This window comes from Rouxiella sp. Mn2063 (genome assembly GCF_049319665.1).
In the GTDB taxonomy this organism is placed as follows: Bacteria; Pseudomonadota; Gammaproteobacteria; order Enterobacterales; family Enterobacteriaceae; genus JBMOUD01.
In genome coordinates, this window is the sequence record NZ_JBMOUD010000012.1 from 1 (window position 1) to 57,017 (window position 57,017).

Sequence of the window (57,017 nt, forward strand, 5' to 3'; positions counted from 1 at the left end):
CCTGAGTAAAACGGTGGATCAATATTGAACCGTTGGTGATGATGAAAAGTGGATCACTTTTAACCCGTTGTTGACAGGGGAACCTGGGATTATCGATTCCTGCCTACACCAACCTAGTTACTGCTCTGCGTTAAGCGATACTGCCGCTTGGCTTCAGATTGCATATATACAAGGGGGAATCGATTGAACTGAGCAGCACAGTAGAGCTATTCATTTTTTTCAAACTCAACAATAGGGCATCATGGTTATCAGACATTTCATGGATAAAGTAATCAAAAATAATGTCAGGTGATTGATCTGTTGATGACTTATTAGCCACCCAGTGATTAATTTTGTAATCGCGTTTATCAGCAGATATCTGTGTACTGGTATAGCTGAATGTAACATTGCGCTGTAAGTTCAGCTCCCCAGAGGATGAGTCGGTACGTCCTTCGATAACAATTATGCCTGCTCCCTTACCGTCAAAATTAAAATAAATATCTGCATTTACTGATTCTTTTTGTGACTTTTGAAAATGCATAATGGCTTTAGTCGAGCAATTAAAGGTATCACCGTACCAAAGAGCATGATTACTCGTGGAGCCAGTAATGGATATGAGTAACGGTAATGCTGAAATGATAAACCATCGTTTTTTTTTATTTTTACCCTGCATGTTTTATCTCCATCGATAATAAAAAGAGCTATCTCAATAGCTAAGTTTTTTCTTGTGCATTCAATAATGAGCTATAAAAGATCCTGCTAGGCTTTTTCCTGTGATTGGCCAAACAAAATGCAGTAAGGGGAAGGCGCTGACTGTTGGCATACGGCCACTATCGTTTAGCAGCAAAACGAAATGTTGAAGGTGGGTCTTGAGACACGTTTTATCGACTAAAAAAGGTTCTATCTCATGAGCTTGAAATATGAAATTTAAAAGGGAGTCATAGAGTAAATGCCCCCAATTAGTACAAAACAACACTAGGCGTTAGTCCAAAAAATGAAACTCTTCATCTGTGTATTCCCCGGACAGTTATTATGGTTCGAAATGATGAGGGTAAATATAATGACAATTTTATAATTATTATCTTGTGGGATATTAACTGTTATTCCTTCTTGTTTAAGTTGATCAAAGTCAACTGAAACTATTACATGTACAACTAATTTTTATTTATGTACGTGTCGCTCACATTTGTTTTAAAACTAGATTGCACTGGATTTTTCATAATTAGTGGTGGCTTATTATTAGTGGTTTAGACTGCGATGTTACATTCCAGATAAAATAGTGAAAAAAACGTAATTAAACGCGAACATTATTTATTATGAATGCGCCTGTATTGCGGTTTTACATGATAATAATTAACACTAGCTATGTGTTTTTACATTGTCACTAGCAAGATCACCATCATGAAAGGCTTTGGCATAGGTTGTGTGTATCGGTACTGCTGTGCGTTTGCGTCTTCTCCTCTAAGTCATTGCCTATCTTAAGTATTTAAGTTAAATTTTAGTATGCTAAACAATTTTTCATTTTTATGTAAAAAAAACGCGACTTTACGTGTTTTGCAGAGTATTTTGTTTTTTATCAAAAACACTGATTGCTATTGGTAAAGAGGCGATAGCCTTGAAAAAGCCAATTTATCCTGTTTCCTGTGGGATCTGCTTTACTGAGTATGGGAGATAAGCAAAAGAGCATACCAATTCAAGCGGTGAGCTTTGTACATAGCTTAGGTCGCTTGTGTAAGGGTATGTAGGTTGACCGAGTAGGGTAGACATAAACCCTGCAATAAACATCTTTATGGGGACGTTAAGCTATGGATTTTTTTAGTACCAGCAATATTTTGGTTCATATCCCAATAGGTAAAGGCGGGTATGACTTATCGTGGATAGAAGCAATTGGTACGCTATTTGGCCTGCTATGCATTTGGTACGCGAGTAAAGAAAAACTTATCACTTACCCTTTTGGGATAATCAACGTCACCTTATTCGCGATCATTTTCTTCCAGATTCAGTTGTATGCCAGCTTATTACTGCAAATCTTCTTCTTTGCCGCCAACATCTACGGCTGGTATGCCTGGAGTCGGACGACAGTTGATAATCAAGCGGAATTAAAAATCCGCTGGCTACCTCGTCGTAAAGCGCTGATATGGGCGCTCATCAGCGTCGCCGGCATTCTATTGATGACGTTCAATATCGACCGGGTATTTGCGGTATTGACCGGGCTGGCAGTGAGCTTGATGCAAAGTGCGGGCTTTAATGTACAGATGCCTACACTACAACCCGACGCCTTCCCGTTCTGGGATTCAACAATGATGGTGCTATCGATTGTTGCCATGCTGCTAATGACCCGCAAATATGTTGAGAACTGGTTATTGTGGTTGGTGATTGACGTGATTAGCGTAGCGATTTTTGCTTATCAGGGGGTTTATGCGATGGCGTTAGAATATGTCTTACTGACCTTGATAGCGCTGAATGGTTCCTGGCTGTGGATCAAAAGCGCATCGGCGAGTGGCTCTTTGCCTTTGAGCCGCCGCTAGCGATTGCAAAGAGCGCGCTTAACGACAACGCCTCCCTATTTGTGGAGGCGTTGTGCTTTTATACCCTCGACAGCCTTATATCTTCAACAACGTTTAGTGACTATGTCCGTGATGATGTTCGTGCCCATGATGATGTCTGTGACCACCGGTGGTTGGAACCGTGCTGATCAGACAATCAGGTGTGTCACAGTGACCATATTCCATTTGGATGGTGGCATGGCCAATCTGATATTTTTCTAATAAATAATGCTGAATTTTATCAAGTAACGCATCGTTATCCCGAGGGGGAATGACCTGAGCATGCAGCGTCATCAAGCGTTGCTCGCCAATTTGCCACACATGAACATGATGCACGTTGCGTACTTCTGGGATCGCCATTGATAAGTCTTTGCCAAGCTTATCAATATCAATTTCTTGTGGCGTTCCTTCGATCAATTCATGGAAGCTCTCTTTCATTAAACGCCAGGCACTACGTAATACCAGACAAGAAACCAGCACAGATAAAATCGGATCGATTGGCGTCCAGCCGGTCTTCATAATGATTAAAGCTGCTGCAACAGCACCAACGGACCCGAGTAAATCTCCCATAACATGCAGGGCAGCGGCTCGGACGTTGATATTGCCTTTCTCTTCTCCCCGGTGCAGTAGCCAGAAAGCAAAAAGATTAGCGAACAGTCCGGCAATAGCGATTGCCAGCATCGTGCCACCTAATACCGGTTCTGGAGTCAGCAAGCGCTTAGCGGCTTCCCAGACGATCAACACGACAATAACTAATAGTGCAGCAGCATTGACGAAGGCCGCCATTGTCGTGAGGCGCAAATAGCCAAAAGTATGGCGTGCGTTCGGTTTACGTTTAGCAAAGCGTATTGCCATTAATGCGACGAGCAACGCTGCCGCATCGGTAAGCATATGACCGGCGTCTGCTAATAGCGCTAACGAACCAGAAATTATCCCGCCTATTACCTCGGCTATCATAAACACCAGAGTTACGATAAAAGCGAGAAACAGTCGACGACTATTGGGATCGCTGGGCAATAAAGATCTAACCGACATGAATTTTCCTTGGTGGTATTTTATTATCCGCTGTATGTAGCGACTTCAATGCTTAGTCTAACCAAATTATCGCGAGGGAACATTTGCTCCCTCTATAAGTTAACTGAGGCAGAATATTAGCTGCCCGTTGCTTTAGACTCTTTCGTTCCAGGCACTTGATCCGGACAACGGCCATCTTTACACATAGCCTTTTTGTGATCTTTTACTTTGCTGTTTTGGTGTGTCTCATGGGCTTTCTTCTGATGGTGCACTTCATTTTCTGGCTTGCTGGTATTGTTGATCTTACTGTTATCAACATTGTTTGGCGCGATTTTCTCAACAGAACCTGGCGCATTGCTGGCATTGGCACTGCCATTATTTGAACCAGCATCGCTGCCTTCAGCAAACGCCGCACTGGTTGCCAGCGCCATACCTGCCGTCAGCAGTAAAATTGCGAGTTTTTTCATAACATTCTCTCCATTTATCTGATGATGTGTTCAGAGACTTACGCTGCAAACCTAAAACTAAGAAATGTTTGCATAATAAATAGCCTAGCGTATGACAGCCTCTTGGCAATCGGATAAAGCGAGGTTTGTAGCAGAAAGTCGATTTACACGCTTACGCATTGCCGTTAGATTGTATGCGTTCAGCGTTAAGCTCCGCCTATATGAAATACCCAATGGAATAGTTATGAATTATCAAAACGACGATTTACGTATCAAAGACATCAAGGAACTTTTGCCTCCGGTTGCTCTGCTTGAGAAGTTTCCAGCAACCGATAAAGCGGCTAAAACCGTTTACCAAGCACGCAATGCTATCCACAAAATCCTGAAAGGAAGCGACGATCGTCTTTTGGTGATCATAGGTCCATGTTCTATTCACGACCCGAAAGCCGCTAAAGAATATGCAGCGCGTTTACTAAAAATGCGTGAAGAGTTGCACGGCGAGTTAGAAATCGTGATGCGCGTTTATTTTGAAAAACCACGCACTACTGTTGGCTGGAAAGGGCTCATTAATGACCCACAAATGAACAACAGTTTCCAGATCAATGATGGTTTGAGAATTGCCCGCAAACTGTTGTTGGATATCAACGACACCGGTTTACCGGCGGCGGGTGAGTTCCTGGATATGATCACGCCACAATATCTGGCCGACTTGATGAGCTGGGGCGCTATTGGTGCGCGTACCACGGAATCTCAAGTTCACCGTGAGCTGGCTTCCGGCCTGTCTTGTCCGGTAGGTTTTAAAAATGGTACCGATGGCACCATTAAAGTGGCGATTGATGCGATTAACGCTGCAGGTGCGCCGCACAGCTTCCTGTCTGTGACCAAATGGGGCCATTCTGCCATTGTTAGCACCAGCGGTAACGGCGACTGCCACATCATCTTGCGTGGTGGCAAAGAGCCAAACTACAGCGCCAAAGATGTGCAAGAAGTGAAAGACGGTCTGAAAAAAGGCGGCCTGCCGGCGCAAGTGATGATCGACTTTAGCCATGCTAACAGTAGCAAACAATTTAAAAAGCAGATGGAAGTCTGTGAAGATGTTTGCGGCCAATTGAGCCAAGGCGAAAAAGCGATTATCGGCGTGATGGTAGAAAGCCATCTGGTCGAAGGTAATCAGAGTCTTGAAAGCGGCGAGCCACTGGTTTACGGCAAGAGTGTCACCGACGGTTGTATCGGCTGGGAAGACACTGAAACGTTGCTGCGCAACCTGGCGACAGCGGTAAAAGCCCGCCGTGCGTAAGCACTAACTATCAGGTTGTAGTCTGATAGCGATGAACCGTCATTTATGGACGGGCATCAATGAAAAGAGCCGATTCTTGAATCGGCTCTTTTGCTATCAGGGTAATACAATGTATTGGCTACATTTCATAAAACGAATCTGTATTAAGCGGAGACTAACTTCTTCCGCCAATCAATTTCCCCAATAAGAAACCGACGCCCGCAGCAATCAGCAGCGCCGGAACGGGATTATCAGCAGTCTGACGTTTAACCGTATCCACCGCATCATTAACCGCATAAGAAGCTTGTGATAAATTTTTGCGAATCACACCTTCTGCTTGCAGGCCAGGATCGCGCGTTGCACGTCCCAACTCTTCCTGACCTTTACCTACGACTTCTTCCGCTTTGTCTTTGATTTTATCAAACATGAAAATCTCCTTGATGGGGTAAATACTCGATGACGAATAGATGACATGACACCCTTTCAAGCGTAGACCAAAAAAAAGGTGAGGCTGGTGGAATCGTGGGATTCGGATTTTTTGACTGATTTTAAATCGCCTGATTTATCACAACCACGACCACATCATGATAAATGCCAAAAGTGAGCAACCGGTTATTTCAGGCAATAAAAAGGCCAGTCATATAGACTGGCCCGGAGATTAAGTCATACCTGGTGAGGTAATTACTTTGCTTTACCTTGGTTAGCGACGGCAGCTGCTTTTGCAGCGATTTCGTCAGCGTTACCCAGGTAGTAGTGTTTGATAGGTTTGAACTGCTCGTCAAACTCATACACCAATGGAACACCTGTTGGGATGTTCAGCTCAAGGATCTCGTCTTCGCTCAGGTTATCCAGGTATTTAACCAGTGCGCGCAGAGAGTTACCGTGCGCAGCAACGATAACGCGCTCGCCGCTTTCGATGCGTGGTTTGATAACGTCAGTCCAGTAAGGGATCACGCGATCGATAGTCAACGCCAGGCTCTCGGTGCAAGGCAGCTCTGCTGGAGACAGTTTTGCATAACGCGGGTCATGGCCTGGGAAACGCTCGTCATCTTTGCTCAACTCTGGTGGAGTTACAGCGAAGCCACGACGCCATTGCTTAACTTGCTCATCACCGTATTTCTGTGCAGTTTCTGCTTTATCCAGACCTTGCAACGCACCGTAATGACGCTCGTTCAATTTCCAAGACTTCTCAACTGGCAACCAAGGTTGGTCCAGCTCGTCCAATACATTCCACAGAGTGTGGATCGCACGCTTCAGCACAGAGGTGTAAGCGAAATCGAACTGGAAGCCTTCTTCTTTCAGCAGTTGACCTGCTTGTTTTGCTTCTACTTTGCCTTTTTCAGAAAGCTCAACGTCTTTCCAGCCAGTAAAGCGGTTTTCTTTGTTCCACTCGCTTTCGCCGTGTCGTACCAGAACCAGTTTGGTTACTGCCATAGCTAAATTCCTCAATTTACTGAAATTCCAATGATAACTGTTATCATTATATTGCCTGGACCCCGCTGGCAGCAATCGGATTCGGTTTGCCAGCGCGCAGGAAATCTGTTGCTTAATATTAACTGGCAACACCATAGCGAATTTCAGCGCGCAAATAAACGAAACGCGCAGTTTGATTGATCTCACTGCGCGTTTTATTCCCTTTATCCTTCAAGTGGCAGAGTGGCTGGCTTTGAAGTTTTTTGGGTATGTTATTGCTTGAAGATTACGCCGCTTTTTTCAGGCACTGGCTCATAAAGGTTTTACGTTCATCGCCTTTCAAGGATTTCTTGGCAGCATCGGCATTACAGCTTTTCATTTTCTGCTGCTGTGGTGTGACCTTGCTGTCCGATTTAGTTTCTGCTTTCAGGCAGTGGCTCATAAACGTCTTGCGTTCGTCGCCCTTCAGAGATTGCGTGGTAGCTTGTTGATTACAATCGGTCATTTTTTGACGTTGAGCAGCCTGCGCGGGGGAAGGGGTCTTGGTCGTTTCAGCAGCCAAGGCATTTCCACCGATACACAATGTGGCTAATAGAGATAACACAACAGGTAAACGCATAACTGACTCCTTTGTGAAGTCCTGTTCATCAGGACATTCAGTAAGCGTAGATGGGCTTACTGGTTTTGTAAGGGAAAGGGAATATCATGATGTGATGCACTTCACATTTTTCGCCGAGCTTACGCGAAAATTGCGCAATGCAAACCCGGAAAAATTATAACAAACAAAGAGAAATGCGTCGGAAGATTACCAGACAGTCTGTTACTAAATATTACTGTGCTTACAGCGAGAAAAATTGATACGCCGTTGATGAATGGTAAATTTGGCCTGGTTTTATCCAGCAGCTCCGCTGTGGCCAGTTAGCGTGATTAGGGCTATCAGGCAGAAACTGGCTCTCAAGTGCTATCCCACTGTAATTCGGGTACTGACCGCCAGCGCGGTTAATCGCACCGCTGAGAAAATTACCGCTATACAATTGTAAGGCCGGGGCCGAGGTAAAGACGCTCATTTTCACCCTTCCATCGGCTGACCACAAATGTGCCGCCGGGTTTGCTGCATGGTGGCAACTGTGCCGTAACAAATAAGCGTGATCGTAACCTTTTACACGCTGTTGATAGCTGTCTTGTAGAAAATCTTTCGCCACGGTTTTAGCAATGCGGAAATCCATCCCGCTATTCGCGACGTCAACTAACCGATCTTGTGGAATACCATCGCTATCTACCGGTAAGAATTGATCGGCAAATAGCTGTAAAGTCTGTTGCCGAGCATCGGTACCTTCACCATCAAGATTAAAATAAGCATGGTTACTGAGATTTACCGGGCACAGCTTATCAACGCTCGCCTGATAGCGAATCTCCAGCCGATTATCCTCGGTCAAAGCGTAGTCAACTTGCGCGGTTAACTCGCCGGGAAAGCCTTGATCGCCATCAGCAGATACCAGCTGAAAACTAACCTGTTGTGCACTGTGGCTAAGTATTTGCCAGCGACGTTTATCAAATCCTTCCGGCCCACCATGCAATTGATTACCGCGCTGGTTTGCCGTCAGAAGATGGGGTTTACCATCAATCTCAATCGTCGCATTGGCAATACGATTAGCATAACGACCTAAAGTGGCACCGAGATAGGCACGCTGAATCAGGTAGTCAGCCGGATGCTGACAACCTAGTAATAACTCTCGTGGTTTTGCGTCCTGCAACGGCAGTTGCAGCGACAGCCATGTTGCCCCCCAATCCATTAACGTCGCCGTGGTACCTGAGATATTTTTCAGGGTGACAATATTAAAGGGGCGTCCATCGGGAGCGAGCTGTGGATTTAACATACGCTGGTACCCAGCGATGCCTGGCAAACGTAAAAGGTCTCTTTCAGCCCGGTTTGTGCCGAGTATTCGCTCTCGACGGCATGGCGGACGTAGTCGACAAGCTTTTCTGGAATCAGCGCCACAATACAGCCACCAAAGCCGCCGCCGGTCATGCGCACACCGCCTTGTTCTCCAATGACTGATTTGACGATGTCGACCAAGGTATCGACCGCAGGGACGGTAATATCGAAATCATCACGCATCGAAGCGTGAGAGTCGGCCATCAGTACGCCCATGGTTTTAAGGTCTCCTGCGGCCAGCGCTTTTGCCGCTGCGGTTGTGCGATCGTTCTCGCTAATAATATGGCGAGCACGCCGAGCGACAACCGCATCTAAGCCAGGTTGACGAGCGTTAAACGTTTCGATACTGACATCGCGCAGTGCTTTTACGCCAAAGAAGCGAGCAGCCTCCTCACATTGCTGACGGCGGGTATTATATTCACTATCAACCAATCCGCGTTTAACGTTGGAATTGATAATCACCACTGCGGCGTTTTTCGGCATCGAGACCGCTTTCGTTTCCAGCGATCGACAATCGATCAATAGCGCGTGATCTTGTTTACCCAGCGCCGAAATCAACTGATCCATAATCCCGCAGTTACACCCGACAAATTGGTTCTCGGCTTCCTGACCGTTGAGTGCCAATTGCTCACCGCTTAGCGGCAGGTCATAGAGCGCCGTTAAGGCTTTGCCAACCGCGATTTCGAGCGATGCTGAAGAGCTTAAACCCGCGCCTTGTGGCACGTTTCCGCTAATCACTAAATCTGCACCCGAAAAATCACTATTGCGCAGCAGTAAATGTTTCACTACACCGCGCACATAATTCGCCCAAGGCTTCGTCGGATCACTGACAATCACATTATCAAGGGAGAAAATATCTTGCTGATTATCATAATCGGCGGCGATAACCCGGATACTGCGATCGTTACGCTGAGCGCAGGCGATTACCGTTTCGTAATCAATGGCGCATGGCAGGACAAAGCCATCGTTATAGTCAGTATGCTCGCCAATGAGATTGACGCGTCCCGGGGCTCTGACGGCGATGGTTGCGGGATAACCGAAGCTCTGTTCAAAAATTTCCAGGGCGTTATCTTTTATTGTCATTATTTCACTCCGGCTTCAAGGTAATGAACATCACTTAACGCACGTAAACGTTCGGCTGCTTGTTCTGCGGTTAAATCGCGTTGCGTCTCGGCCAGCATTTCATAGCCAACCATAAATTTACGCACCGTTGCTGAGCGTAGCAGCGGCGGATAGAAATGAGCATGTAGCTGCCAGTGGCGTTGGTCGCCCTCAACAAAAGGCGCGCCGTGCCAGCCCATAGAGTAGGGGAAGGAACACTGGAACAGGTTGTCATAGCGGCTGGTCAGTTTTTTCAGCGCTATGGCTAAATCACTGCGCTGCGCAGTTGACAGCTCGGTGATGCGTTGTACTTGTGCTTTAGGCAGTAGCAACGTTTCAAACGGCCAAGCCGCCCAGTAAGGTACCACTGCCAGCCAATGCTCGGTTTCGACCACTGTGCGGCTGCCGTCGGCTAATTCTCGCTGCACATAATCAACTAGCATCGGACTACCGTACTTTTCGAGGTAATGACGTTGCAGACGGTCTTCGCGTTCGGCTTCATTCGGCAAAAAGCTGTTGGCCCAGATTTGACCGTGCGGATGCGGGTTAGAGCAGCCCATTGCCGCGCCTTTATTCTCGAATATCTGCACCCAAGGATACGTCGCGCCCAGCTCCGTACTTTGCTGTTGCCAGGTGACAACGATTTGCTCAAGCGCAGCAAGTGAAAGTTGCGGCAGCGTTTTGCTGTGATCGGGAGAAAAACAGATCACCCGGCTGGTGCCACGCGCGCTTTGGCAACGCATCAGTGGATCGTCGCTTTCAGGGGCAAAAGGAGTATCGGGCATCAGCGCGGCAAAATCATTGGTGAACACGAATGTTCCCTGATAATCAGGATTCACATCACCGGTTACCCGCTTATTGCCGGGGCACAAAAAGCAATCAGGAGAGTGCTGAGGCAAGGATTCTTGTGAGGGTGTTTCTTGTTGCCCTTGCCACGGGCGTTTGGCCCGGTGCGGACTAACCATAACCCACTGGTCGGTTAAAGGATTATAGCGGCGATGAGGGTGATCAATCGGGTTAAACTCAGACATACGATTTCCTTACTACGACAGGCTAGGCTGTTTGCCATTTTGAATCAGGGATGCGTTCAGGTTGTTGCGCGCATCCCATGTCCAAATTGACGGCACTAATACATGCCTTTTGGTGCAGTTTTTAGTCTGGATATCCTTGCGGATTCTTCGACTGCCACAACCAAGTATCTTTGGTGATATCTTCGAGCGAACGACTCACGCGCCAATTGAGTTCATTAGCGGCTTTAGTCGGTTCGGCCCAGTAAGCGGGTAAATCCCCTTCGCGGCGTGGGGCAAAATGGTAGTTAACGGATTTTCCGCAGGCTTCGCTGAAGGCATTAACGACTTGCAGCACGCTTTTACCCACGCCCGCGCCTAAATTATAAATATGCACGCCTGGCTTGTTGTGTAACGTTTTCATTGCCGCCAAGTGGCCATCTGCCAGATCGACCACATGAATATAGTCGCGAATGGCAGTACCATCTTCGGTAGGGTAGTCATTACCAAATATAGACAGCGACTCGCGGCGGCCAACGGCAACCTGTGCGATAAACGGCATCAGATTATTAGGAATGCCTTGCGGGTCTTCGCCCATTAAGCCGGAAGGATGCGCCCCGACCGGGTTGAAATAGCGCAGCAATGATATGCACCAATCTGGCTCGGCGCGGTGTAAATCTTGCAGGATTTGTTCAACCATCAGCTTACTGCGGCCATAAGGGCTGGACGGTGTTCCGGTTGGGAAACTTTCGACATAAGGGACTTTCGGCTGGTCGCCATAGACTGTAGCGGACGAGCTGAAAATGAGGTTCTTCACGCCAGCAGCGCGCATCGCTTCAACCAGCACTAACGAGCCGTAAACGTTATTATCATAATATTCCAACGGCTTATTCACTGATTCACCAACGGCTTTCAAGCCGGCGAAGTGAATCACAGAATGAATATCATACTGGCCGAAGATCTGATCCAACAGCGCGCGATCGCGAATATCACCTTTAAACAGCACTGGTGTTTTGCCCGTCAAAGTCTCAATACGCTCCAGCACGCTGGCTTTACTGTTGCACAGATTATCCAAAATAATCGGCGTAAAGCCGGCATGAATCAGCTGCACACAAGTATGGCTGCCAATATAACCGCTACCGCCTGTCACTAAGACGTACATATAAAATCCCTTCTCGCTATGATTTGATAAAAATAACACTCTCTTTGGATAAAAATAGTGATCTGATTAAAACATTATGAAATCGATTACATGATATTTTTTGTCCTTTAGTGCAGATTTCGCCTAGTTTTTCTGAGATGGGAATATGTTGAATAGGGCGATTAGAATATTATTATGTAATCGATTACACTTGGTTTGGCAATACTGCCATGGCACAGTTTTGTACGATCTGAAAAAGCGCTGTGGGCCTCTGAAACCTTGAATATTTTGCTATGCCCAATGCCGCTGATAATGTGACGGCGTTAGGTACACTGACCAAGCCAGATACGCAGCACTCTGGCTCAGCCACGCCGAGTGATTTCAGGGTGTCATCTTTGATATCCGACTCGCGCCGTTTTCGTGGCGTCGCAAATTTCATCTTGATTGAGTGACCATTTGCGGATACCAACCACCGAAAAAATATTTCCTGCGCCTTACTTTTTGATGCGTATTTGAGCAATTTTGACCATTTTAAAATGGCGGAAATGGTCAAATAACAAACAGTGACGGCATTTTTTTGAACATCAGAAAGCGCTTATGAATTTGCGAAAAACAGTTAGCGAACTCAGCTTTTGACCTTAAAAAAACCAGCAAGGCGCACTCAAAATAACGCTGAGCGAGAGGTGAGAAACGGCGACATCTTTACCGAGCCGGTCCGAATCCCGAGCGAAGGCAGGCCAAAGGCCCGTTATTTGCGCCTATCACCGCGCTACCTGAAACAAGCTGTCCGCAAAACGAGAAGTAAAAATGTGGAAAAGACGTGGGATTGCAAAGGGAGACGTCCTTCTCCCTTTGCTCGGTTTCGGCACAAATACCGCATTGAGCGCTACACCTAGAAAACCGAAATATTTGCCATTCAAACCTTTTAAAGGCTTTTTAAAGCCTTAAAATTTAATAAGCCATTCTGGCTAGAAGAAAACCCCAAGCTAGGTTCGTAGCACATCCTGCTGATATGAATAAATATCCCCATCAGCAATAAAGCTCAGCCTGTGGCTGATGCATTCCGGCGCATCTTCCGCGTGGTGCGACACAAACAGCAATTGCGTTTCGCCTTCACCAATCAACACATCGACAAAGCGCCGCACGAGCTGGCGGTTAAGCGGGTCTAAACCTTGCAAAGGTTCATCCAGAATCAACAGAGCAGGGTGTTTTACTAGTGCCCGGGCGATCAGCGCCAAACGCTGTTGCCCCCATGACAGGCTGTGGAACGGCGTATCCGCGGTGCTGCCGCCAAGACCAAGTAACTCTAGCCACTGTTGCGTAAGTTTTTGCTGACGGTCGGAGACCGCCTGATAGATACCAATCGAATCAAAAAAACCTGACAAAATAACGTTACGCACGCTAGAGCTGACGCGATAGTCCAAATGCAGGCTGCTGCTGACATAACCAATATGGCGCTTGATATCCCAAATAGTTTCACCGCTGCCGCGACGACGGCCAAATAGCGTTAAATCGTTACTGTAACCCTGAGCGTGATCGCCGGTAATCAAACTGAGTAAGGTTGATTTACCCGCACCATTAGGCCCAACAATTTGCCAGTGCTGGCCAGGATCAACCTGCCAGGTAAGGCCATGTAAGATAGGCTTATCATCGTATTGCACGACGCCATTACGCAAAATAATCAGCGGCTGATCGGCAGGAAGCGTAGCGCGTTGGCTAGGATCTTCCGGTTCAGGCAACGCCATGCCGCTGAGATTTTCGCTGTGGGCCAGTTGGGCAACCAGAGCGTCGGCTAAGACTTGCTTACGTGGACCAACGGATACTAATGAACAATCGGCCAGTACGCCAACGTGCTCGACAAATTCAGGAATATCATCAAAACGATTAAGTACCAGCACCAGCGTTTGCCCTTGCTGCGACAAGGTAGCCAGTAGTTCGGCCAACTGAGCGCGTGCGTTAACATCTAAACCGTCAAAAGGCTCGTCGAGGATTAACAAGTCAGGTTGTTGCATCAGCACCTGGCACAGCAGCGTCTTGCGTGTTTCGCCGGTCGACAGGTACTTAAAGCGGCGGCTTAGTAGTTTGCTGATGCCAAACTGCGCGGCTAATTGCTCACAACGCTGTGCGTCTTTCACCTGTTCCTGAATAATTTCCGCAGTGGTGCGGCCGGTATCATCTTCATCGGCGCTAAGCAAATCGGTGTTATTACGCTGCCATTCATCGGCAACTAATTTTTGTAGTTGCTCAAAGGAGAGGCGCACCACATGTTGAAAGCTGCACTCGCGTTGCCCGTTGAGCTCGACCAGCTCACCGGCCAAAGCTCTGGCGAGCGCCGATTTTCCGCTGCCGTTGGCACCGACAAAAGCCCAGGACGCAGATTGCTCAATCTTCAAATCCGCCAACGTGAGCGTTTTCGTATCGCTCAGACGGAAAATGCCTTGCGAGATTTGTAATGATGACATTGGGTTCCCTTAATAAGATGCTGCGACGCACAATGTATACCCATCATAATTGACGTTATTTCTGCGTTAACTTACCCGAGTAAGCTCATCGAAACGCGCTCGCTTGCCGGCTAGAGGCAACGCCAATTATTTTGGGTATAAGATATCTAATGATGAGTTTCTTAGGGGTAAGCCCAACCCCCCGTCATGTCAATTGACAAATCTGCAAACTATTAACGCTTAAAATGCAAGATATTGAATATAATTGATTTTTAGCATAGAGAGGCGATAATTACGCTATCGGCGGCAAAGCTGGCGTAAACCTTCTGTCCACTTGCCAACATATGCATCTCACCGTTGGCAACCGTTGCGCACAGTTGTTGCCCGTCTTGTAACGCGAGCATGACTTCACTGTTATCTTGCCCGCGCTCAATACTGATGATTTCACTTTCCAATACGTTGTCTTCCTGGCAAGGAGAAGTGTTAAGCGCTACCCACGGCGCTTTGATCAGCACCAATACTTCTTTGCCCGGAGATAGCTGCAAACGGTTGGCGCTTTGTTCTGTGATGGCAGCGCGTAGCCGCGTTTTACCATCGGCCAGTAAGACGTCAATATGCTGCTGAACGTGCTGATGATCGCGCTCGATGACCGTACCAAATAACTGATTACGCGCGCTGGTTTGCAGAGAAAACCGAGAAATCGCCGCCAGTAAACTGTCGAGCGGCAGATTATCGTCTTTAAGTACATCGAAAGCTTTCTGTTGAATCTGCTCCAGCAGGTCGTAGAGCTGTAGGAGGCGTTCGCCATAATGGGTAAGTAACGCGCCGCCACCGCCTTTCCCCCCGGTGTTACGTTCAACCAACAGGCTATCAGCTAACTGGTTCATCTCATTAATCGCATCCCAGGCGCTTTTATAGCTGATGCCAGCTAACTTCGCGCCCTGGCTGATAGAGCCTGTGATTTTAATCTGCTTGAGCAGTTCGATACGGCGAGGATCGGCAAACAGGCGTTGCTGAAGTTTGAGCGTTAACAGAATCTCAGCTTGCATAACGATAAATTCCTACAAGAATGTGGCGTTAGGTTGCTACAGCACTGCATCAACCTCCATCACTATATTGTCGCCGATCCCTGATGCTTCTCAAACCCGCTAACGGTTATTTATCTGTATCTAGCCGTGATACTCAGCATCGCTGGTCTATTAGCGGCTTTTAAAATTTATTGGTTATAATCCGTGGTTAAAAGCTAAAGTAATTCCGTTCCGACACTGCTAGTATTAGCAGCAGATTATCCATTTACGCTGCCACTATCGCGTTTTCCTACAGCAGAGAGGCTAACATGCTGGAAATATTAGAAAGTTTAATTTTCGCCGTTATCATGGTTCCTATTTTCATTGCCATAATGCTTGGGCTGATCTACGGTCTCGGAGGCTTGTTCAACGTGATCTCTCACATTGGCGGCTCTAAAAAGTCTCGCCAGCAACAAGCGCAGTCATAAATACGCCGTCGCAGCAATATTGTTGCTGAGCGTTAAATGCTGCTAAATGAATGCGAAAGAAAAGCCTGGCCAATGTGTCAGGCTTTTCTTTTTATGCGCTAACGCAAATACCATCAACTTCCCAGCCTGTTTGCCGATAAAGATAATGACATCGCCTTTTTACACGCTATATTTACGACTATATAACGCCATCATAAAAGGGAAAGTAATGAGAAATATTCGAGTGAAAAGCAAGCCGTTGGCAGGATATTTAACGGCGGTCGTTCTGGCGATTGGTATTAGCCAGCAGGCGCAGGCGGCGGAGCAGGTTACCGTATTTGCCGCCGCATCGCTGACTAATGCGATTAATGATATTGCCAAGCAATATCAGCAGGAGAAAGAGGTAAAAATCGTCTCATCCTTTGCCTCTTCATCAACACTGGCCCGCCAAATTGATCAAGGTGCACCGGCCGATCTCTTTATCTCTGCCGATCAACAGTGGATGGATTACACCGTTGGTAAGCAGCTAATGGTTGATAATACTCGCTACACGTTATTGGGTAATGAGTTGGTGCTGATTACCGAAGCCAACAGTAAGCAGGAAAAAATCAACATTACTGAGCAAACGCCGTGGGCGTCATTGTTGGCAAATGGCCGTTTAGCGGTTGGCGACCCCGATCATGTTCCTGCGGGGATTTATGCTAAAGAGGCGCTGCAAAAACTCGGTGCTTGGACAGTCGTTGAACCAAAACTGGCCCGTGCCAGTGACGTTCGTGCCGCAATGGCGCTGGTAGAACGTGACGAAGCGCCGCTGGGCATTGTTTACGGTTCTGATGCGATTGCCAGTAAAAAAGTGAAGGTTGTCGGCGTATTCCCAGAAACAAGTCATAAGCCTGTGGAATATCCAATAGCTATTGTTAAAGGACATGAAAATCCTGCGGTGAGCGCATTTTATGATTATCTAAAAGGCCCGAAAGCTGCAGAAATTTTTAAACATTATGGATTTACGCCACGCTGATGATGTTAAGTGACGTTGAATGGCAGGCTGTTCTTCTCAGCCTGCAAGTTTCTACCCTTGCTGTAATTTGTAGCCTGCCGTTCGGCATTGCTATGGCATGGATTTTGGCCCGCTGCCAATTCCCCGGAAAATCTCTGCTCGACAGCATTATTCATTTGCCACTGGTGTTGCCACCGGTGGTAATTGGTTATTTGTTGCTGGTGGTGATGGGGCGCAGGGGATTTATCGGTGAATGGCTCTATAACTGGTTTGGTTTCAGCTTTAGCTTTAGTTGGCGCGGTGCGGCACTTGCCTCGGCGGTGGTGGCATTCCCCTTAATGGTTCGCGCTATTCGCCTGTCATTAGAAGCCGTCGATAAACGCCTGGAACTGGCTGCGAAAACCTTGGGCGCTTCACCATGGCGAGTTTTTGCCACCATTACGCTGCCGCTTTCATTGCCGGGCGTTATTGTGGGTATTGTACTGGCCTTTGCCCGTTCACTGGGCGAGTTCGGTGCGACCATCACTTTTGTTTCTAATATTCCCGGTGAGACGCGGACCATCCCGCTGGCAATGTACACCTTGATTGAGACCCCCGGCGCAGAAGGGGCAGCGGCCCGGCTCTGCGTTTTGGCGATTATCCTGTCGCTGGCAGCACTATTGCTGTCTGACTGGTTGGCAAAACGCAGTCGTCAAAGGTTGGGGGGCTGATGTTAACGCTAGATTTTACTCAAAAACTCGGTGAGCTGGAGTTAGAAATAAACGCCTTGCTGCCCGAAAAAGGGATTACCGCCATTTTTGGTTTATCAGGTGCCGGTAAGACGTCATTGATTAATGCCATTGCCGGATTAACTCGACCAGACAGTGGCCGTATCGTCCTTAACGATCGTGTTTTATCAGATAGCGATCAACAGGTTTTTTTGCCGCCGGAAAAGCGGCGTATTGGCTATGTTTTCCAAGATGCCCGGCTGTTTCCGCACTATCGCGTGCAGGGTAATCTGCAATACGGCATGTCACCATCAATGCGACCACATTTTGATTCCATCGTGCAGTTGCTTGGTATTGACTCTTTGCTTAAGCGTTTTCCATTGACCTTATCGGGCGGTGAAAAACAGCGGGTGGCGATTGGTCGGGCGTTATTAAGCGGGCCAGAATTGCTACTGATGGACGAGCCTTTGGCGGCGCTCGATATCCCGCGTAAACGTGAACTGATGCCTTATCTCGAACGTTTGGCCAAACAAGTTAATATCCCGATTTTGTATGTTACGCACAGCCTTGATGAGATCCTCAACCTAGCAGAGCAGGTGATGGTTATCGATCAAGGTAAAGTGTTGGCATTAGGGCCGGTCGAAGAAGTGTGGGCCAGTAGCGTGATGCGTCCATGGTTGCCGCGCGATGAGCAAAGTAGCGTGTTAAACGTTAGCGTACTTGAGCACCATCCACGTTATCCGATGACGGCGCTGGCGCTAGGCGGCGAGCGCTTGTGGGTGAGCAAAGTTGAAGCCGCGCCGGGCAGTGCCATGCGCATCAGGGTCCAGTCCGCCGATGTATCTCTGGTCTTGCAACCAACCGTGAACAACAGCAGCATCCGTAACATATTGCATGCCAAAGTATTGGAAGTGATCGATGTTGGTACTCAAGTTGAAGTGAAGCTGGCAATGGCCGATCATATTATTTGGGCCAGGATCACGCCTTGGGCCAGAGACGAATTGCTGATCCGTCCTGGGCAGTGGCTCTATGCGCAGATCAAGAGTGTTTCTATCAGTAAGGGGTAGCCAGATCCGGCTTGATTGGATTTCAGTTTTCCGTAACTGAAAGAACGGAGTATTCAAGCCTGACCGGGCTTGAGACGCTCTAAATAGAGCGGCAAATATTTCGGTTTTTTAAATACGGTATTCAATGCTGCCCCGTAGCCTAAACCGAGCAAAGGAACGAAGGCGCGTTCCTTTGCAATCCTGCGCCTTTCGTCCCTTCAGCTCGGTATGCAGCGGAGGCTATGTTCCAGGGGCTTTCGTGATAGCGCAAATTTCATGGCTCCGCCATGCCTTCCTCGGGTTCGAGCTAACGGTAAAGACGTTATCTCTCCACCACTCGTCAGTGAAATTTTGAGTGCGCTTGGTGGCTTTTGAATTCAAAAGCAAGGCACTCGTTATTCAGGAATACTCACCACTCGCCAGTGAAATTTTGAGTGCGCTTGGCGGCTTTTGAATTCAAAAGCAAGGCACTCGTTATTCAGGAATACTCACCTCTCGTTAGTGAAGTTTTGAGTGCACTTGGCGGCTTTTGAATCTAGTTCAACAGCCAACAGCTGAATAAGGCTGTTTTGTTTTTTAGTTTTGGTGTGCAGTGATAGCTGCGATGACGCTATCGAGGGTGATTGTACCTTTACGGTGCTCGATATTTGGCGCGTTGACGAAAGCCAGATTGCCAGCGTTAAGCGCTTTTGTCATTTCGATAAAGCCAGTGATTGCTGTTTTTGATAAACCTGTCTGCGAGAGATTTTGTGCCCATTCACTTTCTGGAACAGGGACAGCATGCACAGACTTATTAAGCGCTTGTTGGAAAGCGTCGGCGACATCTTGTGGTGAGTACATTGCCGGTCCTTCCAGCTCGACTATCCGTGATTTATTCCAATCTTCACATAAAATCTCAGCGGCGGTACGGCCAATATCTTCTGCCGCTACCATAGGGATCTTTTTATCGATAGGAGCAATAAAACTAGGCAATACGCCATGTATTGCTGCACCGGCTAGTGTGCCCCAGTTCTCCATAAAATAGGAGGCGCGTAAGGAGGTGAGGGGGAGGCCCGTTTGCTCTAAATACTTTTCAAGCATTCTGTTAGTCGCAATCAATCCTATGCCTTTCGGGCGTTCTGCACCGAGGGAGGATAGGGCAACCATTTTTGGCAAGCCTGCTCTAATGGCCGCTTCGGCACTTGCTGCCGCGAGCATATCGGCACGCTCAAATAAGTTCTCTGCTGTGTATTGCGGTGGGCTCATGATGTAAGCCCCAGCTGCGCCAGCAAACGCATCGGCTAGCGCCGCGATATCAGTAAGATCGGCAATCGCAACTTCGGCTCCCTTATTACTCCATGCACTCCCTTTTGCCTCATCGCGTACTATGACTCTCACGCGTTTTCCCGCTGTAAGCAAAGTGTTTGCAACTGCTACACCGGTACGGCCGCTGGCACCAGTAACGACATATAATTCATTGCTGCTCATGTTTTTCTCCTGAATATGAAAGAAGTGTTTTGTATTTCATATCAACGAGAATATATAGTGCCCAAACATAACACCAATGCATGGAGGTTATAGTGAATATGCATAAAGTGGATTTTAATAATATTGATCTTAATCTTCTGAAATTGTTCGATGCGCTGGTAAAAGAGCGTAGCGTGACGCGAGCAGGACAGCAGCTTGGTTTGAGCCAACCGGCCGCTAGCCGAGCGCTGGGGCGTTTGCGCAATCTATTGAATGATAAGCTTTGGGTTAGAACCGCTCAGGGACTTGAGTTGACACCACGAGCGGCTGCTTTAGTAGGGCCGGTTGCTAAGTTACTTGAAGATGCCAGATCTATTGTTGCCCCTACGCAATTTGATCCCGCCCAGGCAACAGGGCGCTTTAGTATTGCGGCGATTGACCATATTACGTTGTTATTGATGCCATCATTAATCGCCAGATTAACCACATTGGCACCGGGAATGGATTTAGAAATACCACCATCGTTGGGGGACAACGTGGAATTGGTGGCGCAGGGCAATGTGGATATTGCGATTGGTGTATACGAGCAATTACCCGCAAGATTTCATCAGCGCGCGCTATTTGATGAAGGATTAGTCTGCGTGGTGCGTCGTGGTCATCCGGTGATTGCCGCTGGGATGACATTAGAACGGTTTGCTGAACTGTCACATATCTTAGTCATCATCACCGGCCACGGAGAAAGCATTGTTGATATGGCATTAGCGCAACATGGATTAAGTCGGCGCGTCGCGGTACGGCTACCGCATTTTCTTGCCGCCCCGGCATTGGTTGCAGAAAGCGATATGGTTTTATCTATACCGCGCCGGCTTGCCCAGCATCTTGCTCTGTCGATGCCTATTGAAGTCTTGGAGTTGCCGTTAGAGACAGGAATTTATACGCCATCAATGATCTGGCACGAGAGACGACACGAGGAGCCTTCACATATGTGGTTGCGTAAGCAGTTAGTGGAGATCTGTGCGGCTTTTTAGACGAACATCCAGATTCGCCAGTTGGTTGAAAATTCGTTATCATCCGCAACCACTTTCCAGCCGGGCAGCCTGATGTCTACGATAATCGATACTTTTATTGCCCCGCCTTGTCATGAGCAGATAGAGACGCTCTATCAAGACGATCACTTGGTGCTGATCAATAAACCTGCCGGGCTGCTCAGCCTTTCAGGGAAAAACCCGCAAAATCTTGATTCGGTGCATCATCGATTGGTACAGCTGTTCCCCGGTTGTACGCTGGTTCACCGTTTAGATTTCGGCACTTCGGGGCTGATGGTGATTGCCCGCAATAAGGCTATCAATGCTGCACTTTGCCAACAGTTCAGCCAGCGCACCGTGACCAAAGTGTACAGCGCGTTGCTATGTGGGCATTTGCAGGACAATGAAGGTGTGATAGACGCGCCGATTGCTAAAGATCCGGCGTTATTCCCGTTGATGTCGATTTGCGCCACTCACGGCAAGCCAGCTCGCTCTGGCTATCGGGTCATCGAGCGTTTTTATCATCAGTTACAAGACGGGACGTTACTGCCATTGACGCGGGTACAACTCACCCCTGAAACCGGGCGCACCCATCAACTGCGCATCCATTGCCAGCTATTGGGCCACCCAATTTGGGGCTGTGATCTGTATGGTGGTCGTTTGCTACCCGGTACTGAACAAACTCCTCGCTTGATGCTGCACGCCAGTGAGCTGCATTTCATGCATCCCATTAACGAAGAACCGATCGTTGCGAGTAATGCCAGCCCGTTCTAACAGCCAAAGTATTCGTTTTTGAAAAAACGCATTACCACATCAAATCATCAGGCACTTTAAAATCAGCATACGGATCGTCTTCATCCTGCTCTTCCTGACTCAGCGCACTGTTTAACACAATACTGTTCGCATCGCGCTGCGCAATCTTATCGGCAACGCTTGCCGGGATAATCGCGTAAGTACTTTCAGCACTGTTATCGACAACCAAACGCGCAATGGCGAGACGGCCACTAATTAGCTGCGATTGTGTCAGCTTATCGACAGATATTTTCTTAATTAAATTGTTATCGGTGAAATTAAAGTCGATATCGCCTTTTGCAATACTGATTCTATTCATTTCAATCAGTTGTTTTACCTGAGCTTTATACTCTTTAGATAGCGCCGCCAGCTTTTGTTGTTCGTTTAACTGCTTATCGCGCTCAAGCTGGGCTTTTTTATTTTCCTCTACCGCCTCTCTTGCCTCACGAGCCTGAACCCGTGATTTCTTAGCCGTCCTTTGCACTTTAGCCACTTTCTTGCTGGTCACTAAACCAGCCTTCAGCATCTGCTCTTGTAAGGTGAGTTTTGTCATCTTGGTCTCTAAATCTGCGGAATAATGTGCGGGATTATACCTGTAATTTTTCCGGTGATGCTAGGTTGCTGGGGCTGGATTACTGTGTGGCCTGAGTTTGGAGGGGCATTACCTTAGGTAAATGTTTGTATGGCACATTATAGTCGGCTATGAGCGAGAAGCCGACAGTATCAATGCTACGGCTTTTTTTTTCGGAAAAGAAAAACTGCGACTGCCGTCAAAATGCCTATTAATGGCATAGCCCAAGCACCTGCTAAAAAGTTACGGTGATCTATTCGGTTATTTCTACGAATATCAGAAAAGCGAGTAAGCGCGTTTTTTTTAGTAGTCGCACTAATCTCTTCAAATTGCTTTTCGTAACCCTGATTAAGTAACTGATAAGCTTCATTCTCATCCGAGCTTGCCAACGCAACTATTTGTTTACCTTTTTTATAGAAATTATAATCAGTCATCCGGTCATCCTTATAGCGAAAATCAATGAGGTCATATAGCCACACTGGCTTAGTTCTGTACACAGCAACTGGTTTTCTCTCTGTAAGTCAACGTAATGCTCTATCTGCAATGGCCACTTCTGGCACCAAGCCGTCTATTAAATTTTTTCAAAAGTATTCGATAAAATATTAGTAAGTACAGATGAAAGTGCAACTTGCATAGAATTAATAGTATTGCTTTCACAACATCCCATTTTGAACAAATTGCCGATTATCTCTTCTTTGGTTTTAAAAGCTTACTTGGCGCACTCAAAATTTCACTGACGAGTGGTGGAGAGATAACGTCTTTACCGTTAGCTCGAACCCGAGGAAGGGATGGCGGAGCCATGAAATTTGCGCCTGTCGCGGTGGTACCTGAAACATAGCCTCCACTAGACTGACTGCTAATGCATTGAAAGGGCTGGGGATTCATAAGGGGAAAGCCCACTTTTCCCCTTATGTCGGTTCGGTCAACAGTGCCACATTGAGCACCATATTTGAAGAACCGAAAAATTCACTAATCTGGTTTTTAGCCCGTTCTTTCGGTTACGGAAAACCGAAAAATCCCGCTAATTAGGATGGTAAACCTAAGGTTTACGCCTCCAACACGCGGCTGCGTATCACCCTGGCGATATCCGGTAATTCATGATCGCCAATCACTAAATCAGCCCGCGCTTTGATGGCGTCATCGGCATTGCCCATTGCTACGCCTAATCCGACGTTTTCCAGCATGCTCAGGTCGTTGTAGTTATCACCGAAGGCGATAACATCAGCCATGCTCAAACCTTGGGATTCAACCCATTGCTGCAGACGTTTACCTTTGCTGTTGCCCGCTTGTGCGACATCAACCTGATCTTTCCACGACCATTCGCAGGCCAGGCCGATCTCTTTTTCTGCTTGTTGAGCAAAGCTTTCCAGTTCGTCGAGGTTTTGGTGCGAGGTGGCAAACTTCCAGATGGAGGTGGCTTGCTCGGCGGCGTCGCGCAGGCTATCCACTTTAATAATGGTTGGACGTTGGTCAACTGGCAGCGTTTCACCCCAGGCAATGCTGCGCGTGACGTGGCCGGTGGGATACTGGTACAACATCGCGTCATCGACATACAGCAGGCCGTGAATGCCGTATTGATCCAGTAAATCGAGCACTTTATGCGCTTTGGATTTTTCTAACGGATCGGCAGCCAGCACTTTGCGGGCCTGGAAATCGTACAAATAAGTGCCGTTACAGCAAATAGCCGGAGTATCAAGCTCAAGCGCTTGATAGAACGGATGGATAGCCACATGATGACGGCCAGTCACGATAATCACTTTACAACCGGCGGCGCGGGCTTCGGCCAGCGCGGTCAGAGATTCAGGTAAAATACGTTTTTGACGGTCAAGCAGGGTGCCGTCGAGATCGAGCGCTATGACGCGATAGTTCATGGGGATATCCCTAAAAAAATTTACCCGTCATACTTGAAGTTGCCTCTGTGTTGGCTACGTTAGTTCGCCCGAATCACTTACATGAGTAAGCTCATCGGGACTATGAGTCCCATCCTTGGGCCTCACCCTGCGGGCCAGCGCAAAGCGCTGTTCAAATCAGTTCCAGACTGATCTGTCTCTTCCTTGCCGCCTTGATGCAACTCCAATTATTTAGGGTAAAGACGTTAAGTGATCAGAAAAAGATAAAAGTATGCCGGATGTTACACCCTAAAAGTGGTGGTTAAAACCTCAATACGCTCAGCGGATGGGCTAACCGCACTTAGCATGCTGGGTTATCCTTTCAACCTACGCTATGCTTGGCACAGTGCTTTATCAGACTCAAGGCTTACCCTTGATTCCCGTATTAATTAAGGAGATATGATGAAACAAGTCGTCTATGTTGCCAGCCCTGATAGTCAGCAAATCCATGTATTTACGCTGGGTGCTGACGGCGCGTTGACCGCGCTGCAAGTGGTTGAAGCACCGGGCCAGGTGCAGCCGATGGTGGTGAGCCCCGATGCACGTTACTTGTATGTCGGTGTGCGTCCAGAGTTCGCAGTGGTGAGCTACCAGATTGATAACGAAGGCAAATTGTCTCAAATCGGCAAAGCGTCTCTGCCAGGCAGCCCAACCCATATCTCAACCGATCTGCAAGGACACTTCTTGTTCTCGGCATCCTACAGTTTTAATAACGTCAGCATTCACCCGATTGCTAAAGATGGCGTGGCACAAGAGCCGATTCATGTCCTTGAGAATCTGCAGGCTCCGCACTCGGCCAATATCGACCCAACTAACCAATTGCTGATGATCCCTGCGCTGAAAGAAGACCATATTCGTTTGTATGATTTCAGCCAGAAAGGTGAAGCGACCGAGCATAAAACGCCGTTCTTGCAAACGGTAGCGGGTGCTGGCCCACGTCATATGGCGTTCCACCCTAACCAGCATTTCGCCTACTGCGTCAATGAGCTGGACAGCAGTGTTAATGTGTACCAGAAGGATGTCGCGACCGGTGAATACCGTGAAGTGCAGTCGCTGGACATTATGCCGGCTGATTTCACCGGCACTCGTTGGGCGGCAGACATTCATATCACGCCGAACGGCAAATATCTTTACGCGTGCGACCGTACCGCCAGCCTGCTTTCTATCTTTAGTGTGTCGGCAGACGGTAGTGAGTTGACCCTGGTCGGGCATCACCCAACCCAAACGCAACCGCGTGGTTTCAACATCGACCACAGCGGCCAATATGTCATTACCGCTGGTCAAAAATCCGATGGCATTGAAGTCGCGAAGATTGATCCTGCCAGCGGCAAACTGAGCCAGCTGGCAACCTACCCGGTAGGCAAAGGCCCGATGTGGGTGAGCATTACTGAACTGCGTTAAGGTTACTCTTATCCGCTTTTGAACAGCGCGCTTGATGTTGATATCAAGCGCGCTGTTGTTATAAAAGCAGATGTTATGAAATAGAATGTTATGAAAGCAGATGTTATAAATCTGCGTGCTTTCATTCCCGCTTTGTTTTATCCCGCCATTTAATTTTTATTTTTTTCTCATTCTCTCTGCCCGATTTCTTTTTTCGCGTGACCTACCTGATGACATTTATTTGCATATAGCGATTTGCAGACAGCAAAGACTCAGGGGAAGACATGGCGACAAAAATGCACAGAGGAGCGGGGAGATCATCCGTTTCTATCAATAAAACAACGACAAAATACGCGCCACGCCGCATTGCTTATGCGATTACGCTGGCGATCAGCAGCATGCTGCCAGCGATGGTTATGGCTGAACCCGCGGCGGTAAATGCGGCGACTAAACAGACGTTTTCTATTCCGGCAGGTCAATTGGATACGGCACTCCAGTCCTTAGCGAGCAGCGCCAATGTCATGCTGGTCTTCACGCCGGAGCAGGTGAAAGGGGCTAGCTCCGCTGGTTTACGAGGGACATATAGCGTACAACAGGCGTTTGACAAGCTGCTGGCCGGAAGTGGCCTGCGCGCCGAAAACAACGCTGGCAGCTACTATTTGCTACCTGTTACAGCAGCACCAGCGGCGAAAAATAATAAAAATGCCAAGGGTAATGATGAGTTGCTGGTACCGGAGTTGTCGGTGGTGGGAGGGTTATCTGATAGCGTTTATGCCGGGCGTTCTACCTTAAAAAAAGAAGATGTTGACCGCGTGCAGGCCGATAACGTGGCGGCTTTACTGGACAAACTGCCCGGTGTGAATATGGCGGGGTCGCCAAGGCCGGGCGGGCAAAGCCTGAATATCTGGGGGATGGGACGCACGGAAGATGTCAAAATTGTGCTCGACGGTGCACCGAAAGGTTTTGAGAAATATCGTCAGGGATCGGTGTTTATTGAGCCAGAGCTAATCAAACAAATTGATGTCGATAAAGGCCCGCATAATCTGATGGATGGTAACGGTGGCTTCGGCGGCACGATTAATATTCAAACCAAAGATGCCGGAGATTTGCTGAAACCTGGGGAAAACCTTGGCGGCATGCTCAAGTACGGTTATCACACCAACGACAAGCAAGGTATCTACAGCGGGGCGTTATATGGCCGTACCGAAGATGGCTCAGCGGACGGCTTGCTGTATGTGAATAAGCGCGATGGCGGCAATATTAAACGCCCGGACGGCACGCGCTTCCTCTATTCCAAAAATGACCAAGCGACGTACCTGTTAAAAACCAATCTCTATTTTAACGATTCGCAAACCTTAACTCTGGCTGCAATGCGCTCTGATTCATCCGGCTGGCAGCCTTTTGCGGCTAAACGCGATGAAATGGCAGTACCGAGTCAGGCCGATATTAATAAATATGGTTGGGATGAAGCCTGGCGTCGTCTGTTGGTCTATCGCGACCAGACCGATGAAAACTATTCGATTAAATGGAATATTGCGCCTGCCGATAAACCTTGGCTGGATTTGACCGTTTCTTATGCCAACTCAAAAACCAAACAGCATGATGAGCGCTCGCCACTGGCCTCTACCGCCAGCTATTTAGGGTCACTGGGTAATGAAAGTTGGGTGACTTACACCGACAACCAAATTGATATCAACAATAAGAGCCGCTTTAGTACCGGCCCGTTGGATCATAAAGTGACGGTTGGCGTGCGCTGGCATGAAAACAAGCGCGATACGCTGATGTACTATCCGATTCAGAAAAAAAATCCAAGCTATAACTACGGCTATTTCCAGCCTTATTACATGCCTGCCGGTAAAGCGGAGACCCGCAGTTTGTATCTGGAAGATGCGGTCACTTACGGTTCGTTAACCGTGACGCCTGGCGTGCGTTATGACCGGGTAACGAACACCGGCCAGCCTAACGTGGCGCCGCGCTTTAACGATCCTGACCCGTTAGCCGGGCATGATTACAGTAGCGTGACCTACCAAGGTTTTTCCCCGCATTTAGGCGCGATTTGGCAGGCAACGCCGCATGTATCATTGTTTGCTGATGTCAGCCGTACCTGGCGCGCACCGGTCATCGATGAGCAGTACGAAGTGCAATCGATAGCATCGAATGTACCTGGCACTAGCCGAGACTTGAAGAAAGAGACGATTGATGGCGTTCGTCTTGGGGCCATCTGGGATTACAACAACTTGATGCAGGATCAGGACAGTTTGCAAGTTCGCACCACGCTATTCCGTAACCGCGGCAAGAATGAAATTTTCTACCGTCGCGGTGTGCTGTGTGAGAGCAAAACCTGTAACGCGCCGCTATCGAATTACCGCAACTTGCCGGGCTACACCATTCAGGGGATGGAAATCGAATCCTTCTATGATAGCCAAAACGTATTCGGCAGCCTCTCTTATTCCACCATGCGCGGTCAGCGTGATACTTCACCGCGTGACCCTTGGTCTGGTAAAACCTGGATTGCAGAAATTCCCCCAACCACGGCACATGCCATGCTAGGCGTGAAAGTACCGCGCTGGGAGATGAAACTGGGCTGGACCGGTGATTTTGTGCGTAAGCAAGATAGAGAGCCAACTCAGGGCGATCCAATGGCCATATTCTGGGCACTGCCGACTACCAAGGGCTATGTATTACAAGGTTTATTCGCCAGTTGGCAGCCAAGCCAGTTGCCGGGCTTTGAAGCTCGCGTCACAGTCGATAACCTGTTTAACACCAATTACTATCCGTATCTTGGCGAAGCCGTATCTGGCGTAGGTCGCGATTTCAAATTCAGCATCATGCAACGTTTTTAATTTCACTTTTTTTCTTTATGGCCGCGTTATGCGGCCATATGGTTATCTTTAAAAAGACTTCATTTTCAATAAAATATCTTGCCCGCAGTTCTTCTTTCCAAGAATTATCTTAGCTCATCTTGACATACAAATTTTAAAGTAAAATAATAATTATTATCATTTGCATTACGAAATCTTGAGGTCGTGTGTCATGACGAGGAAAGTCGTCGCCGGTGCGAGCGGTCTTACTGGACAGCTCTATTTTGATCACCACAGGTGGCTATGCCATTGGTTAGTGCAAAAAGTTGGCTGTCCCCGTCATGCTGAAGATCTGGCACAAGATACGTTCTTAAGTATTTTGATCAATTCTGACCCGGCATCTATTCGTCAGCCGCGCCCATTTTTAGCAACGGTGGCACGGCGGCTGGTGGCTAATCACTATCGCCGCAGAACGATTGAAGAAGCTTATTTGGATGCGCTGCGCCTGTTGCCTGAAGCCGAGACACCTTCACCAGAAGTTCGCCTGTTGACAATCGAGTTGCTTGAGCAGCTTGATACCACGCTGGATGGATTGCCTGCGCCAGTACGCGAAGCCTTTTTGCTGGCACATCTGCAGGGCATGCGTTATTGCGATATTGCCGATCGTTTGCGGGTGTCTACCAGTTCGGTGAAACAATATTTGCAGCGTGCCAACCTGCAATGCTTTTTCGCGCTGGCCTCATGAATCCTCGCGAGTCTTTTCCGCATAATAATCTGGGTATTGATGCCGATAGTGCTCATGCTGCCGCTACCTGGCTGACGTTATTAATGTCAGAAGAGGTGACTGAACATGAAAAAGTTGAGTGGCAGCGCTGGCGTCGAGCCAAGCCAGAACATGAGCGTGCCTGGCAGCATATCGAATCGTTATCGAGCCGTTTTAGTCAGCTTGATGGCTCGCTGGCGCATCAAAGTTTAAGCAAATTGCAAAACCCTAAACGGCGACATGCACTGAAGATTTTAGCCCTGTTAGGGGTAGGCGGGGCGACAGGTGTTGGCATTTTTGGCACGCCGACTGCCCGTGCGGATTATCGAACGGCGATAGGGGAGAGAAAAACTATTACGCTGAGTGACGGCACAGTTGTCACCCTTAACACCCAAAGTGCGTTAAATGTAACGCAAAATGATAATCGCCATCAGCTGCACTTACTTAATGGTGAAATGATGGTGACAACGGGGCGGCAGAGAGCAGCAAGTACCTTGCTGAATGTCGGACTCACGCAGGGTGATGTTTCCACCCTCGGTGCGCAGTTTAGTATTCGCCTGCGTGATACTTATAGCGATGTGGCGGTGTATCAGGGAGACGTTAAATTACGTCCGGCGATATCTCAACATATCATTCCCTTACGTGCCGGGCATGGCGTGAAATTTTCTACCAGCGGTAGCAGCAATCTGCATTCAGTATCCACTGAACCGGGTTGGTTGCGCGGGTTGCTATTGGCTAACAATCAACGCCTGGACGATTTTTTGCAGGAGTTGGGGCGCTATCGCGCCGGTGTGATCCGCTGTGACTCGCGAGTGGCTAATCTGCGGCTTTCTGGCGTGTTCCCTCTGTCTGACACTGATAAGATCCTTGCGTCATTAACAGCCGTTCTTCCTGTCAGAATTAACTACTTCTCCCGCTACTTTGTTAGCGTAAGTTGAAGATACTCCATCTAAATACCCACATTTAGCGATGTATTATGCTGTTTTTTTCTCATTACTGCCCGATGTCAGGCCGTGATGTGACCTCTCTATTATTGCCAGTGAAAGCGTAGCGGTTGTTTAATAATGAAAAGAATGCCTGCCATTTCTTATGCCCCAAATCCGTTTTTCTCGCCCGTTGCGGCGAATAAAAACAGATTGCGCTGGGGGGCGTGCGCGCTGATCGCACTGTTTATCCATGGAATGCTGTTTGTCTGGTTATGTTATCGCCGTAGCGAACATGTGCCGCATTTTGACGTGCCGCCTCCTGCCTTGATGATTGTGATGGCAAATACTGAGCAATCAGTTCAGCAGCAGCAAAAACTGCCGCCGGGACCGCAACAGAGTATGTCCATGCCACAGCAGCAGGCCGAACCAGAAACACAGAATTTGCCACATGTTGAGCAGGCTAAGTCTGGCACCTTAGCGCGTGTCGAGCCTAAACATCGGCTATCTGAGCACGTCAAACCTACGCGGGCAAAACCAAAACCACAGCCGGTGACTGAGAGTAAATTGCCGCCATCTGACACGCCACCGGCTCCGGCGACTAGCGCGCCGCCGCCGCTGCCCGGCAAACAAATTGCCGCGCCACAAAACAGCGACAGCCAGGCTGCAATTAACGACAGGATGAACTGGAGCAGTTTATTACTGGGTCATCTCAGTCGCTACAAACGTTATCCGGCTTCCGCCGCCCACCAACAGCGTCAAGGCGTGGTCTATATTCGCGTCACACTCGATCGGCAAGGCAATGTAAAATCAGTACAAATGACCCGCAGCAGCGACACCGTTGCTCTTGATAATGAAGCGATACAGCTGCCACAGCGCGCCAGCCCCGTGCCGCCGCCGCCAGACACACTCTCTGTGGGACAGCCACAAATTACCGTCACCATCCCGATCCGCTTCGACCTGCGCGAAGCCCGCCATTAAAAGAAAAGAGATATTCTGAATTGAAAACGACATAGGCTAAAAAGGCGCACATGCAACCCAGCAATTGACCTAGAACTTGACCTGGCCGTTGCCCTTAAACAGCGCATCTTGTCGGCCAAGAGAGTGGCTTTGTTCAGGGGAAAGCAGCCAGGACGGCTGCTTTAGGCTGAGTCGGGAAGGGACGCCCGTCTCAGCCGACCCGTTGGACCAAAGACATGAACGCGGGCAGTCGCGCAGCGGCCCGACAAGCTAAGCGCAGGCGCGGGATGCAAGGGTTTTCGCCCTAAAACCCTTGCCGGTCGCGTTCGGCAGCGCGCATATATAGCACCTTAGTAGTAAGCGACCGAACCTGCGCAATCCTTTCAGATTAGTGTCCCTAGATGACTCTCGCTATGAGTCATTCCATAGCGAGTTTTATGGTCTTAAATGACTCCCGCTATGAGTCATTCCATAGCCTAAAACAGTGGTGCTAACGTTGCCCATATCAATTGAATATTCAGCACGACCAGCGCTACCGTTGAGATCCAGCCTAAAATCATGGTGATTTTACCGTTGACGAACTCCCCCATCATTTTCTTGCTGGAGGTGATGAGCAGCAGCGGCACCATAGAAATAGGCAGAGCAAGGCTTAAAAATACCTGGGTATAAACCAGCAGTTTTTCAACCACATCGCCTTTGCTTCCCCAGATATAAATACAGATAACTACCGGGATGATCGCCAGCAGGCGGGTGGCGATACGTCTGACCCACATCGGTACTTTCATATGTACAAAGCCTTCCATCACGATTTGCCCGGTTAGGGTGCCCGTAATAGTGGCATTTTGTCCTGAGGCCAACAGCGCGACGGCAAACAGCGTTGCCAACAAGGAACTGGCAATCGGCCCAACGATACTTTCGTTTTTGAGCGCATCATAGAGTTGGGCGAAACGTCCCAAATCATCAGGGTTGTGGCCGAAGAATAGCGCGGCACCCAGAACCAATAACAAGCAGTTGATGATGAAAGAGAAGCCCAACTGGAGATTGGAGTCGATAGTGGCAAACTTAATCGCCTCTTTCAGCGATTTCCTATCATTACGGTCATAACGTCGGGTTTGCACGATAGAGGAGTGCAGATATAAGTTATGCGGCATCACAGTTGCACCGACAATACCCAGTCCAATTAACAGAGCGGAATCTTGCCCGGTTATTTGTGCGGTGAAAATATCAGACTTAGGAATGAATCCGCCGAGAATGGATGACATTGAAGGATCGGCCAATATCACTTCATAACCGAAGATCACAAAGATGGTCAAAATGAGCGTGAAAACAAAAGCCTCTATTTTTCTAAATCCGCCCATCATTAATGCAAGTAGCAATAACACGTCTAAAACAGTAATAATCACGCCGAGCATCAGCGGGATATTAAATAATAGGTTTAATGCGATGGCGCTACCGATCACCTCGGCAATTTCTGTCGCCATAATAGCCAACTCGGTGGTTAACCACAGAGCAACAGATAATTTTCTGCCCGTTTTGAGCTTGGTAGCCTGCGCTAAATCTAATCCGGTCACAATCCCCAATTTGGCACACATCGCTTGTAGCAACATCGCAATCAGGCTGGAAATTAAAATCACTGACAACAACAGATAAGAATATAGCGCGCCGCCTTGAATGGAGGTAATCCAGTTACCTGGGTCCATATAACCCACAGCAACCAGTGCGCCGGGGCCAGAATAGGCGAAGAGTTTTTTAAGGAATGAAGCATTCTTCTGCGGAACAGGGACGGTGTTATTGATTTCTTCCAGACTAGCGCTGGGTATCGAATGAAGTTTCATAAACAGTAGAACCTGGTAGGGTAAGGGTTAATTGATGATAACAATAATCATTATCATTTGGAAAGTGCTTATGATAATAAAAAAAATACTACGCAAGCCGCTGTTTATTCGTGAGTTTATATCTTTATTTGTAACGGTGTGCTAACTGGGCTTATCAACCCGTACTAACACTAATACAGTAAAGAGCATACAAAAGAAAGGGGATGCCGGCTGTTAATTCATCAGCGTTTAAGTTTCGTTTTTATTACTAGAGATAATTCGATATTGCTATGAGGCTCCGCGGTTGTGGGCTGTTTATTTCCTCAACTGCAGTCTCTGCTGCTATCCCATTCCAGACTAAATATCTGGAATGGGAAGGGGGGAACTACTGAGCAGGATGCTCAGTAGTGCGTCTTACCTGTAAAATTATTTCTCACCGGTAAAGACGTTGTTGTATTGCCACAGACGGTTAAAGTTAGCGTCGTTCAGGTCACGATTTACGCCGATATTGCCGCTAAACGGACGATCGGAGAACGCGGCGTTGCCCCATGGATGCAGCAAGTTGTAGCTGCTGCCATCAATTTGGCTATCGCGGATCACTAACTGGCTGTTAGCGGTTTGGTTGGCAACGTAGCCGTCTTTATCAACGCCCGCATCCCACGCACGGCCCAGCTGTGCTTTATTCGCATCTTTGTCTGTAAAGCCTTTATCCGCGGTCAGGTTGCTGTTAATAACCAAGAAACCGTAAGGAACATTGGATGGCGTGTTTGGTGCGAAAATAGAGGCTTGTTTCACGCCACGGCTAGAAATAGTGTGGAACTCAACGTGATCAAACACCGCATCAGCTTTACCAAATACGTAATCCACATCACCTTCAATCAGGCTGTTATGCACGTACACACGGCTATAACGGTTGGTTACCGGAGTATTGCTGGCATCGGCAGTGTTAAGCATCAACGTATTTTGACGACCAATAACGTGGACATTTTCTAATACCGCGCGATCGCCATCAGTGCGCAGCGCAACGGCGGAATGATCGCCAGCATCAACGCTATCTTGCAAGCTATTTGCAATAGTCAGGTTCTCGAGCTGCAAATCGTTAGATTGTGACCACACGGTGGCGCTGCAATCTGTGCCGATGGTATCGCTGTTTTGCTTCGCACAGAGATTAAACATATACCAAGCGCGGTCGCCCGGTAAGAATTGACCATTTTGGCTGATAGCGTTGCGGTAAGCCGCTGGTGTAGTCGCTGCTTCCAGGCCGGCTTGCAGTACAACCTGGTCTGGCGTATCGCCTGTACCGGACAGTGTCACCGGCGGCGTGCCTGCCGGAATGTAAACGGCATCGTTATAAGTACCAGGCAGGATCTTGATGAAGATGCGATCGCCATGGTTATGTTTACGCAATGCAGCATTAAGCGCTTGTTGCACGCTGGTATACATCGCACCCGGCGTACCTTTTGGGCCAACAATATATTGTGCTTGTTTATCCCCGGCCTTCTCTAAACTTGGATACCAGCTTTGCTGGGACGGGCCACCGAAGGCAAAATAGGTTTTCTCGGTGTAGTGAGCGGCTTCATCGGTAGTTAAAACAGGTAATGCCGCAGTCCCCGGCGCAACCTGGCTAGAAACGCCAACGTTGCTATGACTACAAGCGGCTAACACCAGCGTGGCGGACAACATGGCGCAGGCTCGCGACAGGGTCGAAATTTTCACAGGATTGTGTCTCCTTGATTAAGGTTTTTTCAGATTTTCTACGCGGATCGGGGAAGGTAAGCCACTCACAGACACGCACTCAATGCATTAGGTCGTAGATAATAGGTAATTGGCGCGAAAAGCACAAAAAAAGTGGTCAGAAAGACTGACCACGATGCGTATCGATGATAACGCTGGCTCACTCTTTTGGCCCAAAAGCGCTAGCGTTTTATCATGAAAATTGGCAGGACTCACGTTGTTAACTGTTTTAAGTTGCTAACTATTACGCATGGCCGAGCGTTTATGTTGCTAACTGTGTAACCGAGTAAGAGAGATTTTCTTCTATAGGATCTCGGCCATTTATTTATTCATCACTGAGAAAAATGTGGGGTTAATCCTGGTCGTTGCCGACTCGAACCACTAACTTGCCAAAGTTTTTCCCTTCCAGCAGCCCGATAAACGCCTGCGGGGCATTTTCTAGCCCATCGACAATATCTTCGCGGAATTTGATCTTATCAGCGGCAAACCATTCCCCCATTTGTTGAGCAAATTCAGAATAGCGGTGGGCATAATCAAGACTAATAATAAAGCCTTGCATACGAATACGTTTTCTTAGCAAGGTGGCGGCCAGCAGCGGCAGGCGATCTTCCCCTTGCGGCAGGCTGGTGGCGTTATAGCGTGATATCAACCCACATACTGGGATTCTGGCTTTGGTATTGAGTAGCGGCAGTACTGCGTCAAACACTGCGCCGCCGACGTTCTCAAAATAGACATCAATGCCATCCGGGCAGGCGTGTTTTAACTGCTCAGCAAGCAAGCCATTGTGATGATCTAAACAACGGTCAAAACCAAAGTGTTCTACGGCATAGCGACATTTATCTGGCCCTCCGGCAATACCAATCACCTTACAGCCTTTGATTTTAGCTATTTGACCCACCAGTGAGCCCACCGGGCCGGTTGCCGCGGCGACGACTACCGTTTCCCCAGCTTTGGGCTGGCCGATATCCAGCAACCCCATAAAAGCAGTAAAACCGGGCATACCAAGGACACCCAATCCTAATGAAGGATGCTTTAAAGCTTCCCCCTGTAATTTTTGTACATTCCTCGCATCCACCGCTGAATAGTCTTGCCAGCCGGTACTAGCGACTACCCAATCCCCTGGTTTGAAATCAGCATGTTGCGATTCCACAACTTTGGATACGGCACCACCGGTCATGACCTCTCCTAATTCTACTGGGGCAGAGTAAGAAGGGGCGTCGCTCATCCGCCCACGCATATAAGGGTCTAGCGACAGGTAGACGGTGCGTAGCAATAATTGCCCGTCCGATGCTTTGGGAAGCGCTGTGGTTTCTAAGCGAAAGTTTTCTGTCGTCGGTGCACCATGTGGGCGAGAGGCTAATAACTGGCGACGATTGTGGCTGGTATTTTGAGGCATGTTAGCTCCTTAACATTATCGAACGATTTTGGCAGATCGTCAGGGTCAATCGATAAGTATAGGCTGCTAATCAATAGTGCAAAGGAACACAATGAGCGAAGGAAAGTTAAATATTTACTATTAATAGATTGCCCGCTGTCTATGTTGACCAGCGGGCTGGGCGTATTATTTGACTGAAACGTCAATATCACCGAAATACTTTTTGGCCAACTGCTTGATAAGGCCCTCTTGTTTCACTTTAGCAATGGCAGCATTGAGCTTCTCAGCGGTGGCGGTGTCACCTTTGCGTAGGCCGTAAGCGATGCCGCTGCCGAGAATTTTGTCATCATGTACTGCGTCGCCAACAAACTGATAATCTTTGCCATCAGGACGGGCAAGGAAGCCGGTTTGGCCTGCTGGCGCTAACACCAGAGTTCCGTCCAGACGCCCGGAAGACAAGTCGAGATAAACCTGGTTCTGATCCTGATAAGACACCACATCTACGCCCTTAGGTGCCCAGTGCGCCATCGCGAAAGCTTCTTGAATTGAACCTTGCAATACGCCGATATGCTTGCCTTTCAGACTGTCTACTGTCGGCAACAAACCTGAGCCTTTTTTAGCAATCAGCTTGGTCGGCACACGGTAAATGACATCGGTAAAATCAATGGCCTGACGGCGTTTTTCGGTAACGTTCATTGCCGAGTTGATCGCATCAAACTTACGTGACTCCAGCGCTGGGATCAGGCCATCAAATGAGGTTTCTACCCATTGGCATTTGAGGCTAGCGGCGGCACAAATGGCATTACCAACATCAATATCAAAGCCTTGCAGCTGGCCTTGAGCATTTTTAGATTCAAAAGGTGGATACTGCGCTTCCAGACCGTATTTCAGCGTGGCGCTATCGGCCAACGTGGAGAAAGAGGCGAAGGCACAGCCGAGTAGCAACATCGTTTTTAATTTATTCATCGTAAACACTCCTGAAGAGGATAAGCGCGAAGCACTGTTGCCCGATAGGGACAACGAGATTAAACCCGGCACAGACGACGAGCGCCTTCGTACAGAGTGTCATTATCTTTGGCAAAACTTAGACGAATCAGACCGGTTGGCTGGTTATTGCTATAAAAAGCCGATAACGGAATGGTGGCGATTTTATGGTCACGAATTAGGCTAAGGACGAAATCATCATCGCTTAACTCACTAAAGTGACTAAAGCGTGCCAGCATAAAGAAGCTGCCACGGCTTGGCAGTAGCTCAAAGCGAGATTCGCTTAACGCATTAGCCAGTAAATCACGTTTTTGTTGGTAAAAATCGGCCAGATGCAAATAGCTATTGGGATCTGCTAAGGCTTCAGTAAAGGCCAGTTGCATCGGTGTATCAGCTGAGAACACCATAAACTGATGTACCTTGCGAATTTCATCCATCAGCTCGGCTGGTGCCAGGCAATATCCAACACGCCAGCCGGTGACGTGATAGGTCTTGCCAAAGGAAGAAACTATCACGCTACGTTCTGCCAGCGCAGGATGACAGGCCATGCTGTGGTGGCGTTCACCATCAAAGACCACGTGTTCGTATACTTCATCCGATAAAATCACGATATCGGTATTAGCGGTCAGCGCGGTCAGGCGCTCGATATCGTGATCGGTGAAAATCGCGCCGGTTGGATTGTGCGGACTATTAATGATGATCATCCGCGTACGGCTGTTAATGCAGCTCGCGACCTCGTCCCAATCGATGCTGAAATCTTCAAGTGACAGCGCAATCGCCACCGGCGTTGCGCCTTGCAGGCGAACGATGGGCGCGTAACTATCAAAAGATGGCTCAAAGTAGATAACCTCATCGCCGGGATGAACTAATGCGCTAATGGCCGAATAAAGCCCTTCGCTGGCGCTGGCAATCACGGTGATTTCGCTATCAGCGTCATATTTTCCGCCGTACAGGGTTTCAACCTTGCTGGCTAATGCATGACGCAATGATGCTACGCCGCTCATTGGTGCATATTGGTTATGACCAGCTTGCATAGCACGCGTTACCGCATCGACTAATGACGGTTGGCACGAGAAATTCGGTGCGCCTTGCGAAAGGTTGAGCGCATTATGCTCAGCACTGAGCTGGCCGATGACGCTAAAAATAGTGGTTCCGACATCGGGTAATTTCGATTGTGGCGACATGGCGCTTTTCATCACAGACTCCAGAAAACAGGCCGATGGCCAAAAATAGGCAGTGACCGCACGCCGGGCGATACGAATGTCACAAGAAGGTAATATGGGTGATTAAGCATCACTTTTATTGTGCTCACAATAGAAAGTTTGTCATACTTGCCATGATCTCAGGTAATGGCTGAGATAACCTATTTTTGCCGGAGCGATGACATTGCCAAGTGCCTCTTTATCTAACGAACGTGCGGCGTTGGCCGCATTAAATCAGCTATCGCTCAATTTGCTGAAAACCTTTGTGGTGGTGGCGCAAACTCTGAATCTGACGCATGCCGCGGCGTTATTACACATTACGCAAGGCGCGGTCAGCCGCCAGATAGCTGGTCTTGAAGAGCAATTAGGTTATCCCCTGTTTTTACGCCAAGCGCGTGGCTTAATGCTTACACCGCGTGGTGCACAGCTTTTGCCGCCAATTCAACGGGCGATGGAGCAAATGGCCGATGCTCTTAAACGCGCGGCATCCAACCCAGAAACGTTGCGGATCAAGTGTCCAACTTGTTCCATGCGTTGGCTGCTGCCGCGGGTGATTCAATTACAAAACGAGCGCCCGGATATTCAGATTGAATTAACGGCATCGATACAAAATGGCGCTGATTTGGAGCGTGAACACTTTGATGCTGCGGTGGTCTTTGCCGAGAAGAATGACAGCTACAAGCGCTCGCAACATCTGTTTGATGAGGTGCTAACGCCAGTTTGTGCACCAACATTAGCCGGGATGGGCGGGGGACATATCGTGGTAGATGATTTGCATGCTCAAACGTTACTGCATCCAACCCGCGATCGTCGCGATTGGATATTGTGGCTACGTGAATCCGGTGTACTGGAGCTACCCTCGAGCAAATCGCAGCATTTTGACACGCTGGAACAGGCGATGAACTCAGCGTTGCAAGGCTATGGTATTGCGATAGGCGATTTAACGTTAATAGAAGATGATCTTAATGCCCGTCGGGTCATCACCCCGTTTAGCCTGTGTGTCACCAGCGGAGCATCCTACCAACTGCTGGCTCCGAAAAACCCGGCACCGGCATTACAAACCGTGCTTGATTACCTCAACGAACAGGCACGCCTCAGCCGAGAAAGGCTAGAAACCCTTGCCAGCACCAGCCATCGCATCGTGCCGGACAGCCGGTTAATCAAGTCCAACTAACTCAGATTAAAACTCTCTTTGCACGATAATCTGGCCGTTAAAATCAATAGAACATTCATCGTCATTAACAATGGCAGAGCCGATAAAAATATTATGTTTCCCGTGAATATTCTCATAGGTGTATTTGATAACGAGATTTCGGGGGTTGCCATCAGAAAATATCTCTCGATAGTCTTTTAAACTTAGCCAGCTGTCTTTTGCTTCTGCTTTGGATTTTTCTGCCAGATAATTTGAATAAACTGGAGTTAATAATGTATTTTCAAGTAATTCCAATTTTGTTTTACTTTCGAGGATATCCGCTTTTTTTATCCCCATAGACTCAACCATAAAGTTAAAGACCGGGATCTCAACCGATGAGCCAACCACGACGCAGGGATTAGGTTCAACAGCATAAGTAGCCGAGCAGAAAAAATATCCGGCAAGGATAAGTTGTTTTAATTTCATCTGACAATTAACTCCCTGTCTCCACTCTCCCATATTTTTACTCTAGGTTTTTTGTTTGCGATAATGCAGCCTTGAGAGGCGGTACCAGGATCTCTGATACTATCCCCATGAATTCTGAAACTGTCACGATTACACATAGTCGCAACATTTAAGGGGGTTAGTGGTAACGAATATGGCCCTGTGCTGCCAATATCTGTTGGCGGTTCGATTCTATATCTGCCACGTGGTAGCGGCCCTTTGTTCTTTACGCACTCAAATTTTGGATCGTTTTTATAATTTACCGCACCAGCATACTCGGCGGTAAATTGATACTCCCCATTTAGATAGAACTTCGCAGTCGTTACTTCATAAGTCCATGACATAAGCTACTCCATGATTTATACCCGTCATATTTCAAGTTGCAGAGAGGGCTCTCAATTGCCACCTATTTGCATTTTTAAGTTTCTTGGGGGTATGTATTGTTTTTGAAATACTGCTAATGTTGCGTTTATTTTACATGGATAGCATGACTAAAAATGAGGTCTGCTATCAATAATCTTTAAATTAAGAGTTTAGCCTGATTTTTTATTTGATATTGAGTGATGCGCCCGGCGTTTTTATTCCATGAGGTATTCATCTTGAATACCTCATGGATGTGCAATAATATTTGTATACCCGTTATACTTGAAGTTGCTTCTGTGTTGGCTGCGCTCACTTACCCGAATCACTTACCCGCGTAAGCTCATCGGGATGCGTTCCCTTGCCGCCTTGAGGCAACTTCAATTATTTTGGGTATATATTATCAGTTGAATAGCAATTTTGATGACATGTTGTTCTTAATCATCATCAATTCAAGGCGCGACTAATTGCCCCCGTCAACTGGCTAAGTTGGTCAGCGCTAATAATATACGGCGGCATCAGATAGATTAATTTTCCAAACGGCCTGATCCACACGCCTTGTTCAACGAAATGCTTTTGTAAGGTTGCCATGTTGACCGGTTGGCGCATTTCCACCACGCCAATTGCCCCTAATACTCGTACATCAGCAACCGCGGGATGACTTTTTAACGCCATGAGCTCGTCGCGTAACTGGGCTTCTATCGCTGCCACTTGTCCTTGCCAGCGATTTTCGGCCAGTAAACTCAGGCTAGCGCTGGCAACGGCACACGCCAGTGGGTTGCCCATAAAGGTTGGGCCGTGCATAAAGCAACCCGCTTCACCGTCACTGATGGTATTGGCAACGTGACGCGTGGTTAGCGTGGCGGATAACGTCATATAACCACCGGTGAGCGCTTTCCCAAGACACATAATATCCGGGCTAATTTGGGCGTGGTCACAAGCAAAGAGTTTACCCGTGCGGCCGAAGCCGGTAGCAATTTCATCGGCAATTAATAACACGCCATATTCATCGCACAGTGCCCGTACACGTTGCAGGTAGGTCGGATGATAGATACGCATTCCGCCCGCACCTTGCACAATCGGTTCTAAAACCACCGCGGCAATATCGCGGTGATGCTGTTGCAACATCTCGGCGAAAGGAGTGATATCTGTCTCGTCCCAATTATCGCCGAAACGACTTTGCGGAGCAGGGGCGAACAGATGTTCAGGTAAATAACCTTGATACAAACTGTGCATGGAGTTTTGTGGGTCGCAGACTGCCATCGCACCAAAGGTATCGCCGTGATAGCCATTGCGCAGGGTCAGCAGTCGTTGACGTTTTTCGCCTTTCGCTTGCCAATATTGCATCGCCATTTTTAGGGCGACTTCGACCGCCACCGAGCCAGAATCTGCCAGAAAAGCACATTCCAAACCCGCTGGCGTCATCTCGACCAATTGGCGCGCAAGCGCAATGGCCGAAGGATGTGTTATGCCGCCGAACATGACATGCGACATCTTACCTATCTGGCTAATAGCGGCCTGATTAAGCTGCGGATGATTATAGCCGTGGATCGCTGCCCACCAGGATGACATGCCATCAACCAATTTGCGGCCATCGGCCAGAACCAGCTCAACACCTTGCGCTGATTCAACTGGATAGCAAGGCAATGGATGGGTCATAGATGTGTAAGGGTGCCAGATATGGCGCTGGTCAAACTCAAGGTCGGCGGGGGTCATTAACAGGTCCTGCGGAGAAACTCTCCGTAAACTAAAAAATTAATTTTAAGTTGACCGTAAACTAAAATGCAATAAAAATGGTTTACAGTGCGTATTTACCACGCCATGCCGCGTCGTCTTCTTATCAACTAAAAAGGCGCGGTAAAAATATTGGTCAACACAGATTGCTGACAAAGCCGATGGGTAGAGTTCGCCGTTGGGGCCGTAGCGGCTTGCCCGCTGGAGCGCCCTGGGCGTACTAAATCCGAGTATCTATATACAAGGCGGCTTTGTCACCAAACTTAACCCTCGTTATTTTGGAGATGTCGCGATGACAACCCGCACCCACTGGACGCTTGAGCAAACCCAGGCTTTATTCGATAAACCTTTCCTTGAACTGATGTTTGCCGCACAACAAATTCATCGCGAGCATTTTGACCCGCGTCAGGTGCAGGTCAGCACGCTGCTGTCGATCAAAACCGGTGCCTGCCCGGAAGACTGCAAATACTGCCCACAGAGTGCACGCTATAAAACGGGCTTAGAATCTGAACGCTTGATGGAAGTAGAACAAGTATTGGAATCGGCTAGACAAGCGCGGGCTGCAGGATCAACACGTTTTTGTATGGGCGCGGCATGGAAGAACCCTCACGATCGCGATATGCCATATCTTGAGCAGATGGTGCAAGGCGTGAAGTCGCTGGGTATGGAAACGTGCATGACGCTCGGTACGCTAAACTCTTCACAGGCCCAACGTTTGGCGGGCGCTGGTTTGGATTTCTATAACCACAACCTTGATACCTCGCCAGAATTTTACGGTAGCATCATTACAACACGCAGCTATCAAGAGCGTCTGGACACGCTGCAGGAAGTGCGTGGTGCGGGCATTAAAGTCTGTTCCGGCGGCATTGTTGGTCTGGGCGAAACGGTAAAAGATCGCGCCGGATTGCTGATGCAATTAGCCAACTTGCCGGTGCCACCGGAAAGCGTGCCTATCAATATGTTGGTGAAAGTGAAAGGCACGCCATTGGCCGATAATGATGATGTCGATCCTTTTGATTTCATCCGTACCATTGCGGTAGCACGTATCATGATGCCGAGTTCTTATGTGCGTCTGTCAGCAGGGCGTGAGCAGATGAGCGAACAAACTCAGGCAATGTGCTTTATGGCCGGTGCGAATTCTATTTTCTACGGCTGTAAATTGCTGACTACGCCGAATCCTGCTGAAGATAAAGATTTGATCTTGTTCGGTAAACTGGGCTTGAATCCGCAACAGTTTGAAACTGAGCTCGGCGATAACCAACAGCAAGCTGCGCTGGCGGAGCAGTTACTCCACGCTGATACCGACGCATTTTATAATGCTGCGGTCTAGGCCTTAGTATGAGTTGGCAAACCCGTATCCACGAGGCGCTGGAGCTGCGCCACCAAGCCGCTGCTTTTCGCGTGCGCGAGGTTAACGAAGGCGGTAGTACTCGCTGGTTAACCCAAGGGCAGCGCCGCTACCTTAACTTCTCAAGCAATGACTATCTGGGCTTGAGCCAGGATCCACGTTTGATTAGGGCGTGGCAGAGCGGCGCACAGCGTTATGGCGTTGGTACGGGCGGGTCAGGACATGTCACCGGTTACAACAGAGAACATCAAACCTTTGAGCAGCTGTTGGCGGAATGGCAAGGGTATCCGCGCGCCTTATTGTTTATCTCTGGCTTTGCGGCAAATCAGGCTATTTTGACGGCGATGTTGCAGGGCGGTGATCGGGTGCTGGCTGATAAACTCAGCCACGCCTCGCTGCTGGAAGCGGCGGCACAATCTCCGGCAATCTTGCGGCGTTTTACTCACAATCAGCCAGATGCATTAGCCAAAATGTTGGCGCGATCCTTTAGTGGCGAAACCTTAGCGGTCACTGAAGGTGTTTTCAGCATGGATGGTGATGGCGCACCGTTGACAGAATTACATCAACTTACTCAGGCTAATAATGCCTGGCTGTTGGTTGATGATGCGCACGGCGTGGGAGTGGTTGGCGAGCAAGGGCGTGGCAGTTGCTGGGCACAAGGTATCAAACCTGAATTACTGGTGCTGACTTTTGGCAAAGCCTTTGGATGTAGCGGGGCAGCGGTACTTTGTGATGATGCAACGGCCGACTATCTGTTGCAATTTGCCCGTCATTTAATCTACAGCACCTCAATGCCTGCGGCACAGGTTTGTACATTACAAGCGGCGTTGCGATGCATTCAGCAAGGCGATGCTCTGCGTGATAAACTGGCTGCCAATATTGCCCGTTTCCGCACCGGTGCTGCGCAGCTCTCTTTTGGGTTAAGCGCATCTTCTAGTGCCATCCAACCGCTGATCGTCGGTGAAAATCAACCCACATTGGCGTTGGCACAGCACCTGAGATCACAGGGATTATGGGTAACCGCTATTCGGCCGCCGACGGTTCCCAAAGGTAGTGCTCGACTACGTATCACCCTGACCGCCGCGCATCAGCCGGAAGATATCGATTTATTGCTGGAGTCCCTTAATGGGTGCAGTTACAGAATTAGTGAATAAACAAGCGGTGGCTAACGCTTTTAGCCGCGCCGCCAAAAGTTATGAGAACGCCGCCCAATTACAACGCGAAAGTGGCGAAGCCTTACTGGCGTTAGCCGCTGAGTTTGCCGCAGGCCCTGCCAAACAGGTATTAGATGCCGGATGTGGCACCGGTTACTTCAGTCGTCGCTGGCGTGAGTTAGGGCACCACGTGACCGCATTGGATTTATCGAACGGCATGCTGGAAGCCGCACGGCTGCAAGATTCCGCTGACCATTATCAGTACGGTGATATTGAATATTTGCCATTGGAAGATAATTCAGTCGATATCAGCTTCAGTAACCTGGCAGTACAGTGGTGCAACGCGTTGCCGCGTGCGCTGCAAGAATTGGAACGTGTCACGCGCCCTGGTGGCGTGGTGCTGTTTTCCACACTGGCTACTGGCTCGCTAAATGAGTTGTCCAAGGCGTGGATGAAAGTCGACGGGCGCCCGCACGTTAACCCTTTCCTGACTCCAGACAAAGTGGCTGAAGCCTGTGCGCCTTATCACCATCATGTGCAGTTTACTCAGCGTACCATGCTCTTTCCTGATGTGATGTCGTTGATGCATTCACTCAAAGGCATTGGTGCAACCCATCTTAAAGGCGGGCGGCTCGGTGGATTAGGTGGCCGTCAGCGTATCAACTTGCTCGATAAACACTACGTGCGCCAACAGAACATGTTGCCGCTTAGCTACCATTTAGTTTATGGCGTGATCTATTGTGAATAAGACTTCTGTTGCCGATTTAGTCACCCCAAAGCGTTGGTTTATTACCGGTACTGACACAGAAGTGGGAAAAACCGTGGCGACCAGCGCCTTTTTGCAAGCTGCCGCGTTAGCGGGATATTCAACCGCGGGCTATAAACCTGTGGCATCAGGCAGTGAGATGACCGCCGAAGGGCCCCGTAATAGCGATGCGCTGGCGTTGCAAGCGAACAGCACGCAGGTACTGAGTTACCAGCAGGTGAATCCCTATACTTTCCTTGAACCGACTTCGCCACATATCGTCAGTCAGCTTGAAGAGCGTCCTATTGCGTTACCACAGTTGTCACAGGGATTGCGTGAGTTAGAACCTTTGGCCGATTGGGTCGTAGTAGAAGGCGCGGGCGGTTGGTTTACGCCGCTCAATGAAAATGAGAGTTTTGCTGATTGGGTTATTAGCGAGCAATTGCCGGTGATTTTAGTGGTAGGCATGCGCCTGGGCTGTATTAACCATGCGCTGCTCACCGCGCAGGCGGTGTCTCAAGCCGGTTTGACGCTGGCCGGATGGATTGCCAATGACGTACAGCCAACCGGTACGCATCACCAGGCTTATCTTGAAACGCTAAAACGCCTGATACACGCCCCAATGCTGGGTGAGATCCCTTATTTGTCAGCAGGCGTGCCAACGGGGGATTTTGCAGATTTAGGGCAGTATTTGGACCTTGCCGTGTTGCAAAGTTAAAATATGCCCTTGCCCGATTGTCTCTCCAATATCTGGCTCATCTATACGCTTAAATAGGTTTTCACCAAGTTATCGTCTAGTTGCGCCAAGGTACCTTGCGCCACGTTGCGACCGCGATCCAATAGCCAAAAGCGGTCGGCAACGGTACGGATAAACGGCAGTTTGTGGCCGACTAACAGCAGTGTCAGACCAAGATCGCGGTTCAACCGGTGGATAATATTGCCCATATTCGCCTCCATTGCCGGGCTGGTGTGTTCGGTAGGCTCATCAAGGATCAACAGCTCGGGTTCTTGCACTAGCGCACGGCCTATCGCCAACTGTTGCTGCTGGCTTTCATCTAATTCCCCCGCTTTACGTGCCCCCATCTCCTTCAATGCCGGGAATAAGTCATAAATGGGGGAGGGAACACGACGTGTCTTGTTACGTCCAGCCATCATGGCAATCTGCAAGTTTTCATCGACGCTCATCTGCGAGAAAATCTGCCTGCCTTGTGGTACGTAACCAATGCCCATCTGCGCGCGGGTTTCTACTGGCAAACTTATCAAGTCTTGTGGTTCATCATTGGCCGACTGCCATATCATGCTGCCACTTTTTATCGGCAAATGACCCATAATGCAGTTGATTAGCGTGGTTTTTCCCACGCCGTTGCGCCCAATTAAGCAATTACACTGACCGCGGACCAACTCTAAATCAATATCCCACAGCGTATGATTCTGACCGTAATATTGGTTCACTGCTTTGACGCTTAGCATGATGACACCTCGTACACGCTTAACTTCATCCATGGCACCACCTGGCACCGTTTTATTCGTTCCATACTGTCTATCGACAGCATAAAACCCCACGAGCAATGATCGGTTAGAACAGCATCAATTGACGATAAATAGAGCTTATGTAGCAAATTATGATGAAAAGTGACCTTTTATGGCTTTAAAACAGCTTCACTGCCGACAAAATGGATCGTTAGCACCACTTTTTAGTGACAGTGTTAATATCTGGCAAATTGGATAAAGGTTCTCAGTATAGATTGTGCAAGTCTCGGGCCAAGTTTTCGGAAGAATTTCCTAAAGTGATGTTTTTAAGGGGAAACTGGCTGTATCTGGCAGTGCTCGAAAGGAAAAACTCGCCAGTCTTCATCATTGCTGATAGCAATGTTAATAGGGTGCACACTGCTAGTGCTGAGGTTTACAGATCGTGGTGCAAGTTTTATGGTGTTGCGGTTTTTTTATGCAGTGCGTAGAGCTTATTTAGTATTTTGCAAGTGCTTAAGCATTGCTTATCTAGTCTTAATCAGAATATATAAAGAAATAAAAGTGTAAAAAAATAACTAAAAAACCGATCTGAATGGGCGATAAATGCGAAATGCTGTTTTTTGCTAACTGGCGCTACAGGCGGGGTGCTGTGAGTTATCCACTATTCCTGTGGATAACCATGTGTATGAGTGTCATAAAAGTTGCTACAAGCGAGTCTGGACGCGGGTTGCGCTTAGTTTGTCCGCATTCTCGGCTTTTTAAACAATTCATTAATTATCAATGATTTATTTAAAATCAAGCCTCGTAAAACATTCACATCTCAATTGTGTAAATTTTCGTCAGTCTGATGTCAGTAAAAAAATACCGGTTAAAATCTGGGGATAAATGCGCCGCGTTGGGTAAAAAAGCCGTGCGTTGTATAACTAAAAAAGTGCAGCATAAACAAAGCAAGGGCAGAGATACGATAAACAGCGCTTGAAGCTGGTTTTATATCCAGTATCATACAGCCGTTATCTATTCAGGATAGTCGGCGGTGTCGTCAAATTTGACAACCTTCGGGAGTATTCCATACTAATCCTCCTCACCGGTCTTAAGCATTTCTTCATCAGGTAGCCCGTCATGAGTAAAGTATTCAAATTGCATTCCGCATTTAAACCTTCAGGCGATCAGCCGGAGGCTATCCGGCTTTTGGAAGAAGGGCTCGAGAACGGTCTGGCGCACCAAACTTTGCTGGGTGTAACGGGATCGGGGAAAACCTTTACTGTCGCGAATGTGATTGCCGATCTGAATCGCCCGACAATGGTGCTGGCGCCAAATAAAACCCTGGCAGCACAGCTCTATGGTGAGATGAAAGAGTTCTTCCCGGAAAACGCCGTTGAATATTTTGTTTCTTACTACGATTACTATCAGCCTGAAGCCTATGTCCCGAGCTCTGATACGTTTATCGAGAAAGATGCGGCGGTCAACGAACATATTGAACAAATGCGTTTATCCGCGACCAAAGCCCTGTTAGAGCGACGTGATGTTATTGTCGTGGCGTCGGTATCGGCTATCTACGGCTTGGGCGACCCAGAACTGTATTTGAAGATGATGCTGCATTTGACTAAGGGCATGATTATCGACCAGCGCGCTATCTTGCGTCGTTTGGCGGAACTGCAATATTCACGCAACGATCAGGCTTTCCAGCGCAGTACTTTCCGCGTTCGGGGGGAAGTGATCGATGTTTTCCCAGCCGAGTCGGATGATTTGGCATTGCGGATTGAGCTTTTTGATCAAGAAGTTGAACGGTTGTCGCTATTTGACCCGCTGACCGGTCATGTTGAACATGAAGTGCCGCGTTTCACTATTTATCCCAAGACGCACTATGTGACACCGCGCGAACGCATCGTTCAGGCGATGGAAGAGATTAAAGTCGAGCTGGTTGAGCGCCGTAAAGTTCTGCTGGACAACAATAAATTGCTCGAAGAGCAGCGCATCAGTCAGCGTACCCAGTTTGATCTCGAAATGATGAACGAGCTGGGTTACTGCTCGGGCATTGAAAACTACTCACGCTATCTTTCAGGACGCGGGCCAGGTGAGCCACCGCCGACGTTGTTTGACTATCTGCCGGCTGACGGTTTGCTGATTGTCGACGAATCTCACGTCACTATTCCGCAAATTGGTGGGATGTATAAAGGTGACCGTTCGCGTAAAGAAACGCTGGTGGAATATGGTTTCCGTCTGCCCTCTGCTTTGGATAACCGCCCAATGCGCTTCGAAGAATTTGAAGCCTTGGCCCCGCAAAGTATTTATGTTTCGGCAACGCCGGGCAAATATGAGCTGGAAAAATCCGGTGATGACGTTATCGATCAGGTGGTGCGGCCAACTGGCTTGCTTGATCCATTGATCGAAGTACGCCCGGTTGCTACTCAGGTTGACGATCTGCTCTCGGAGATCCGTAAACGTGTTGAAATCAACGAACGTGTCTTGGTGACAACGCTGACTAAACGCATGGCCGAAGACCTTACCGAATATCTTGAAGAGCATGGAGAGAAGGTGCGCTATCTGCACTCCGACATTGATACCGTTGAGCGCATGGAAATCATTCGTGACCTGCGTCTGGGCGAGTTTGACGTGCTGGTGGGTATCAACTTATTGCGTGAAGGGTTGGACATGCCTGAGGTGTCTCTGGTGGCGATCCTTGATGCGGACAAAGAAGGGTTCTTGCGTTCTGAACGCTCTTTGATCCAGACCATCGGTCGTGCGGCACGTAATCTCAACGGTAAAGCGATTCTCTACGGCGACAAAATTACCCAGTCCATGGCAAAAGCCATTGATGAAACCGAGCGCCGTCGTGCCAAGCAGGAAGCCTATAACCTAGAAAATGGCATTACGCCGCAAGGGTTAAATAAAAAGGTCACGGATATTCTGCAACTTGGTCAGCCTAAGACCAAAAAGAATAAAGATAAACGAGATGCCGAAGCTTCAGCAACGATTCAGGCGCTGTCTCCTAAGGCGTTGGATCAGAAAATTCGCGAGCTGGAGAGCAAAATGTACGCTCATGCGCAGAATCTTGAATTTGAAGACGCCGCCCGCACCCGCGACGAACTGCAATCACTGCGCGCGCAATTTATTGCTATGTCGTGATGCAGAGCCTGGAGAGCGAATTGATAAAACAGTAACGGCGCTATTTTAGTCGCGCCGTTGCCTTTTAGAAGATTGAGTTCGGAAGGGGCAAATAAAATATCGTTAACTCTTGGTCGCGACTTTCAGCAATATTACGCCTGAAATAATCAGTACAACCGCCAGGACGCGTAGGAAGTTCATGCTTTCGCCAAACATAGTCACGCCGAGAATAAATGCGCCGACGGCACCAATTCCAACCCAAACAGTATAAGACGTGCCTAAGGGCAAGGTTTTCATCGACACTGCCAATAGCGCGAAGCTTAGCAGCATGAAAACAATGGTAATAATGCTGGGGAATAAGCGACTAAACCCGTGAGACTCCTTCATTGCCGTTGCCCAGACAACTTCAAATATTCCGGCTAACACTAAATATACCCAAGCCATATTTTTACCTTAAATGCTTCTTAGGGTCGTCCCTTATAGTGATGTGGCTGTTTTACCTGGTCGTCCAGACAGCAGTTTTAAAATAATATCATGAAGGTGAACTGGCTTCATCCCGAATGACCGATGGTGCAGAGATAGCAATGGCAGAGTCAATAAAAGTCCTTGTACCGTCGGGCAAAGCTGATTAAGGTGTGCGACTGCAAAATTCAGGATATGACGATGACTACGACTACGATACCCCCCGCTAAACCTTTATCTAAAGATCCGCTGCACGGCGTAACGTTGGAGAGTTTACTGACCACGTTGGTTGATAACTTTGGTTGGTCGGCGTTGGCCTCGCAGGTCAATATCAACTGCTTTAAGAGCGACCCTAGTATCAAGTCTAGCCTGAAATTCTTGCGTCGCACTCCTTGGGCGCGCAAAGAGGTTGAAACGCTGTATCTGGATTTTGTGGAAGGGCATTTGCGTCCGGATATGACCCGTAGCAAGCGCCGCACGCCATTGTCTGAGGTGAAACCCAGCAAGCCGAAAGTCAGCCAGGCTACGCCTGCGGCAGACAGTCCGTGGCACAATCACCCGTTGACCAAAAAGCCGCAGCAAGACTGAATCGTTTAGCACATTTGCTGTAAGGCTTCTTCCAGCGCTTTACGCAGTAGCGCTCTGTCGTGACGATAGGGGATATCAGAGGCTTCCAGCGGTGATTGAATAATCAGCCTGTCGCTCGCATCGCCAATTTGTACTCTTGGCCCAACAATGGCTGCATCGATAGCCCGACGACCTATCTGCTGTTCAATCATATCTAGTTTATCTCGCAAAGTGAGTGAGGCGGCCGCTGGGCTGAGTTCTTTGCCCAAATTGCCGATATAAACCAGATGGGCGCGGCTACGACGTAGAGCGATACTGAGATCTTTCATTAATAGCAGTGGCATCAGGCTAGTGAAGAAGCTGCCTGGTCCAATTAAAATAAGATCTGCTTCCTCAATCGCCTCTAGTGCTTCTCTTGTCGCTTCAACCTGAGGTTCCAGCATCAGCTGGCGTGGGATTTGCGGTAATTGATCTATCTGCACTTCACCGTGGATCAGATTACCGTGCTCATCGATAGCGGCCAGATCTACCGGATGTTCTGACATCGGGATTAACATCGCTTCGACTTTTAGCAGGCTGCGGACCAAATTGATCGCTTCAAGAGGACGTACGCTAAGATGGTCCAATGCCCTGAGCATCAGGTTGCCTAAATTATGGCCAGAAAGTTCACCTGTCCCGTTAAAACGATACTCAAACATCGCTGAAGCCACGCTTGGCTCGGTAATCAACTGATTGAGGCAATTGCGCATATCACCCCACGCTATGCCACCTTCTGAGCGGCGAATTCTTCCCGTTGATCCGCCATTATCAGTGGTCGTGACTACGCCGGTAAGGCGCGAGCCTAAAGACGAGAGCGATGACATTACCCGACCTAATCCGTGTCCACCGCCGAGTGCAACAACTCTGTCGAGATCGGCCAGGGTACGATTGCGCATAATTATCCTTTTGAAGTGCTATTGCCGGGGGGCATCATTGATTTTGCGAAGAGTTTACCTAATTTATTGTGGACTTGTTATCTCAACCTAAAGGTAAATTTTTTCTAAAAGCCTGCTGATTTAATGCACTTTTTTATTATTTGTGCGTAAAGATGAGAATGAAAAAATCGTTATATATCAAAATGCATAACGAAAATCCTCCTTGGTATTCCCCTTTTTGCGGCGTTAGAATGGCGCTAATAACCGTGATTATTGTCGATTTGTTATTCGGACAGTGGTCGAACTCCTAGCCCTGATACCTAAGTTGTCGTGGTTGTTTACGTCAATAAGGTGTCTTGGCCGTGGCTTTATGCCACCAGGGTGCTTGGTAGAAATGCCAGCATCTCCCGTATTTGGAAAGGTGTTAAAGGTGCAGCAACTTACCGACGCATTTGCGCGCAAGTTCTATTACTTGCGCCTATCGATTACTGACGTGTGCAATTTTCGTTGCACCTATTGTCTGCCTGACGGCTATAAACCGCAGGGACACAATAATAAAAGTTTCCTTTCGCTCGACGAAATCCGCCGTGTGAGCCGCGCTTTTGCCGCGTTAGGCACTGAGAAAGTGCGCCTGACCGGCGGGGAACCCTCTCTGCGCCGTGACTTTTGCGACATTATTGCCGCGGTGCGTGAAAACCCTGAAATCCGCCAACTTGCGGTGACCACCAATGGTTATCGAATGGCGCGCGATGTGGCGAGCTGGCGTGATGCAGGGCTGACAGCCATCAATGTCAGCGTTGATAGTCTTGATGCTCGCCAATTTCATGCCATTACCGGACAGGATAAATTCCGTGAAGTCATGAACGGCATTGATGCGGCATTTGACGCTGGTTTTAGCAAAGTAAAAGTTAATGCCGTGCTGATGCGCGACGTTAACCATTCCAGTCTGCAAACCTTCCTCGATTGGATCAAATCCCGGCCGATTCAACTACGCTTTATCGAATTAATGGAAACCGGGGACGGCGGTGAGCTATTCCGTAAACACCATGTTTCTGGTGAGGTGATCCGCCAGCAGTTGGTGCAACAAGGCTGGCAGCTACAGCAGAGAGGGCGCAGCGACGGACCGGCTCAGGTATTCACCCATCCAGATTATCTGGGCGAAATCGGCCTGATCATGCCTTATGAAAAAAACTTCTGTGCCAGCTGCAACCGCCTGCGGGTATCGGCGCTGGGCAACCTGCATTTATGCCTGTTTGGCGAGCAGGGTATCCCGCTGCGTGAGCTTCTTGCTGATGATCAACAGCAGGATGCGTTGATCGCCCGAATTCAAGGCGGTTTGACCTACAAAAAACAGACGCATTTCTTGCATCAAGGCAATACCGGCATCACACAGAATCTCTCTTTTATCGGCGGGTAATCACGACCTGCCGGATACATTATTTGGTTGTGAGGAGCAATGGATGAGCAAAGCCAGTAAGGAATTTAAGCCGCTGTCATTGGCTATTTTAACGGTATCTGATAGCCGTACTGAACAGGATGATTCGTCGGGTGACTACCTACGAGATGCGGCTTTGGAAGCAGGCCATCATGTTGTAGAGCGTCAAATCATCCGCGATAACCTGTACAACATCAGAGCGGTGGTATCGCAGTGGGTAGCCAGCGAGCAAATTCAGGCAATATTGATCAACGGCGGGACAGGATTTACTACGGGCGATAATACGCCGCAGGCCATTAAGCCGCTGTTTGACCGCGAAATTGAAGGGTTTGGCGAACTATTCCGCATGGTTTCTTTTGAGGATATCGGCACCTCGACAATTCAGTCGCGTGCGCTAGCGGGACTTGCTAATCAAACGGTTATTTTTGCTATGCCCGGCTCGACTCGCGCCTGCACTACCGCATGGGAACATATCATTGCCTCACAGCTCGATGCCCGTACCGGCCCTTGTAATTTTATACCTCATGTAAAACAGATACCTCATGTAAAACCGGTCCTTCACATCAAAAAATAAGCTACTATGCCAACCTTTACTCATATTAACGCCTCAGGCGATGCACATATGGTCGATGTATCGGCCAAAGCCGAAACGGTACGCGAAGCGCGGGCAGAAGCTTTTATCAGTATGCACGCCGACACGTTGCAAATGATTGTGCAAGGCAATCATCATAAAGGGGATGTATTTGCCACCGCGCGCATTGCGGGGATTCAGGCCGCTAAGAAAACCTGGGATCTGATCCCACTGTGTCACCCTTTATTATTGACCAAAGTCGAAGTGCAACTGCATGCCGAGCCGGAAAATAACCGGGTTCGTATCGAAACTTGTTGCAGGCTAAGCGGTAAAACTGGCGTGGAGATGGAAGCGTTGACAGCCGCTTCGGTTGCCGCGTTGACCATTTATGACATGTGCAAAGCGGTACAGAAAGACATGGTGATCGGGCCTGTACGTTTGTTAGAGAAAAGCGGCGGCAAGTCCGGCGACTTTAAGGTGGCGTGATGATTAATGTTCTGTTTTTTGCTCAGGTACGCGAATGGGTCGGGACTGACAGCCTGCAAGTGACCGAGACATTCTCTCACGTAGAAGCCCTGCGCGAATCGCTTTGTCTGCGGGGCGAACGTTGGGCGCTGGCGCTTGAACCTGACAAGCTGCTGGTAGCGGTTAACCAAACGCTGGTGGACTTCTCTCATCAGATTCAGGACGGGGATGAAGTTGCTTTCTTCCCGCCGGTCACCGGGGGATAAAAGATGCAAGATACGCGAATTGTGGTCGATAGCGCGGCGTTTAGCGTCGGTGATGAATACCAATGGTTAGCGCAATCTGACGCTGATGGTGCGGTCGTCACGTTTACCGGTAAAGTCCGTAATCATAATTTGGGTGATAATGTCAGCGCGTTGACGCTGGAGCACTATCCAGGAATGACCGAAAAAGCGTTGGCTGAGATTGTTATCGAAGCTCGTCAGCGCTGGATTTTGCACCGGGTGGCGGTTTATCACCGCGTTGGCGCATTGTATCCCGGCGAAGAGATTGTATTCGTCGGGGTGAGCAGTGCGCATCGCGGTACGGCGTTTGCTGCCTGCGAATTTATTATGGATTACCTGAAAACTCGCGCGCCATTCTGGAAGCGTGAAGCGACAGAGCAGGGTGAACGCTGGGTCGATGCGCGGATCTCCGATCAAGAAGCGGCGCGGCGCTGGGATTAATGTTTGGGTATAATTGGACCTAAACCAGTCAGTTGTCTAGGTTTTCTCCGCGCGCAATAAGGCTATTTTGTGATAGTCTTAGTCACAGGTTGGCTGAATTTTCAGCTTTGTTTCTTGCCATGTAAGAGGTAATTGTCATGGATCGGTATCCACGCTCTAATGGTTCGATTGTTGAACGTGCAAACAGCGGCATTCAGGCTTATATGGCCCAAGTTTATGGTTGGATGACCTGCGGCTTGCTGCTGACGGCTTTTGTCGCCTGGTATGCTTCGCAATCACCAGCCATCATGAATTTTATTTTCTCTAGTCAAATCACTTTCTTTGGTTTGGTTATTTTGCAGTTGGGACTGGTATTTGTTATTTCCGGCATGGTTAATCGCCTGAGTGGCACCGTGTCTACTGCATTATTCATGTTGTACTCCGCGCTGACCGGGTTGACTATGGCCAGCATCTTCATTCTTTACACGCAATCATCTATCGCTGGTACCTTTGTCGTGGCTGCGGGTATGTTCGGTGCAATGAGCCTGTACGGTTACACCACCAAACGTGATTTGAGCGGCATGGGTAGCATGCTGTTTATGGCGTTAATTGGTATTGTGCTGGCATCGGTCGTCAACATCTGGCTGAAAAGCACGGCACTGATGTGGGCAGTCACTTATATCGGTGTGGTGGTCTTTGTTGGTTTGACTGCGTATGACACCCAAAAGCTGAAAAATATGGGTGAGCAGCTTTCACCTGATGATAAAGATAACTTCCGCAAATACTCCATCGTTGGGGCGTTGACGCTGTATCTTGATTTCATCAACTTGTTCTTGATGCTACTGCGTATTTTCGGTAACCGCCGTTAAGCCAGAGCATGAATGCAGATGAAAAAAGGGAGCCATTGCTCCCTTTTTTATTGCCTTCAGAATATTAACCGCAAACGCTACGGCGTCTTTTTGCCCCTATCCGGAATGCGGCGGAAGCTCCACCAGACTTGGGCGGCGTTGAGCAACACCATCAGCGCAGTAACGAGAAATACCCACCGGAAGCCCATCATTGCTGATACACCAGAACCAATCAGCGGGCCTACTACGTTACCCATATACATAAACGATTGGTTATAACCGAAGATTCTGCCGGTGACCTTCTCGCTGCAATATTTTACCAATAGCGCTTGTACCGCTGGCATTAACGCGCCGTCACCAAAGCCGAGTAAGAAGCGTAATATACCTAGCTGCACAGGCGTATGAATGGTCGCCATCAAGCAGAACAATACAAAGCAGAATACCAGTGCGGCGATCAGCACGCGATTGGCGCCAATTCTATCTCCTAACTTGCCGAGTCGCGGCGCGGAAAGTAGAGCTGAAATACCCGGTACGGCGGCAATCACGCCGCTGACAAAGGCTAGGTTATTCGTGTTTTCGGACAGGTTGCGAATATACAGCGTCAGAATAGGACTGATAGAGCCGTTAGCCAGCTGAATCATCATCGTGGTGACAAACAGGCTTAACGTCAGCATGGGATAAGGCAGAGTTGAGAATACCGCTTTACCACTTAGGCGGTTAGCCTTGGTAACGGGGATAACGCGTTCTTTTACCAGGAATGTGGAAATCAGGAAACTGATAAACAGCAGGCCACCAGTGACGAAAAACACCATTCGCAGGCCAATGTGGTCGGCCATAAACCCGCCGATCAGTGGGCCAAGGATCACGCCACAAACCTGCCCGGTAGAGAGCGTACCCAGCGCCCAGCCGCTTTTATCTCGCGGTACTTGAGAGGCAATTAACGCCATGGCATTGGGGATATAGCCGGAGGTTAACCCCATTAGCGTCCGCAGGATAAACAGCTGCCAGACGTTCGTCGCAAAGCCTTGCAATACCATCACGATTGCCATACCGAGCGCCGCGCGCATCAACATTAGCTTGCGGCCTTTGCGGTCAGCGAGACTGCCCCACAAAGGCGCAACGATGGCAGAAACCAGAAACGTGCCGCTAAAGATTAACCCAGACCATAAGCTCAGCGCCTGATGATCGCGTACGCCAAGTTGTTCGACATATAAGGGGAGAAAGGGCAGGATTTCGCTCATTGCCAGGCCGGTAAAAAAACAGCCAAGCCAAGCGGCGATTAAATTAAGTTTCCACGTTTCCATAATGCGACGGCA

54 protein-coding genes and 1 riboswitch are annotated in these 57,017 nt (G+C 48.6%); of the genes, 26 read left to right on the forward strand and 28 right to left on the reverse strand.

All coding sequences use genetic code 11. From position 1 onward, the window contains the following. Nucleotides 1-130: 130 nt before the first annotated feature. Nucleotides 131-652: a FidL-like protein gene (locus tag ACL9RG_RS16470; RefSeq protein ID WP_422793715.1), complete on the reverse strand. Its 522-nt coding sequence runs from the start codon at nt 650-652 to the stop codon at nt 131-133. A 1,132-nt stretch (nt 653-1,784) separates the two neighbouring features. On the opposite strand from ACL9RG_RS16470, the gene pnuC reads away from it, so the two are divergent. Then, nucleotides 1,785-2,507 carry a nicotinamide riboside transporter PnuC gene (gene pnuC / locus ACL9RG_RS16475; RefSeq protein WP_422793716.1) on the forward strand — a complete coding sequence of 241 codons (723 nt, stop codon included), beginning with the start codon at nt 1,785-1,787 and terminating at the stop codon, nt 2,505-2,507. 93 nt (nt 2,508-2,600) lie between these two features. Here the strand turns inward: pnuC and zitB are convergent, their stop codons facing one another. Next, nucleotides 2,601-3,560, reverse strand: coding sequence for a CDF family zinc transporter ZitB (gene zitB / locus ACL9RG_RS16480; protein WP_422793717.1), 960 nt, complete (start codon nt 3,558-3,560; stop codon nt 2,601-2,603). Nucleotides 3,561-3,676: 116 nt separating this feature from the next. Beyond that, nucleotides 3,677-4,006 carry a protein YbgS gene (locus ACL9RG_RS16485; RefSeq protein ID WP_422793718.1) on the reverse strand — a complete coding sequence of 110 codons (330 nt, stop codon included), beginning with the start codon at nt 4,004-4,006 and terminating at the stop codon, nt 3,677-3,679. A gap of 223 nt (nt 4,007-4,229) precedes the next feature. On the opposite strand from ACL9RG_RS16485, the gene aroG reads away from it, so the two are divergent. Continuing rightward, nucleotides 4,230-5,282 carry a 3-deoxy-7-phosphoheptulonate synthase AroG gene (aroG, locus tag ACL9RG_RS16490; RefSeq protein ID WP_422793719.1) on the forward strand — a complete coding sequence of 351 codons (1,053 nt, stop codon included), beginning with the start codon at nt 4,230-4,232 and terminating at the stop codon, nt 5,280-5,282. A 154-nt stretch (nt 5,283-5,436) separates the two neighbouring features. On the opposite strand, the gene ACL9RG_RS16495 is transcribed toward aroG, so the two are convergent. The 9 genes from ACL9RG_RS16495 to modE all read right to left on the reverse strand — a co-directional run bounded on the left by ACL9RG_RS16495 (nt 5,437) and on the right by modE (nt 15,349). Then, on the reverse strand, nt 5,437-5,688 hold the full coding sequence (locus ACL9RG_RS16495; protein ID WP_422793720.1) for a CsbD family protein: 252 nt from the start codon (nt 5,686-5,688) through the stop codon (nt 5,437-5,439). A 254-nt stretch (nt 5,689-5,942) separates the two neighbouring features. Then, the gene (gpmA, locus tag ACL9RG_RS16500) at nt 5,943-6,695 is read right to left on the reverse strand and encodes a 2,3-diphosphoglycerate-dependent phosphoglycerate mutase (RefSeq protein ID WP_422793721.1); all 753 of its coding nucleotides are present in this window, start codon (nt 6,693-6,695) and stop codon (nt 5,943-5,945) included. A gap of 265 nt (nt 6,696-6,960) precedes the next feature. Continuing rightward, nucleotides 6,961-7,293 (reverse strand): PsiF family protein, encoded by a 333-nt coding sequence (locus ACL9RG_RS16505; protein WP_422793722.1) that lies wholly within the window; start codon nt 7,291-7,293, stop codon nt 6,961-6,963. A gap of 220 nt (nt 7,294-7,513) precedes the next feature. Further along, nucleotides 7,514-8,551: a galactose-1-epimerase gene (galM, locus tag ACL9RG_RS16510; RefSeq protein ID WP_422793723.1), complete on the reverse strand. Its 1,038-nt coding sequence runs from the start codon at nt 8,549-8,551 to the stop codon at nt 7,514-7,516. Further along, on the reverse strand, nt 8,545-9,693 hold the full coding sequence (gene galK / locus ACL9RG_RS16515; protein ID WP_422793724.1) for a galactokinase: 1,149 nt from the start codon (nt 9,691-9,693) through the stop codon (nt 8,545-8,547). Before galK ends, galM begins: the two co-directional genes overlap by 7 nt. Continuing rightward, nucleotides 9,693-10,742, reverse strand: coding sequence for a galactose-1-phosphate uridylyltransferase (gene galT, locus ACL9RG_RS16520; RefSeq protein WP_422793725.1), 1,050 nt, complete (start codon nt 10,740-10,742; stop codon nt 9,693-9,695). The genes galK and galT overlap by 1 nt, the downstream gene beginning before the upstream one ends. Before the next feature lie 121 nt (nt 10,743-10,863). Next, the gene (galE, locus tag ACL9RG_RS16525) at nt 10,864-11,880 is read right to left on the reverse strand and encodes a UDP-glucose 4-epimerase GalE (protein ID WP_422793726.1); all 1,017 of its coding nucleotides are present in this window, start codon (nt 11,878-11,880) and stop codon (nt 10,864-10,866) included. Nucleotides 11,881-12,845: 965 nt separating this feature from the next. Continuing rightward, the gene (modF, locus tag ACL9RG_RS16530; protein ID WP_422793727.1) at nt 12,846-14,321 is read right to left on the reverse strand and encodes a molybdate ABC transporter ATP-binding protein ModF; all 1,476 of its coding nucleotides are present in this window, start codon (nt 14,319-14,321) and stop codon (nt 12,846-12,848) included. Nucleotides 14,322-14,572: 251 nt separating this feature from the next. Beyond that, complete coding sequence (gene modE, locus ACL9RG_RS16535; protein WP_422793728.1) at nt 14,573-15,349, reverse strand: molybdenum-dependent transcriptional regulator; 777 nt, start codon at nt 15,347-15,349, stop codon at nt 14,573-14,575. A 287-nt stretch (nt 15,350-15,636) separates the two neighbouring features. On the opposite strand from modE, the gene ACL9RG_RS16540 reads away from it, so the two are divergent. The 4 genes from ACL9RG_RS16540 (at nt 15,637) to modC (ending at nt 18,545) form a co-directional block, all read left to right on the forward strand. Beyond that, nucleotides 15,637-15,795 carry an AcrZ family multidrug efflux pump-associated protein gene (locus ACL9RG_RS16540; RefSeq protein WP_422793729.1) on the forward strand — a complete coding sequence of 53 codons (159 nt, stop codon included), beginning with the start codon at nt 15,637-15,639 and terminating at the stop codon, nt 15,793-15,795. Nucleotides 15,796-16,003: 208 nt separating this feature from the next. Continuing rightward, the gene (modA, locus tag ACL9RG_RS16545; RefSeq protein ID WP_422793730.1) at nt 16,004-16,792 is read left to right on the forward strand and encodes a molybdate ABC transporter substrate-binding protein; all 789 of its coding nucleotides are present in this window, start codon (nt 16,004-16,006) and stop codon (nt 16,790-16,792) included. After that, complete coding sequence (gene modB / locus ACL9RG_RS16550) at nt 16,792-17,481, forward strand: molybdate ABC transporter permease subunit (protein WP_422793731.1); 690 nt, start codon at nt 16,792-16,794, stop codon at nt 17,479-17,481. The genes modA and modB overlap by 1 nt, the downstream gene beginning before the upstream one ends. Beyond that, nucleotides 17,481-18,545, forward strand: a complete 1,065-nt coding sequence (gene modC / locus ACL9RG_RS16555; RefSeq protein ID WP_422793732.1) for a molybdenum ABC transporter ATP-binding protein ModC — start codon at nt 17,481-17,483, stop codon at nt 18,543-18,545. The genes modB and modC overlap by 1 nt, the downstream gene beginning before the upstream one ends. Before the next feature lie 555 nt (nt 18,546-19,100). Here modC and ACL9RG_RS16560 read toward each other — a convergent pair. Next, entirely contained in the window at nt 19,101-19,991 is an 891-nt protein-coding gene (locus ACL9RG_RS16560) for an NmrA family NAD(P)-binding protein (protein ID WP_422793733.1), read from the reverse strand. A 98-nt stretch (nt 19,992-20,089) separates the two neighbouring features. On the opposite strand from ACL9RG_RS16560, the gene ACL9RG_RS16565 reads away from it, so the two are divergent. Further along, a complete protein-coding gene (locus ACL9RG_RS16565) occupies nt 20,090-20,998 on the forward strand; it encodes a LysR family transcriptional regulator (RefSeq protein WP_422793829.1) in 909 nt (302 codons plus the stop codon). Nucleotides 20,999-21,070: 72 nt separating this feature from the next. Continuing rightward, nucleotides 21,071-21,769 carry an RluA family pseudouridine synthase gene (locus ACL9RG_RS16570; protein WP_422793734.1) on the forward strand — a complete coding sequence of 233 codons (699 nt, stop codon included), beginning with the start codon at nt 21,071-21,073 and terminating at the stop codon, nt 21,767-21,769. 31 nt (nt 21,770-21,800) lie between these two features. Here the strand turns inward: ACL9RG_RS16570 and ACL9RG_RS16575 are convergent, their stop codons facing one another. The 3 genes from ACL9RG_RS16575 to ACL9RG_RS16585 all read right to left on the reverse strand — a co-directional run bounded on the left by ACL9RG_RS16575 (nt 21,801) and on the right by ACL9RG_RS16585 (nt 24,229). Next, a complete protein-coding gene (locus tag ACL9RG_RS16575) occupies nt 21,801-22,340 on the reverse strand; it encodes a DUF2058 domain-containing protein (RefSeq protein WP_422793735.1) in 540 nt (179 codons plus the stop codon). Nucleotides 22,341-22,516: 176 nt separating this feature from the next. Further along, on the reverse strand, nt 22,517-22,792 hold the full coding sequence (locus ACL9RG_RS16580) for a hypothetical protein (RefSeq protein ID WP_422793736.1): 276 nt from the start codon (nt 22,790-22,792) through the stop codon (nt 22,517-22,519). 612 nt (nt 22,793-23,404) lie between these two features. After that, nucleotides 23,405-24,229 carry a pyridoxal phosphatase gene (locus tag ACL9RG_RS16585; protein WP_422793737.1) on the reverse strand — a complete coding sequence of 275 codons (825 nt, stop codon included), beginning with the start codon at nt 24,227-24,229 and terminating at the stop codon, nt 23,405-23,407. Between the two features lie 420 nt (nt 24,230-24,649). Between ACL9RG_RS16585 and pgl the strand changes: the two genes are divergently transcribed. From pgl to ACL9RG_RS16610, 5 genes are all read left to right on the forward strand, one after another. Further along, on the forward strand, nt 24,650-25,648 hold the full coding sequence (pgl, locus tag ACL9RG_RS16590) for a 6-phosphogluconolactonase (protein ID WP_422793830.1): 999 nt from the start codon (nt 24,650-24,652) through the stop codon (nt 25,646-25,648). A 377-nt stretch (nt 25,649-26,025) separates the two neighbouring features. Next, entirely contained in the window at nt 26,026-28,470 is a 2,445-nt protein-coding gene (locus ACL9RG_RS16595) for a TonB-dependent hemoglobin/transferrin/lactoferrin family receptor (RefSeq protein WP_422793831.1), read from the forward strand. Nucleotides 28,471-28,660: 190 nt separating this feature from the next. Beyond that, nucleotides 28,661-29,173 (forward strand): sigma-70 family RNA polymerase sigma factor, encoded by a 513-nt coding sequence (locus tag ACL9RG_RS16600; protein WP_422793738.1) that lies wholly within the window; start codon nt 28,661-28,663, stop codon nt 29,171-29,173. Continuing rightward, on the forward strand, nt 29,170-30,129 hold the full coding sequence (locus ACL9RG_RS16605; protein ID WP_422793739.1) for a FecR domain-containing protein: 960 nt from the start codon (nt 29,170-29,172) through the stop codon (nt 30,127-30,129). The genes ACL9RG_RS16600 and ACL9RG_RS16605 overlap by 4 nt, the downstream gene beginning before the upstream one ends. A gap of 126 nt (nt 30,130-30,255) precedes the next feature. Beyond that, nucleotides 30,256-31,095, forward strand: coding sequence for an energy transducer TonB (locus ACL9RG_RS16610; protein WP_422793740.1), 840 nt, complete (start codon nt 30,256-30,258; stop codon nt 31,093-31,095). Nucleotides 31,096-31,550: 455 nt separating this feature from the next. On the opposite strand, the gene ACL9RG_RS16615 is transcribed toward ACL9RG_RS16610, so the two are convergent. From ACL9RG_RS16615 to ACL9RG_RS16635, 5 genes are all read right to left on the reverse strand, one after another. Continuing rightward, entirely contained in the window at nt 31,551-32,909 is a 1,359-nt protein-coding gene (locus ACL9RG_RS16615; protein WP_422793741.1) for an Nramp family divalent metal transporter, read from the reverse strand. Nucleotides 32,910-33,314: 405 nt separating this feature from the next. After that, nucleotides 33,315-34,604, reverse strand: a complete 1,290-nt coding sequence (locus ACL9RG_RS16620; protein WP_422793742.1) for a putative acyl-CoA thioester hydrolase — start codon at nt 34,602-34,604, stop codon at nt 33,315-33,317. Between the two features lie 370 nt (nt 34,605-34,974). Then, the gene (locus ACL9RG_RS16625; RefSeq protein ID WP_422793743.1) at nt 34,975-36,018 is read right to left on the reverse strand and encodes an NADP-dependent oxidoreductase; all 1,044 of its coding nucleotides are present in this window, start codon (nt 36,016-36,018) and stop codon (nt 34,975-34,977) included. 165 nt (nt 36,019-36,183) lie between these two features. Continuing rightward, nucleotides 36,184-36,963: an ABC transporter substrate-binding protein gene (locus ACL9RG_RS16630; RefSeq protein ID WP_422793745.1), complete on the reverse strand. Its 780-nt coding sequence runs from the start codon at nt 36,961-36,963 to the stop codon at nt 36,184-36,186. A gap of 59 nt (nt 36,964-37,022) precedes the next feature. Next, a complete protein-coding gene (locus tag ACL9RG_RS16635) occupies nt 37,023-38,177 on the reverse strand; it encodes a methionine aminotransferase (protein WP_422793746.1) in 1,155 nt (384 codons plus the stop codon). A gap of 184 nt (nt 38,178-38,361) precedes the next feature. Between ACL9RG_RS16635 and ACL9RG_RS16640 the strand changes: the two genes are divergently transcribed. After that, nucleotides 38,362-39,357, forward strand: coding sequence for a LysR substrate-binding domain-containing protein (locus ACL9RG_RS16640; protein ID WP_422793747.1), 996 nt, complete (start codon nt 38,362-38,364; stop codon nt 39,355-39,357). Between the two features lie 6 nt (nt 39,358-39,363). On the opposite strand, the gene ACL9RG_RS16645 is transcribed toward ACL9RG_RS16640, so the two are convergent. From ACL9RG_RS16645 to bioA, 3 genes are all read right to left on the reverse strand, one after another. Further along, on the reverse strand, nt 39,364-39,801 hold the full coding sequence (locus ACL9RG_RS16645; protein WP_422793748.1) for a hypothetical protein: 438 nt from the start codon (nt 39,799-39,801) through the stop codon (nt 39,364-39,366). Next, nucleotides 39,798-40,163 (reverse strand): tlde1 domain-containing protein, encoded by a 366-nt coding sequence (locus ACL9RG_RS16650; RefSeq protein WP_422793749.1) that lies wholly within the window; start codon nt 40,161-40,163, stop codon nt 39,798-39,800. Before ACL9RG_RS16650 ends, ACL9RG_RS16645 begins: the two co-directional genes overlap by 4 nt. A 463-nt stretch (nt 40,164-40,626) precedes the next feature. Then, nucleotides 40,627-41,895: an adenosylmethionine--8-amino-7-oxononanoate transaminase gene (bioA, locus tag ACL9RG_RS16655; protein WP_422793750.1), complete on the reverse strand. Its 1,269-nt coding sequence runs from the start codon at nt 41,893-41,895 to the stop codon at nt 40,627-40,629. A gap of 310 nt (nt 41,896-42,205) precedes the next feature. On the opposite strand from bioA, the gene bioB reads away from it, so the two are divergent. Genes bioB through bioD form a run of 4 tightly spaced genes read left to right on the forward strand, consistent with a single transcriptional unit; the run spans nt 42,206 to nt 45,878 of the window. Further along, nucleotides 42,206-43,243, forward strand: a complete 1,038-nt coding sequence (gene bioB, locus ACL9RG_RS16660; protein WP_422793751.1) for a biotin synthase BioB — start codon at nt 42,206-42,208, stop codon at nt 43,241-43,243. 8 nt (nt 43,244-43,251) lie between these two features. After that, a complete protein-coding gene (gene bioF / locus ACL9RG_RS16665; protein ID WP_422793752.1) occupies nt 43,252-44,415 on the forward strand; it encodes an 8-amino-7-oxononanoate synthase in 1,164 nt (387 codons plus the stop codon). After that, nucleotides 44,387-45,163, forward strand: a complete 777-nt coding sequence (gene bioC / locus ACL9RG_RS16670) for a malonyl-ACP O-methyltransferase BioC (protein ID WP_422793753.1) — start codon at nt 44,387-44,389, stop codon at nt 45,161-45,163. The genes bioF and bioC overlap by 29 nt, the downstream gene beginning before the upstream one ends. Beyond that, nucleotides 45,156-45,878: a dethiobiotin synthase gene (bioD, locus tag ACL9RG_RS16675; RefSeq protein WP_422793754.1), complete on the forward strand. Its 723-nt coding sequence runs from the start codon at nt 45,156-45,158 to the stop codon at nt 45,876-45,878. Before bioC ends, bioD begins: the two co-directional genes overlap by 8 nt. A gap of 41 nt (nt 45,879-45,919) precedes the next feature. Here the strand turns inward: bioD and ACL9RG_RS16680 are convergent, their stop codons facing one another. Then, entirely contained in the window at nt 45,920-46,630 is a 711-nt protein-coding gene (locus ACL9RG_RS16680) for an ABC transporter ATP-binding protein (protein WP_422793832.1), read from the reverse strand. Between the two features lie 1,119 nt (nt 46,631-47,749). Between ACL9RG_RS16680 and uvrB the strand changes: the two genes are divergently transcribed. Then, nucleotides 47,750-49,756 carry an excinuclease ABC subunit UvrB gene (gene uvrB / locus ACL9RG_RS16685; protein ID WP_422793755.1) on the forward strand — a complete coding sequence of 669 codons (2,007 nt, stop codon included), beginning with the start codon at nt 47,750-47,752 and terminating at the stop codon, nt 49,754-49,756. A gap of 102 nt (nt 49,757-49,858) precedes the next feature. On the opposite strand, the gene sugE is transcribed toward uvrB, so the two are convergent. Continuing rightward, the gene (sugE, locus tag ACL9RG_RS16690; RefSeq protein WP_422793756.1) at nt 49,859-50,179 is read right to left on the reverse strand and encodes a quaternary ammonium compound efflux SMR transporter SugE; all 321 of its coding nucleotides are present in this window, start codon (nt 50,177-50,179) and stop codon (nt 49,859-49,861) included. Between the two features lie 219 nt (nt 50,180-50,398). On the opposite strand from sugE, the gene ACL9RG_RS16695 reads away from it, so the two are divergent. Then, nucleotides 50,399-50,785, forward strand: coding sequence for a VF530 family DNA-binding protein (locus ACL9RG_RS16695; RefSeq protein WP_422793757.1), 387 nt, complete (start codon nt 50,399-50,401; stop codon nt 50,783-50,785). A 5-nt stretch (nt 50,786-50,790) separates the two neighbouring features. Here the strand turns inward: ACL9RG_RS16695 and yvcK are convergent, their stop codons facing one another. Further along, nucleotides 50,791-51,699, reverse strand: coding sequence for a uridine diphosphate-N-acetylglucosamine-binding protein YvcK (gene yvcK, locus ACL9RG_RS16700; RefSeq protein WP_422793758.1), 909 nt, complete (start codon nt 51,697-51,699; stop codon nt 50,791-50,793). 271 nt (nt 51,700-51,970) lie between these two features. Then, a riboswitch (molybdenum cofactor riboswitch) is annotated at nt 51,971-52,118 on the forward strand. Here yvcK and moaA point away from each other — a divergent pair. The 6 genes from moaA (at nt 52,109) to ACL9RG_RS16730 (ending at nt 55,722) form a co-directional block, all read left to right on the forward strand. Beyond that, nucleotides 52,109-53,095, forward strand: a complete 987-nt coding sequence (gene moaA, locus ACL9RG_RS16705; protein WP_422793759.1) for a GTP 3',8-cyclase MoaA — start codon at nt 52,109-52,111, stop codon at nt 53,093-53,095. Its footprint overlaps the riboswitch before it by 10 nt. 43 nt (nt 53,096-53,138) lie before the next feature. Beyond that, a complete protein-coding gene (gene moaB, locus ACL9RG_RS16710; protein WP_422793760.1) occupies nt 53,139-53,687 on the forward strand; it encodes a molybdenum cofactor biosynthesis protein B in 549 nt (182 codons plus the stop codon). A 6-nt stretch (nt 53,688-53,693) separates the two neighbouring features. Then, nucleotides 53,694-54,170: a cyclic pyranopterin monophosphate synthase MoaC gene (gene moaC / locus ACL9RG_RS16715; protein ID WP_422793761.1), complete on the forward strand. Its 477-nt coding sequence runs from the start codon at nt 53,694-53,696 to the stop codon at nt 54,168-54,170. Next, entirely contained in the window at nt 54,170-54,415 is a 246-nt protein-coding gene (gene moaD / locus ACL9RG_RS16720; RefSeq protein WP_422793762.1) for a molybdopterin synthase sulfur carrier subunit, read from the forward strand. Before moaC ends, moaD begins: the two co-directional genes overlap by 1 nt. A 3-nt stretch (nt 54,416-54,418) precedes the next feature. Then, a complete protein-coding gene (gene moaE / locus ACL9RG_RS16725) occupies nt 54,419-54,874 on the forward strand; it encodes a molybdopterin synthase catalytic subunit MoaE (RefSeq protein WP_422793763.1) in 456 nt (151 codons plus the stop codon). A 137-nt stretch (nt 54,875-55,011) separates the two neighbouring features. After that, nucleotides 55,012-55,722, forward strand: coding sequence for a Bax inhibitor-1/YccA family protein (locus tag ACL9RG_RS16730; protein WP_422793764.1), 711 nt, complete (start codon nt 55,012-55,014; stop codon nt 55,720-55,722). Nucleotides 55,723-55,799: 77 nt separating this feature from the next. Here ACL9RG_RS16730 and ACL9RG_RS16735 read toward each other — a convergent pair whose 3' ends face one another. Beyond that, on the reverse strand, nt 55,800-57,005 hold the full coding sequence (locus tag ACL9RG_RS16735; RefSeq protein ID WP_422793765.1) for a multidrug efflux MFS transporter: 1,206 nt from the start codon (nt 57,003-57,005) through the stop codon (nt 55,800-55,802). Nucleotides 57,006-57,017 lie beyond the last annotated feature (12 nt).

What these genes read in the sequence shown, in the direction of transcription:
- ACL9RG_RS16470 (WP_422793715.1), bottom strand. Translation starts at nt 652, where the DNA reads ATGCAGGGTAAAAATAAAAAAAAACGATGGTTTATCATTTCAGCATTA.
- pnuC (WP_422793716.1), top strand. Translation starts at nt 1,785, where the DNA reads ATGGATTTTTTTAGTACCAGCAATATTTTGGTTCATATCCCAATAGGT.
- zitB (WP_422793717.1), bottom strand. Translation starts at nt 3,560, where the DNA reads ATGTCGGTTAGATCTTTATTGCCCAGCGATCCCAATAGTCGTCGACTG.
- ACL9RG_RS16485 (WP_422793718.1), bottom strand. Translation starts at nt 4,006, where the DNA reads ATGAAAAAACTCGCAATTTTACTGCTGACGGCAGGTATGGCGCTGGCA.
- aroG (WP_422793719.1), top strand. Translation starts at nt 4,230, where the DNA reads ATGAATTATCAAAACGACGATTTACGTATCAAAGACATCAAGGAACTT.
- ACL9RG_RS16495 (WP_422793720.1), bottom strand. Translation starts at nt 5,688, where the DNA reads ATGTTTGATAAAATCAAAGACAAAGCGGAAGAAGTCGTAGGTAAAGGT.
- gpmA (WP_422793721.1), bottom strand. Translation starts at nt 6,695, where the DNA reads ATGGCAGTAACCAAACTGGTTCTGGTACGACACGGCGAAAGCGAGTGG.
- ACL9RG_RS16505 (WP_422793722.1), bottom strand. Translation starts at nt 7,293, where the DNA reads ATGCGTTTACCTGTTGTGTTATCTCTATTAGCCACATTGTGTATCGGT.
- galM (WP_422793723.1), bottom strand. Translation starts at nt 8,551, where the DNA reads ATGTTAAATCCACAGCTCGCTCCCGATGGACGCCCCTTTAATATTGTC.
- galK (WP_422793724.1), bottom strand. Translation starts at nt 9,693, where the DNA reads ATGACAATAAAAGATAACGCCCTGGAAATTTTTGAACAGAGCTTCGGT.
- galT (WP_422793725.1), bottom strand. Translation starts at nt 10,742, where the DNA reads ATGTCTGAGTTTAACCCGATTGATCACCCTCATCGCCGCTATAATCCT.
- galE (WP_422793726.1), bottom strand. Translation starts at nt 11,880, where the DNA reads ATGTACGTCTTAGTGACAGGCGGTAGCGGTTATATTGGCAGCCATACT.
- modF (WP_422793727.1), bottom strand. Translation starts at nt 14,321, where the DNA reads ATGTCATCATTACAAATCTCGCAAGGCATTTTCCGTCTGAGCGATACG.
- modE (WP_422793728.1), bottom strand. Translation starts at nt 15,349, where the DNA reads ATGCAAGCTGAGATTCTGTTAACGCTCAAACTTCAGCAACGCCTGTTT.
- ACL9RG_RS16540 (WP_422793729.1), top strand. Translation starts at nt 15,637, where the DNA reads ATGCTGGAAATATTAGAAAGTTTAATTTTCGCCGTTATCATGGTTCCT.
- modA (WP_422793730.1), top strand. Translation starts at nt 16,004, where the DNA reads ATGAGAAATATTCGAGTGAAAAGCAAGCCGTTGGCAGGATATTTAACG.
- modB (WP_422793731.1), top strand. Translation starts at nt 16,792, where the DNA reads ATGATGTTAAGTGACGTTGAATGGCAGGCTGTTCTTCTCAGCCTGCAA.
- modC (WP_422793732.1), top strand. Translation starts at nt 17,481, where the DNA reads ATGTTAACGCTAGATTTTACTCAAAAACTCGGTGAGCTGGAGTTAGAA.
- ACL9RG_RS16560 (WP_422793733.1), bottom strand. Translation starts at nt 19,991, where the DNA reads ATGAGCAGCAATGAATTATATGTCGTTACTGGTGCCAGCGGCCGTACC.
- ACL9RG_RS16565 (WP_422793829.1), top strand. Translation starts at nt 20,090, where the DNA reads ATGCATAAAGTGGATTTTAATAATATTGATCTTAATCTTCTGAAATTG.
- ACL9RG_RS16570 (WP_422793734.1), top strand. Translation starts at nt 21,071, where the DNA reads ATGTCTACGATAATCGATACTTTTATTGCCCCGCCTTGTCATGAGCAG.
- ACL9RG_RS16575 (WP_422793735.1), bottom strand. Translation starts at nt 22,340, where the DNA reads ATGACAAAACTCACCTTACAAGAGCAGATGCTGAAGGCTGGTTTAGTG.
- ACL9RG_RS16580 (WP_422793736.1), bottom strand. Translation starts at nt 22,792, where the DNA reads ATGACTGATTATAATTTCTATAAAAAAGGTAAACAAATAGTTGCGTTG.
- ACL9RG_RS16585 (WP_422793737.1), bottom strand. Translation starts at nt 24,229, where the DNA reads ATGAACTATCGCGTCATAGCGCTCGATCTCGACGGCACCCTGCTTGAC.
- pgl (WP_422793830.1), top strand. Translation starts at nt 24,650, where the DNA reads ATGAAACAAGTCGTCTATGTTGCCAGCCCTGATAGTCAGCAAATCCAT.
- ACL9RG_RS16595 (WP_422793831.1), top strand. Translation starts at nt 26,026, where the DNA reads ATGCTGCCAGCGATGGTTATGGCTGAACCCGCGGCGGTAAATGCGGCG.
- ACL9RG_RS16600 (WP_422793738.1), top strand. Translation starts at nt 28,661, where the DNA reads ATGACGAGGAAAGTCGTCGCCGGTGCGAGCGGTCTTACTGGACAGCTC.
- ACL9RG_RS16605 (WP_422793739.1), top strand. Translation starts at nt 29,170, where the DNA reads ATGAATCCTCGCGAGTCTTTTCCGCATAATAATCTGGGTATTGATGCC.
- ACL9RG_RS16610 (WP_422793740.1), top strand. Translation starts at nt 30,256, where the DNA reads ATGAAAAGAATGCCTGCCATTTCTTATGCCCCAAATCCGTTTTTCTCG.
- ACL9RG_RS16615 (WP_422793741.1), bottom strand. Translation starts at nt 32,909, where the DNA reads ATGAAACTTCATTCGATACCCAGCGCTAGTCTGGAAGAAATCAATAAC.
- ACL9RG_RS16625 (WP_422793743.1), bottom strand. Translation starts at nt 36,018, where the DNA reads ATGCCTCAAAATACCAGCCACAATCGTCGCCAGTTATTAGCCTCTCGC.
- ACL9RG_RS16630 (WP_422793745.1), bottom strand. Translation starts at nt 36,963, where the DNA reads ATGAATAAATTAAAAACGATGTTGCTACTCGGCTGTGCCTTCGCCTCT.
- ACL9RG_RS16635 (WP_422793746.1), bottom strand. Translation starts at nt 38,177, where the DNA reads ATGAAAAGCGCCATGTCGCCACAATCGAAATTACCCGATGTCGGAACC.
- ACL9RG_RS16640 (WP_422793747.1), top strand. Translation starts at nt 38,362, where the DNA reads ATGACATTGCCAAGTGCCTCTTTATCTAACGAACGTGCGGCGTTGGCC.
- ACL9RG_RS16645 (WP_422793748.1), bottom strand. Translation starts at nt 39,801, where the DNA reads ATGAAATTAAAACAACTTATCCTTGCCGGATATTTTTTCTGCTCGGCT.
- ACL9RG_RS16650 (WP_422793749.1), bottom strand. Translation starts at nt 40,163, where the DNA reads ATGTCATGGACTTATGAAGTAACGACTGCGAAGTTCTATCTAAATGGG.
- bioA (WP_422793750.1), bottom strand. Translation starts at nt 41,895, where the DNA reads ATGACCCCCGCCGACCTTGAGTTTGACCAGCGCCATATCTGGCACCCT.
- bioB (WP_422793751.1), top strand. Translation starts at nt 42,206, where the DNA reads ATGACAACCCGCACCCACTGGACGCTTGAGCAAACCCAGGCTTTATTC.
- bioF (WP_422793752.1), top strand. Translation starts at nt 43,252, where the DNA reads ATGAGTTGGCAAACCCGTATCCACGAGGCGCTGGAGCTGCGCCACCAA.
- bioC (WP_422793753.1), top strand. Translation starts at nt 44,387, where the DNA reads ATGGGTGCAGTTACAGAATTAGTGAATAAACAAGCGGTGGCTAACGCT.
- ACL9RG_RS16680 (WP_422793832.1), bottom strand. Translation starts at nt 46,630, where the DNA reads ATGCTAAGCGTCAAAGCAGTGAACCAATATTACGGTCAGAATCATACG.
- uvrB (WP_422793755.1), top strand. Translation starts at nt 47,750, where the DNA reads ATGAGTAAAGTATTCAAATTGCATTCCGCATTTAAACCTTCAGGCGAT.
- sugE (WP_422793756.1), bottom strand. Translation starts at nt 50,179, where the DNA reads ATGGCTTGGGTATATTTAGTGTTAGCCGGAATATTTGAAGTTGTCTGG.
- ACL9RG_RS16695 (WP_422793757.1), top strand. Translation starts at nt 50,399, where the DNA reads ATGACTACGACTACGATACCCCCCGCTAAACCTTTATCTAAAGATCCG.
- yvcK (WP_422793758.1), bottom strand. Translation starts at nt 51,699, where the DNA reads ATGCGCAATCGTACCCTGGCCGATCTCGACAGAGTTGTTGCACTCGGC.
- moaB (WP_422793760.1), top strand. Translation starts at nt 53,139, where the DNA reads ATGAGCAAAGCCAGTAAGGAATTTAAGCCGCTGTCATTGGCTATTTTA.
- moaC (WP_422793761.1), top strand. Translation starts at nt 53,694, where the DNA reads ATGCCAACCTTTACTCATATTAACGCCTCAGGCGATGCACATATGGTC.
- moaD (WP_422793762.1), top strand. Translation starts at nt 54,170, where the DNA reads ATGATTAATGTTCTGTTTTTTGCTCAGGTACGCGAATGGGTCGGGACT.
- moaE (WP_422793763.1), top strand. Translation starts at nt 54,419, where the DNA reads ATGCAAGATACGCGAATTGTGGTCGATAGCGCGGCGTTTAGCGTCGGT.
- ACL9RG_RS16730 (WP_422793764.1), top strand. Translation starts at nt 55,012, where the DNA reads ATGGATCGGTATCCACGCTCTAATGGTTCGATTGTTGAACGTGCAAAC.
- ACL9RG_RS16735 (WP_422793765.1), bottom strand. Translation starts at nt 57,005, where the DNA reads ATGGAAACGTGGAAACTTAATTTAATCGCCGCTTGGCTTGGCTGTTTT.